This window comes from Pseudomonas sp. S12(2018) (genome assembly GCF_024355235.1).
In the GTDB taxonomy this organism is placed as follows: Bacteria; Pseudomonadota; Gammaproteobacteria; order Pseudomonadales; family Pseudomonadaceae; genus Aquipseudomonas; species Aquipseudomonas palmensis.
Window position 1 is genome coordinate 1 of sequence record NZ_QLAD01000004.1, and the last position, 57671, is coordinate 57671.

Sequence of the window (57671 nt, forward strand, 5' to 3'; positions counted from 1 at the left end):
CAGCATTACCCTGGCGATCGCCGCCCAGGTGGTCACCGTGGTGTCATCCAGCGAGGCGCTCAGCCCCGGTGCTGTCGCCAGCGTCGACCTTACCCGTGGGGCCACCGGAGGGCCGTTCCTGCGCGCCCGCGTGCTGTCGTTGAGCCCAGCGTCAGCCGGGCATGCCAGCCTGACATCGGTGGCCCCTGCGCGAGCAGCGCGTGCCGCCCTGTCCGGTTTCAACCTGCGCTTCGTGCCTGCCGCTGCCTTTGCCGGCACAGCAGTGGTCACCTTCAGCCTGGAGAGCACCAGCGGTGCCAGCGCGACCGGCACCGTGACCTTCAGCGTGCAGGCACGTCCCGACCCCAGCAAGGACGCCGAAGTGATCGGCCTGCTCAACGCGCAATCGCGCGCAGCGGATCGTTTTGCCAGCACCCAGATGGACAACTTCAACCGGCGCCTGGAGCAACTGCACCGCCCTACCTGTGACCGCAACGCGTTCAACGCCAACGTTCAACATGGCCGCGACAACCTCGGCCTGGGCAGCCTGGGCAAGGCGCTGCGCGACGAGCTCGAAGGCAACGGCAAGGGCAATGACGACGAGGACGCGGACGACACCCGTCGCAAACAGCGCGACACCGCCCGCGCCACCTCCGGCGAGTGCGTCGAAGAGGCCGTGGCCTACTGGACCGATGGCTTCATCAACACCGGTTCCAACCGCGCACGCGGCGCCAAGGACAACAGCTTCGTCACCTACGGACTGAGCGCCGGCGTCGACTATCGCCTGTCGCCAAGGGCCGTGGTGGGCATCGGCTTTGGCTACGGCAACGACCGCGCCGACATCGGCGAGCAGGACACCCGCAGCGAGGCCGACGCCCTGGGCCTGGCGGCGTACCTGAGCGTCAACCCGCTGTCGGAGATCTACATCGATGCACTGCTGGGCTACAACCGCATCCGCTTCGACTCGCGCCGCTACGTCACTGCCGACCCGTCCAACGGCTATGCCCATGGCTCGCGCGACGCCGACCAGCTGTTCGCCTCGCTGACCGCCAGCTACGAGTACCGCGAAGGCGCCCTGTCGCTGGCGCCGTACACACGGCTGAACGCCAGCTTCACCAAGCTGGACGACTTCAGCGAACGGGGCGGCGGTATCTACGGGCTGTCGTACGAACAACAGCGCCAGCGGACCTTCACCTCGTTCCTGGGCGTGCGCAGCGGCTACGACATCCAGACCGGCGCCGGCGTGCTCACGCCGCGGGTCGGGCTGGCGTGGGGCCACAACTTCAGCCACAGCGACGACTACCGCATGCGCTACACCGACCAGACCAACGACGGCGTGCTGTATCGCCTGTCACCCGACCCGATGGACAGCAACTTCGTCGACCTGGACCTGGGCCTGGACTTCAGCCTCAGCCAGAGCTGGCGCCTGGGCTTCTCGTACAAGACCGCGCTGGCCACCGACGAGCGCAACGAGATGTTCCGCATCGGCCTGGACGGGCGCTTCTGACCCCTGCCCTGGCGCCCCTTTGCCGGCCTCACCGGCGAAGGGGGCTGGTCAATCTGCATGACGCCTGTCGGCAAAGGTGCCGACAGCGCGTTGCGCGGCTACAATGCGCGGCTACCGTGACCAGCAGACTAAAAAGACATGTCCCTACCCAAGCATCACCTGGAATTGCTCAGCCCCGCCCGCGACGTGGCGATTGCCCGCGAGGCGATCCTGCATGGCGCCGATGCGGTGTACCTGGGTGGCCCGAGCTTCGGTGCCCGCCACAATGCCTGCAACGAGGTGAGCGATATCGCCGGGCTGGTGGAGTTTGCCCACCGCTACCACGCGCGGGTGTTCACCACCATCAACACCATCCTGCACGACAACGAGCTGGAGCCGGCGCGCAAGCTGATCCACCAGCTGTACGACGCCGGCGTCGATGCGCTGATCGTGCAGGACCTGGGGGTGATGGAGCTGGACATTCCGCCCATCGAGCTGCACGCCAGCACCCAGACCGACATCCGCACCCTGGCACGGGCCAAATTCCTCGACCAGGCCGGCTTCTCGCAGCTGGTGCTGGCCCGCGAGCTGAACCTGCAGGAAATCCGCGCCATCGCCGACGAAACCGACGCGGCCATCGAGTTCTTCATTCATGGCGCGCTGTGCGTGGCGTTCTCCGGGCAGTGCAATATCTCGCACGCACAGACCGGACGCAGCGCCAACCGTGGCGACTGTTCCCAGGCCTGTCGCCTGCCCTACACCCTCAAGGACGAAAAAGGCGGCGTGATCGCCTACGAGAAGCACCTGCTGTCGATGAAGGACAACAACCAGAGCGCCAACATCCGCGCCCTGGTAGAGGCTGGCGTGCGTTCGTTCAAGATCGAGGGCCGCTACAAGGACATGGGCTACGTGAAGAACATCACCGCCTACTACCGCCAGCGCCTGGACGAAGTGCTCGAAGACCGCACCGACCTGGCCCGCGCCTCCAGCGGCCATACCGCGCACTTCTTCGTGCCCGACCCGGACAAGACCTTCCACCGCGGCAGCACCGACTACTTCGTGAGCGAGCGCAAGATCGACATCGGCGCTTTCGATTCGCCCACCTTCACCGGCCTGCCGGTGGGTGTGGTGGAAAAGGTCGGCAAGCGCGACCTGCAGGTGGTCACCCATGCACCGCTGTCCAACGGCGACGGCCTCAACGTGCTGGTCAAGCGTGAGGTGGTCGGCTTTCGTGCCAACATCGCCGAGGCCAGGGGCGAGTTCGACGAAGACGGCGAAAAGCGCTACCGCTACCGCGTAGAGCCCAACGAGATGCCCAAGGGCCTGCACCAGCTGCGCCCCAACCATCCGCTGAGCCGCAACCTGGACCACAACTGGCAGCAGGCGCTGCAGAAGACGTCGGCCGAACGCCGTATCGGCCTGGGCTGGGTCGCGCAGTTGCGTGAACACGGCCTTGAGCTGACCGCCACCAGCGAGGAAGGCATCAGCGCCAGTGCCACCCTGCCCGGCCCGTTCGGCCCGGCCAACAAGCCGGAGCAGGCGCTGGAGCAACTGCACGACCTGCTCGGCCAGCTGGGCACCACCCAGTACCACGCCACCGGCATTCGCCTGGATGCGCCGCAGGCGTACTTCATTCCCAACTCCCAGCTCAAGGCGCTGCGCCGCGACGTGATCGAGAGCCTCACCGCCGCCCGCGTTGCCGCGCACCCGCGCGGCAGCCGCAAGGCCGAGACGGTGCCGGCGCCGGTATACCCCGAGTCGCACCTGTCGTTCCTGGCCAACGTGTACAACCAGAAGGCCCGCGACTTCTACCACCGCCACGGGGTCAAGCTGATCGATGCGGCCTACGAGGCCCACGAAGAGCCCGGCGAAGTGCCGGTGATGATCACCAAGCACTGCCTGCGCTTCTCGTTCAACCTGTGCCCCAAACAGGCCAAGGGCGTCACCGGCGTGCGCACCAAGGTAGCGCCCATGCAGCTGATTCACGGTGACGAGGTACTGACCCTGAAGTTCGACTGCAAGCCGTGCGAGATGCACGTGATCGGCAAGATGAAGGGGCACATCCTCGACCTGCCGCAGCCGGGCAGCGTGAAGCACATCGTGGGTCATATCAGCCCCGAAGACCTGCTCAAGACCGTGCCGCGCGGCACGCACTGAGTGCCGCCCGGGCGGTCATGCGCCCTGCATGACCGCCCGCACCCGGCGGCGCAGGCCTATCCCCTGGCCGCCAGCTGGCCTTGCCTGGCCAGGGTCAGTTCCTCGATGCTGATCTCGCGCATGCGAAACTTCTGCACCTTGCCGGTGACCGTCATGGGGAACTCGTCCACCAGGCGAAAGTGCCGCGGCACCTTGAAGTGGGCGATCTGCGCCCTGGCCCATTCGCGCAGTTCGTCTTCGCTGGCACTGTGTCCGGGGTGGAACTTGACCCAGGCCACGATCTCCTCGCCATAACGGCTGCACGGAATGCCGATCACTTGCACGTCGGCGATGGCCGGGTGGGTGAAGAAGAACTCCTCCAGCTCCCGCGGGTAGATGTTCTCGCCACCGCGAATGATCATGTCCTTGCTGCGCCCGACGATGCGCACATAGCCCTGCTCGTCCATCACCGCCAGGTCGCCGGTGTGCATCCAGCCCTCGTGGTCGATGCTCGCGGTGGTGGCCTCGGGGTTTTCCCAGTAGCCGAGCATGACACTGTAGCCACGGGTGCACAGCTCGCCGATCTGCCCGCGGGGTACCGTGAGCCCGTCGCTGTCCACCAGCTTGCTCTCCAGGCACGGCTGGGTACGCCCCACGGAGGTGACGCGCAGCTCCAGGTCGTCCTCGGCAGCGGTCTGCAGCGACACCGGGCTGGTCTCGGTCATGCCATAGGCGATCTGCACCTCGCTCATGTGCATCTCGTCGATCACCCGGCGCATCACCTCGATCGGGCAGGTAGCGCCGGCCATGATCCCGGTGCGCAGGCTCGACAGGTCGAATTCATGCCGCTGCGGGTGGTCCAGTTCGGCGATGAACATGGTCGGCACACCGTAGAGCACGGTGGCGCGCTCCTCGGCAACGGCGCGCAGGGTGCTCAGCGGGTCGAAGGCATCCCCGGGGTAGATCATGGTCGAGCCATGGGTCAGGCAGCCCAGGTTGCCCATGACCATGCCGAAGCAGTGGTACAGCGGCACCGGGATCACCAGCCGGTCGTGCTCGCTCAGGCCCAGGCTCTCGCCCACCATGTAGCCGTTGTTGAGGATGTTGTGGTGGCTGAGGGTCGCCCCCTTGGGGAAACCCGTGGTGCCGGAGGTGTACTGGATATTGATGGGGTCGTGCCAGTGCAGGCCGGCCTGGCGCTCGGCCAGGGCCTGCACGGTCACCGCCTCGGCCATGCCTTGCAGGCCCGCCCAGGGCAGAAAGCCTGGGGGTGGTTGCTCGGCCAGGCTCACCACGCCGCGCAGGGCCGGCAGGCGCTGGCAGTTCAGGCTGCCGGGGGCGACGCTGGCCAGCTCCGGCACCAGGCCGAGGAGCATCGCGTGGTAGTCGCTGGTCTTGAACGCGTCGGCGCAGATCACCCAGTTGCAGCCGGACTGCTTGAGCGCGTATTCCAGCTCGCTGCTGCGATAGGCCGGGTTGATGTTGACCAGGATCACGCCGACCTTGGCGCTGGCGAACTGGGTGATGCACCACTGCGCGCAATTGGGCGCCCAGATGCCCAGGCGATCGCCGCGCTGCAGCCCCAGGGCCAGCAGGGCCCGGGCGTGGCGCTCGACCTCCTCGGCCAGTTGCTGCCAGCTGTAGCGCAGGCCCTGGTGGCGCACCACCAGCGCTTCACGCGCGGCGAACCTGGCCGCGGTGGCGTCGAACGCCGCGCCGATGGTCATGGCGAGCAGGTCCTTGTCCTGACGCCCCTGGGTATAGCTCGGTTGATTCATGGTTGCCCCTTGTGCTGGTAGCTGATGCGGCTCAGGGCGTCGTTGCCCTCAGGGGTATGGCAGGCCATGCACTTGGCATTGAGAATCGCCTTGCCATCTTCGGCCATAGCGGGGGGCAGAACAGCACAGGCCAGCATGGCCAGCGTGCCGGCAGTCAGGGAATGCCGGAGTCGTGTTGTCTTCAAGGTCGGACCTCCACGGTATTGTTTTTATAAATCGTCCGCGCCCGGCGAGGGGCTGTAGTGCACATCTGACTCACACCAAGCAGAGTGCATGCCAACAAAAACAAATCTTTGTTTAACAGTTAGTTATCAGACATTCCTGATAAACAAGATTGATTCAAGCGGTGCCCGGACGTGCAATTTCGCGATGACTGTCTAACTCTGAGACAGCTGAGACCACTACCTGGCCCGCCGCCTGCAATGCCGAGGTCCACCCACCGGGTCGGTATTGACCAGGCGCAGCAGCACTCGACCCAGGCGGTTCAACTGCGCAGCTGCTTGATCTTGCGGTACAGCGTGGCGCGGCTGATGCCCAGGGCATCGGCTGCCGCGGTGATGTTGCCGTGATGACGCGCCAGGGCGCCACGGATCAGCTCCTCCTCGTTTTCGCGGATGCTGCCCGGCTGCTGGGTGCTGCCCCTGAGGTCTTCAAGCAGGCAGTCGGTCAGGTGTTCCAGGCCCAGCAGTGGCTCGCCCGGCTCGCGCATGGCCACCGCCGAGCGCACCACCATCTCCAGCTGGCGGATGTTGCCGGGCCAGTCGTAGTTGTTCAGCAACGCGGCCAGCTCCTTGCTCAGGCGCACGCCGTGGGCGCCGAACTTGTGCAGCAGGCTGTCGATCAGGGTGCCCAGGTCGTCGCGCTCGCGCAGTGCCGGCAGGCGCAGGCTCACGCCGTTGATGCGGTAGTAGAGGTCTTCGCGAAACTGCTGCTCGAGCACGTGGCGCTTGAGGTCGCGGTGGGTGGCGCAGATCACCGCCACGTCGATGTCCTGCTCTTCGCCGGCGCCCAGCGGCGCCACCCGGCGCTCCTGCAATACCCGCAGCAGGCGTGCCTGCAGGGCCAGCGGCATGTCACCCACCTCGTCGAGAAACAGGGTGCCGCCGTGGGCCTGCATCAGGCGCCCGACCATGCCGCCACGGCGCGAGCCGGTGAAGGCCCCTTCGCGGTAGCCGAACAGTTCGGACTCGATCAGCCCCTCGGGTATGGCCGCACAGTTGACCGCCACGAACGGCTTGCCGGCACGCGGGCTGGCCTGGTGCAGGGCGCGCGCCACCACTTCCTTGCCGGTGCCGGTTTCGCCCAGCAGCAGCACCGGCAGTTCGTTCTTCAGGCCCTGCAGGGCCATGCGCAAGGTGCGCGCAAGGCTGCTGTCGCGCCCGGCCAGGGCCTCGAGGTCGACGCTCTTCTGCGCGGCCACCGGGGCAGCGGGTGCAGGTGTCGCGGCAATCACGGGCTGGCGCGGCAGGTGCTGGGAACGGAAATAGAACTCGCCCTTGGCGGTCTGCACGCTGCTGATGCCGCCCTGCCATACCCGGCTGATGAAGGCGCTGGAGCGTTCGCCGATCAGGTCGCTGCAGCTGCGCCCCACCAGGGCGGCGCGCGATACCTGCAGCAAGGCGCAGGCCTGGTCGTTGGCGGCCAGCACCTCGCCGTCCAGGCTCAGGGCAAGCAGGCCGTGCCAGGCGCTGCCCAGGTACTGCGGGCGGTTGTGGAAGGCCACCACCAGTTGCTCGGGGTAGCACAGGCCGAACATGCGGCTTTCGATGTTGCCGGCCGCCAGCAGCAGCGTCGAGAGATTGTCCTGGGGCTGGGCCATGACGCCTTCGCGGGTGAGGTCGAGCACCCCGATGATCTCGCCGCGCGGGTCGCGCAGCGGTACCGAGGTGCAGGAGAACGGGCTCAGGCGGTCCAGGTAGTGTTCGCCGCAGTTGATCAGCGTGGGGCGCCCTTCCACCACGGCGGTGCCGATGGCATTGGTGCCGCGCACCGACTCGCTCCAGCAACTGCCCGGGTGCAGGTCGCGCAACCCGGTCTGGCGCAGTGGCTCGGTGTTGCCCTCGATGGCCAGCACGTTGGCCTGGGCGTCGCCGAGGATGATGATGCCGCCCTTGCCCTGGCGCGACACCAGGTACTCCAGCTCCGGCGTGGCGGCGTCGATCAGCAGCCGGTTGCTTTCCAGCAGGCGCTTGAGTTCACCGCGCTGCGGGGCGGCCAGCTCGTGCCGCTCGCCTTCGAGGCAACTCAGGCCATGGCCGAGGCTGCGCCGCCACGAGGCATCGATCTCGTCGCGCAACATGCCCAGCGGCAACTCCCCGTCATGGACCAGTTTCATGCGTGCCTGGCGTGACTCCTGCAAAGGGTCAGCGGCGTTTTTTATTAGAATGGTGCGTGCCATCGCTTACTCCAGCGCCCGTCGAACGTTGTGCACTTAAGGCAATGTAACTCAAGGGAGTGTGCTTGAGATTTGCAGGGCCGTCACCCGCAGGCGCCGACAACCTGATCGGCAGAGTGGCACAAGGTTACGTTTACGTAAAGGTGATGAATCGCGACGTGTCGTCCTCCTTTCAGGCGCGCCGATTGCGCGCCAGCAGCCACAGCAGGTACACCCCGCCCAGCAGGCCGGTGGTCAGGCCGATGGGCAGGTTGAGGTTGGCCACAAAACGCTGGCTGAGCAGGTCGGCGGCCAACAGCAGTACCGCCCCCATCAGCGCTGCGCTCACCAGCGGCACCTGCGCCGAGGTGGTCAGGCGCCGTGCCAGCTGCGGCGCGGCCAGGGCGATGAAACTGATCGGGCCGGCCGCCGCGGTGGCGATCGCGGTCAGGCCCACCGCCGCCATCACCATCAGCAAGCGGGTACGCTCCACCGCCACACCCAGCTGGGCGGCGCTGTCGTCACCCAGTTCGAGGATGTTCAGGCGCCGTGCGTGGTACACCGCCACCGGCACCACCAGCAGCAGGCCCAGCGCCGCCGGCAGCACATGCGACCAGGTGCGGGTGTTGAGCGAGCCGGCCAGCCAGATCTGCGCCGACATGGCCTGGTCGAGGTTGCCCATCACCAGCAGCACGGTGTTGAGCCCCGAGAGCATCGCGCCCACGCCGATGCCCACCAGCACCAGGCGGTAGCCGCCGGTGGTGCGGCCCTTCATCGACAGCACGAATACCAGCGCAGCGGTGCCCACACCGGCGATCACCGCCGCCAGCGACGCCCCCAGCGGGCCGGCATCGAACAGGATGATCTGCACGATCGCCCCGCTCGCCGCCCCGGTGGTGAAGCCGATGATGTCGGGCGAGCCCAGCGCGTTGCGCGAGATGGACTGGAAGATCGAGCCGGCCATGCCCAATGCAGCGCCCACGCACAACGCGGTGAGCACCCGGGGCAGGCGCACGCGCAGCACGATGCGCTCGGTGGTCGGGCTCGGCCCTGCCCCCAGCAGGCTGGCCAGCACCTGGCCCGGCGTCAACGGCAAGGTGCCGATGCCCAGCAGCAGCACCCCCAGCCCCAGGGCCAGCAGCACCAGCACGGCACACACCAGCACCCCCCGGGGCTGCCAGCGAAACGACAGGGCGGCCAGGCGGACGACCCGTGTAGCGGTAGTGTTCATAGCTTGCTCAACCGGAATGTGCGCACCAGCGCGATAAAGAACGGCCCGCCGATCAGCAGCGCGACGATACCCGCCGCCACTTCCGCCGGCGCCGCCACGACCCGGCCCAGCACATCGGCCCCCAGCAGCAGCACGCCGGCAAACAGTGCCGAGTACGGCAGGATCCAGCGGTAGTCCGGGCCCACCAGCAGGCGCGCAAGGTGCGGCGCCACCAGCCCCACAAAGCCGATCGGCCCGGCAGCGGCGGTGGCAGCGCCGGCCAGCAGCATCACTGCCAGGCAGGCCAGCAGCCAGGTGAGGCGCACGTTCACCCCCAGCGCCAGGCCCAGGTCCTTGCCCAGGGCCATGGCATTGAGGCTGCCGGCCAGCGCCAGCACCGTGACAGCGCCCGGCATCACGGCCATCGCCAGCACCCCCACCGCCTCGAAGCCGCTCTTTTCCAGCGAGCCCGATGCCCAGTGGCGAAACTGGTCGAACACCTGCGCCGGCGCATTGAGGATGATGATGCCGGTGACCGAGGCCAGCATCACCGACAGACCGGCGCCGGCCAGCACCAGGCGCACCGGGTTGGTGCCGGTCTCCTGGGCACGGCTCAGCATGAACACGGCCACCCCGGCCAGCCCGGCGCCGACGAAGGCGCACCACACGTAGCCGCTCATGCTGCTCAGGCCCAGCACGGCCACACCGACGATCACCCCTACCCCGGCCCCGGCGTTGATGCCCAGCAGGCCCGGTTCGGCCAGCGGATTGCGGGTCACCGCCTGCATGATCGCACCGGCCAGGCCCAGCGCCAGCCCGGCCAGTATCGCCACCAGCGTGCGTGGCACACGCAGTTCGCGCACGATCAGGTGCTGGTCGTCGAGCCGGTCGTAGGCCGACAGCGCCTCGAACACCTGGGCCACGCCGATGCTGCGCGACCCCACCACCAGGCTCGCCAGCACCGCCACAACCAGCAACAGCAGCCCCAGCAGCAGGCCCTGACAACGTCTTGATCGCACCATGGCTCAGCGGTACGCCCGCGCCACGGCGTCGATCATCTCGCGCCCGGAGTAGTAGTCGATGCGAAACGAACTGGGGCCCAGTGCATACACCCGCTTGTGCACCACCGCCGGCAGGTTGGCCAGCACCGGGTCGGCGAGAAACGCCTGCACGTCGGCGTCGCTGCCGCCCAGCAGGAACACCGTGTCGCCGGTGATGGCCGCCGAGAGGTTTTCACGGGAGATGAAGTCCACGTCGGAGCTGCGCTTGACCTGCCCTTGCAACCCTTGCGGCAAGCCGGCCACCGCGAACCCGAGAGCTGCCAGCAGCTGCGCATGGGGGCTGTCCAGGCGCGCTACCGAATAGCTGCCACCCAGGTTGTAACCCACCACGCTGACCGCGCCGGCAGGTGGCGTGATGCGCGCTGCAACCTGCGCGGCGTAGGCGTCGAAGCGCTCGATGGCCGCCTCGGCCTGGGCCTGCAGGCCGCTGGCCTGCCCCAGTTGGCGCGCCAGCTCCTGCCAGCTGTGGTTGGCGTAGTTGACCACCACCGTGTCGATGCCCTGGGCCTGCAGCTCGGCCTGGTGGGGCAGCACACTGTCGGCCCCGGTGGCCGACACCACCAGCAGGTCGGGTGCCTGCCCGACCACCGCTTCGAGGTCGAACACCAGGTTCTTGTACAGCACCTGCACGCCGCGCTGGTCGGCCACCTCGGCCCACTGGGTGAAGAAGCCCTTGGCATCGGAGATGCGGCTGGGCGTGGTCGCGGCACTGGCCACCAGCGGCGCGTCCATGGCCAGCAGGATGCCGGTCACGCTCGGCGAGGTGGACACGATGCGCTTGGGCGAGGCCTGCGCCGACGCCGTCGGCGCCTCGTCCGCAAGCTCGGCGGGCTGCCGGGCCAGCCACAGGGCGGCGCTGGCCACAGCGACGATGGCCAGCACGGCCACCACAATCTTTTTCATCGTCTAGCCCTGCTCGTCAAGGTGGTGGGCGAAGGTCGAGCCGCTGTAGCCCTCGCGGAACAGGCCGGCCTGCACCAGGCGTGGCATCAACTGGTCGAGAAACAGGTTCAGCGACTCGACCGAGCCACCGGGCGCGGCTATGAAGCCATCGATGGCGCCACTGGCAGCCCAGTCCGCGATCTGCTCGAAGGCATCGTCGACGGTGCCGACCACCTGCCAGTGCGCCGCCGAGATCACCTCGGGGCGCAGCAGCAGTTGGTCGATGCTCAGCGACTCGCGCTCGATCAGCCGGCGCAGCAGGCTGCTGTGGGTACGGCTGGAGGCGTCCGGCGCAACCACCGGCAGGTCGGCGCGGGTCACCGGGCGGTCGAGGGGCCAGTCGGCCAGGTCCAGCCCGGTCATTTCCTTGATCGAGGCCAGCTTGCGCGCGCGGTTCATGCGCCCGTGGGTCTGCATGAACACCGCCCGGGCCTGCTCGCGGGTGTCGGCCAGGTACAGGCTCAGGCCCGGCAGCAGGCGGATCGCCTGCGCCGAGCGGCCGTGGCGTTCGGCGCGCCGGCCCAGGTCACGGCGCAGTTCAAGCGCCGCTTCCTTGTCGGGCGTGGGTGCGAACACCAGGTCGGCCACCGAGGCGGCGAAATCCCGCCCCGACTCCGAGGCACCGGCCTGGATCAGCGGAATGCGCGTGCCGGGGAAGGCTGGCAGGTTCAGCGGGCCCTTGACCTTGAGGTAGGTGCCCTCATGGTTGACCGGGCGCACCTGGGTGGTGTCGGCATAGCAGCCATTGGCACGGTCGATGGTCAGCGCCTCGAACGGGAAGCTGCCCCACAGCTGGTGCACCAGCTCGGTGAACTCGGCCGCCCGCGCATAGCGCTCGTCGGCGTCGGGCATCTGCTCAAGGCCGAAGTTCTCGTGCCCCTGCAAGGCGGTGACGATGTTCCAGCCCACGCGCCCGTTGCTGATCCAGTTCAGCGATTGCAGCTGGCGCGCCACCACATACGGCGGATAGAAGGTGGTCGACACCGTCGACACCAGGCCGATGTGCGAGGTCTGCTGGGCCACGGCGGCCAGCAGGATGGTGGGGTCGAGGCTGGTGAAACCAGGGCCGCTTTCGAGCATTTCCACCGGCAGGCAACTGACGTCGGGGCGGAACACGAAGTCCAGGTGCGCCGCTTCGGCGCGCTGCGCCAGATCGATGGCGAAGGCGCTGGTGAACAGGCCCTCGACGTTGCTGTCAGCGCGCCGCCAGGCGTCGCCGCTGAGCCAGGTGGGGGCCAGTGAAAGGCCGATATGGAGTCGCTTGGGCGAGGTCATCAAAGCTCCGGGTGCAAGTGATCGAGTACGGCGGCCCCAGGGCCGCCGTTGACAGTGGGTTGATTCAGAACGAGCCCTTGACGCCCACGCCGAACATGCGTGGCGTGGTCATGCTCGCCTCGGTGCCGCCGATGCCGCGGTTCTGCTGCAGGTAGGTGGCCGAGCGGTCGTCGAACACGTTCTTGACGTAGCCGTACAGTTCCACCGCCGGGGTGAACTGGTAGCTGGCGCGGGCATCGGTCAGGGTGTAGGAGTCGACCGAATACGACGAGTTGTTGGCCGTGTCGGAGTAGTAGCCGTCGATATGCCGCACCTGGGCCGACAGGTTGAGCTTGTCGGTCACGTCCCAGCTGGGCCCGAAGCTCAGGGTGTAGCCGGGCGACTTGGCAAACTCGTTGGCCTGGTAGCTGTCGTTGCTGGTGATGCGGTCGATACGCGTGCGCAGGGTGCCGGCGCTGGCCTTGAGGGTCAGGCTGTCGAGCAGTTGGTAGTCGGCGCTCAGTTCCATGCCGTAGGCGTGGGCCTTCTCGGCATTGATGGTGTAGGACTGGCTGATCCCGGTGGAGATCACCACCGGAATGTTGTACTGCGAATCCTTCATGTCCATGTAGAACAGGTTGCCGCTCAGGCGCAGGCGGTCATCGAGCAGGCTGGCGCGGGTGAACAGCTCGTAGTTCCACACCGACTCTTCCTTGAAATACTGCCACTGGCGCGTCGACAGGTTGAGCGAGACACCGCCCGGGTTGTAGCCGCGGCTGACCATCGCGCCCACGGTCCAGTGCGGGGTCGCGGCGTAGGCCAGCGATACCTTGGGCAGCACGGCGGTGAAGGTCTTCTGGTAGTCCAGCGCAGTGGGCGCCAGCACCGAGTTGCCGTCGCGCTCGATACGGTCCTGCTGGAAGCGCAGGCCCGTGCTCAGGGTCCACAGGTCGCTCAGGCGGTAGTTCAGCTCGCCGAAGAGGCCGAGGTTTTCCTTGGTGTCGTCGAACGCCGACAGCCCGGCCAGGTTGAGGGTTTCGTCGGTCCTGGTGCGCGCCACGTAGAGGCCGGTGGCGCCGCTGAGCACGCTGTGCTGGTCACCGAACACCAGGCGGGTTTCGTTGGACAGGTTCTTCTGCTTGATGTCGGCGTCGCCCTGCCCCGGGATGCCGGTGTAGCGCTGCACGCTGGACAACGAATACTGCGCCTGGTTGATCAGCTTGAGGCCGTTGTCGAAGTCGTAGCTCACGTCCAGCACGCTGGTGTTGGTGCTCTGCTCCCAGCTGGGCATGGTCGTGGTGGTGTGATCGAGCTTGTGGTACGGCGCCGAGGCGGCTTCCTGGGTGGGGCGGTTGCTCTCGTTGTGCGAGAAGGTGAACTTGGCCTCCAGCCCCTGGATGTCGGTGGGCAGCCATAGCAGCTTGGCGCGGGTGGTGAGCGCGCTGAAGTCGTGGTCGGTCTTGCCCTTCTGGAAGTTGGGGTTGGTGTAGTCGATGAAGGTATCGCGCGCCGAGTAGTCCACTGCCAGGCGCCCGGCCAGGTCGGTGCCCATCAGCGGCCCGGACAGCGCGATGGAGGTGCGCTTGGCGTTGTAGTTGCCGATCTCGGCCTGGTAGGCGGCCTCGGGGGTGAAGGTCGGGTCCTTGGTGTTGACGATGATCGCGCCGGCGATGGCGTTGGCGCCTTGCGAGGTGGTCTGCGGGCCGCGGAACACCTCGATGTTGTCCACGTCCCACACCGAGGTGGCGCCGAAGAACATCTCGTTGTAGTTCAGGTAGTGGCCGTCCAGGTTGATGGTGGCCCGTGGCACGGTGCCGCCCCAGAACTGGTTCTGCCCGTTGTTCGGGCCCTGGGTGTCCTGGCCGCGGATGATCGGCGCGCCTACCGAGTCGGTGTAGATCACGTTGGGCACGTCGTTGAGCACTTCATGCACGCTGGCGTTGCCGGTGTTCTGGCGCTCGATGTCGCGGGCAGTCTTGACCGACACCGAGGAGGCGGTGTTCTTCAGGTCACGCTCGAGCTTTTCCCCGGTGATCATGATCGGTTCGAAGGTGACTGCGCCTTTGCCCGGGGCAGCAACGGCATCATCGGCCATCGCAGGCGCCATGCCGAGCACGGTCGCCAGGGTCAGCACGCTGAAACCGCAGGTGAGTTCAAGGGGTGAATAGGCCTTCAAGATACGCTCCAAATGATAATCATAATCGTTTGTGCGAAAGGTATCATGTGGCCACTTCATTCCTCAATAGAGAATTCATTCTGCAATGTGGTAAATCCAGGGGCCCGGCCAGCGCTCGGAAAAGTCGGTATCATGCGCACCGACGCCGCGCACAAGCGGCGCACACTTGATGCCTGATGAGGACCAGCCGCCAGCCGGCGATGAGGAGAGGCCCGTTGAAAAAAACCATTCCAGCTGCGGATGACGCCCCGCACGCGCCGGGCGAAAAACGTTCGGGCACCATTCAGTCCGTCGCCATCGCCGCCCGCTTTCTCAACGTACTGGCCAGCGCCGAGCACGAACTGGCCCTGGGGGAAGTGGCGCGGCGCACCCAGACCGGGGCGTCCACCGCGCACCGCTATCTGCAGAGTCTGGTCAAGGAGGGCCTGGCCAGGCAGGACCCGGCCAGCAGCCTGTACGACCTGGGCCCGGCGGCGCTGAGCATCGGTATCGGTGCGCTCAAGCGGGTGGATGCAGTGGAGATCGCCGCCCAGCACATGAAGGCGCTGGCCCACCAGCATGCGGCCAGCGGCGGCGTGGCGATCTGGACCGACCGTGGCCCGACGCTGGTGCGCTGGTACCGCAGCGCGTTCTTCTCGATCAACCCGCTGGCCCTGGGCGACGTGCTGCCCATCGACAACACCGCCTGCGGGCTGGTGTTCCAGGCCTTCCTGCCCAAGGCCACCATCGATGCGGCGCGCAAGCTGCAACCGGCGCACTTTCGCGGCACGGCGCCGGCCAAGGCTGTGCTGGACGAGGTGCGCAGCAGCCGCTGGGCCGAGAAGACCAGCCACCTGCTGTCGAATGTCACCGGGCAGGCCGCGCCGGTGTTCGACGCCCAGGGCGAGATCGTGTGTGTGGTGACCACGGTGACCGACCTGGGTCAGCTCAAGACGCCCGAAGACCGCGATGCGCTGTTCCGGGCGGCCAGCCGGGTCAACCAGTCAACCGGCGGCCTGCCGTGGCAAGGCGCCTGACACCACCGCCCGCTCGCGCGACAAGGGCACCAGCAGCGGCGTGCCGCTGACCGGGTCGGCGATGATCATCGAGGCCACGCCGAACACCTCCTGCACCAGGGCCTCGGTGAAGATGCGCGCCGGGTCGCCCTGGGCGACGATGGCGCCGGCCTTCATGGCGATCAGGTGCGAGGCATAGCGGCACGCCTGGTTGAGGTCATGCAGCACCGCAACGATGGTGCGGCCCTGGCGATTGAGCTCGGCCAGCAGTTCCAGCAGTTCGATCTGGTGCGCGATATCGAGGTAGGTGGTGGGCTCGTCGAGCAGCAGTACCGGCGTCTGCTGCGCCAGCACCATGGCGATCCATACCCGCTGGCGCTGGCCGCCGGACAACTCCTGCAGCAGGCGCTCGGACAGCTCGCTGACCTGCGCCGCCTGCATGGCCGCGGTCACGGCCTGTTCGTCGGCCTGCGACCATTGGCGCAGGAACGACTGGTGCGGGTAGCGCCCGCGGGCCACCAGGTCGGCCACGGTGATGCCGTCGGGCGCAACCGCGCTCTGGGGCAGCAGGCCGAGCCGCCGGGCCACGTCCTTGGCCGCGAGCGTGTGAATATCGACCTGATCGAGCAGCACCGTGCCGCTCGAAGGCACCAGCAGGCGCGACAAGGCCCGCAGCAAGGTGGATTTGCCACAGGCATTGGGGCCGACGATGACGGTAAAGGACCCTTCGGTGATAGCCACCGAAAGGTCCGTGGAGATCGTGCGCTGGTCGTAGCGAAGCGTCACGGCGTCAGCCTGCAGGCGATACGTCATGGAGAGGGTGTTCCAGTGAAGGGATTCGGCGCCAGTATTGCAGATGAGGAATTTATTCCGCAATCCGGAACGCCGGTGCCCTGCCCTCAGCCCGCGGCCATCAACTGCTGGCACTGCGCGTAGTGCCGCGCCAGGCCCTTGAGCGAATGCCCCAGGGTGATACGGGTGTGCCGGTCGTACTGGTGCAGCAGGTCCAGACGGCCCTGCTGCAACCTGGCCAGGATGGCGCGGGCAGCCAGGTCGGTGGCACCCAGGGCGTGGGTCAGCCCCTGGGACGACACCGGGTCGAAGGCGATGGCCGCCTCGCCCACTGCCAGCCAGTGCGCCGATGCACAGCGCTGCAGTGCACTGCAGCCGGCATCCAGTACCTGAACCTGCGCTGCGGCCAGTTCGTCGGCACCTGCATAGCGCTGCATCAGGCGCGTGCGCTGCAGTTGCTCGGCCAACTGCGGCGCGGTGCGCTGACCGTCACCGCCGGGAAAGAAGCGCACCAGGTGACGCTGGCCGCTGGCGGTGGTGGCCCCGGACCACCAGCCCTGGGCATCGGCCTCGATCAGCAGCCACTCGGTGTCGGCCAGTTCCGAGCCACCTCGGGGCAGGCGCGCCGCGACCGCCACCTGACGACTCAGGCGCTGGCGCCGTGCCCCGCCGAGCCGGGCGACGCAACTGGCCTTGCCGGTGGCATCCACCACGAAACGTGCCCGCCCGCGCCAGGGGTGTTCACCTCGCCGACCGCCCAGGGTGATGCCGTCATCGGCAAAATCGGCATGGGTCACCCGCACGTCGTCTTCACGGGTGATCCCAAGCGCCGCCGCCCTTTCCCGCAGCCGGGCGTCGAACACCCGTCGTTCCAGGAACGCGCCATGGGCGGCGCGCTCGCAGAAGTAGTCGCGAAATACCGGCTCGCTGGTCAGCCAGATCGACTGCACGCCGCAGCAGCGTCGCGCCACGGTGCTGTCGTCGAGCAGGTCGGCGTGCCCCAGTGCGGCAAGTGCAGGCAACGCCTCGGGGGACAGGCACTCGCCGGGGCGCAGCGCCGCCTCGGGTTCACACTCCACCAGCCCCACCTGCAACCCGGCCTGCGCCAGGCGGATGGCCAGCGCCGTGCCGGCCGGCCCGGCGCCCACCACCAGCACGTCGTGCACGGGGTTCAAATCTCGTCCCTGCGCAGCCGACGACGTGGCGGTACCTTCTGCCTGGGCGGCTCCAGTTCGGTCTCGCCCAGCAACGGTGACGGCGAATCCAGGGCCTCGATCACCGCCAGCAGGTCGAGCTTGGCATTGGAGCCGGTGACCCGCTCGGGCCGCCCGCTTTCGATCCAGGCCCGCGCCGGCAACCCCAGTGCGGTCGCCTCGGGGGTGGCGTCGTGGGCCAGCAGAATGCCCAACTCCCACCAGTGGCTCACCATCAGGTTGATGCGCGTGAAGTAGCTGCCCTTCAGGTCGCGCAGCCAGTCCTCGCGGTAGGAAAAGTGCTTGAGCTGCTGCGCCGGCGTGGTGCGTCTTGCGCCCACACGCTCCCAGGCCTCGCTGCTCAGTACCTGGTTGGGCACGCGGGCCCCCCAGTAGCTGGGGAACGACAGGTAGGTACTGGGCTCGTACTCGGCATCCGACAGGCACGAGGCCTCGTCGGTCTGCCACGGCACGCCCAGCGCGCGGGTCAGCGAACCCGGGCCCACGCCGTCCAGCGGGCCCTGGGGTGCCAGGCACACCTGTGGCGTGAGTTCGTCACCGAAATCCTGGCGCACTGCCTGCCCCTGGGGCAGTACCGCCAGGCGATAAGGGCTGCGCCACACGCTGGGCACACGCATGAACCAGGTCAGTTCGATGCCCGGGTGGAACGGGCCGCCCAGGCATTCATGCAGGCCGGCGCGGTCCAGCGCCTGGGCCTGGGCGCGCGGTTCGAGCGTATCGAAGTCTGCCGGTACCGGCGCGCCCTGCCAGTCGGCGACGAATTCGCCTTGCGCCCACTGGCTCAAGGCCTGGTACATCAGCGGGGTGACCGCGAGCCCGACCGCGGATGGCGGCTGGGGGTCGAGGTCATAGTCGCCGTAATAATCGCCGTACAGGGGCAACAGCGCCGGGGCGAACGCGGCGGTGCTGGCGGGGTCGCGAAACAGCGCGAAGACCTTGCGCCGAAAGTCCGCACTGGCCTCACCGGGGTCGGCCAGCCGGGCCACCACGTCGGGGTTCTGGGTATCGAGTGGCGAACCGTGGCCGCTGAGCATGAACAGGCCCTGGTTGGTCCACTGCATGTGGGTCATGCGCTCGAAGATCGGCCAGATATCGCGGGTGAACGAACAGCCCGGTTCGGCCGGCAGCTGACCCTGGCGCACGAACAGGTCACGCACCACCTCTTCCATGGTGACCACGCCAAACAGCCCTGGCGCGTAGTTGGGGGGCGTCACCACCAGGTAGCCGGGCTCGGCATCTAGGCGCTGGCCGTTGTTGAACGTCACCCGTGCGTACACCGGGCCGTCCGACACGTCGTCGTGCCAGTCGTCGTTGTTGGCGAAGGTTGTCGGTGGGGTCTTGTCCACCCGCGGTGCGCTGTGGCCGTGCCCGCCGAGGGCGATCAGGCGCCCGGCCTCGTCGGTGCGCAGTTCGCCCAGGTACACGGGTTTGCCGTGGAAGGTGCCGGTGTCGAAATGGAAGGGCTTGCCTTGCTGGCGGCGGCCGCTGATGGTCCTGGGGCCGGGGCGGATGTCCAGGGCCTGGCGCTGCGCGCCGGTCACGTGCGGGTTGCGCCGTTTTTCGGCGATGGCGTACTGGCCGGGCAGGTCCATGGCGTTTTCGAAGGCGTACCAGCCGGCCTTGAGGTTGGCGACTTCCACGGTCCATTCGATCTGCACGCCGTCGTCCAGGCTCAGTTCCTGTACGGTGCCGTCGTGCAGTTCGGCATAGAGGCGAAAGCGCACGGCCTGGCGCCGCACCTGGCCCCTGGCATCGCGAAATTGCCCGTCGGCGCTGCTGGCCAGTGCCCCTGGCACTTGCGCGGCGAGTACGTACTCCTCATCGCCATCGGCGTTGCCGACACGGGCAACGCCGAGCCCTGGGTGCACACGAATGGATTTGATCGATGCCGGGCTGATCATGGCCGTCTAGCCTCCTTGCCAGTGGGGTCTGCGCGAATGCGCAATTTCGCGCTCAACGCTAGATGGCGAATGGAGGGGTGTCAAATGGCCATGTCAGCCAGCAATCCGAAGCTCAATTTGCGCCGTTGAGTCAGCCGTTGCGAGAGGCCGCGTTGTTGTTGATCGCCTTGGGCCCCGCCACGCCCCACACGATCAGGCCGACCAGCGGCACGAACACCACCAGCACGATCCACAACATCTTGCGGTCGGCCTTGCTCTTGCTGCCGATGATGCTCTTGATGGCCCACAGTTCCACCAGGGCCAGGATTACCGCCAATGTGATCCAGATATAACCGTTGTTTTGCATGCGTCATCTCCCGAATGGTATTGCGTTAGGTCAGGCGACGCCGCGATGGTTCAGTGAATCTGCGCCCAAAGGCGCCAGGCAGACACCTCACTGCACCGGCAGAAAGTTCATCAGCAACAGGCTCTGCGCATAGTTCAGGCCGATGCGCCGGTAGCGCTCGTCGAGCATCTGGGTCAGCAGGTCCAGGCGCGCGACGATCTTGCCGAACTCCACGGCAAAGCTCAGGTTGCTGCCCGCCTCGGAGATTTCGTTGGAGAACAGCAACAGCACGCCATTGGCATCCTGGCGCTGGCTCAGCAGCCAGGTGGCCTTCTCGATGTTGCGCGCTGCGTTGCTGACGAACTGCGGGTCGATGGTGTCGGTGATGAAGAATTCGGTACGCCCGCCATGGGCGGTCACCAGCATGCTGCCGATGGCGTAGATGAACGCGCCAACGCGGTCGCCCCTGAACTCCGGGCTCAGGGCATAGCTCAGTGCCGCCAGGTCGCGGCGCTCGCCCAGCTGCGGCAAGGCCTGGCGCTGCTCGATGGCCTGGCGGATCTGCCGCTCGGCACTGGCAGCATCGAGAAAGCCCGATTCGCGCCACTGGTTGGGGTTGCGCAGGTACAGCTTGCTCATCAACAGGTACAGGCTCTGCAGGTTGTCCTGCATCGACAGCGTGGCCATGCGATCGACGCTGGTCTGGAACAGTTCCTGGGGCCGGCCGTTGCCCAGCTGGGTGGCGATATCGCGCCCCTGCTGCTGGGTACAGCCAGCGGCGCAGGCCATCAGCGTGCCCGCCAGCAACAGCCGGCGCAGCACGCGCTGGGGTGGAACGCAAAGCGGATAAACCATCGGCACCGGGGTCTGGATTCACGGGCCGCGTCGGGGATCGACGCGGCCTGGCGATGAATAGAGCCGAAAAAACGCAAAAAGTGCGATAACCGCCAGACCGCAGTGGCGCCACGCCGCACTATTGGAGCACCGCGCCCCGCTCCTCCAGCAGTTTCACGAACATCGCCAGGCTGCGCGATACCGTGCCGCTGCGCCATACCAGCCAGGTGCGCAGGTAGCGAAAACGTTGCGACATCGGCCACACGCTGACCGTGGCGCACCCCGGCATGCTCTCGAGCATGCTGCGTGGCATCAGCGCCAGCCCCGCCCCTGCGCTCACGCAGGCGAGCATGCCGTGGTAGCTCTCCAGTTCGAAGATCTTGCCCGGCACGGCGGCATCCTGGGTGAACCAGCGCTCGAAATGATGGCGGTACGAACAGTTGGCCCGGAACGCATAGATGCTCTGCCCGTTGACGTCCTGGCCACGGTGGATCGGCGCATGGTTGAGCGGCGCGATGATGACCATCTCCTCCTCGAACACCGGCACGCCCTCCAGCGAGGGGTGCAGCACCGGGCCGTCGACGAAGGCCGCCGCCAGGCGTCCCGACAGCACGCCCTCGATCATGGTGCCCGACGGCCCGGTGGAGAGGTCCAGCTCGACCTTGGCGTACTGCTGGTTGTAGGCCGCCAGCAACGCGGGGATGCGCACCGCTGCGGTACTTTCCAGCGAGCCCAGCGAGAACGCCCCCTGGGGTTCCTCTCCCGCCACGGTCAGGCGGGCCTCCTCCACCAAGGCCAGGATGCGCTTGGCGTACTCCAGGAAGGTCCAGCCGGCCGGCGAGAGGCGCAGGCGCAGCTTTTCACGAATGAACAGCTCCACCCCCAGGTCGGCCTCCAGCTGCTTGATCCGCGTGGTCAGGTTCGACGGCACGCGGTGGATGTGCTGGGCGGCTGCGCTGATGCTGCCGTGCTCGGCCACGGCGGTGAAGATCTCAAGCTGTACCAGGTCCAAAAACATTCTCCAAACGTGAAAGAAACCGTTTTTATTATTCAGTTTTCGAAAGATTAGCACGGCATTACGCTGGGCCCCTGTTTCCCTTCTGACAGGAACGCCCGCCATGACCGACATAACCAGCCACACCCATGCCTTCTCGATCAACCCGGCCACCGGTGAACGCATCGGCCACTACGCCTATGAAACCGACGCACTGATTGACGCCGCCCTGGGCCGCGCCGCTGCCGGTTTTGCCGGCTGGCGGCGTACCCCGCTGGCCACCCGCTCGGCCCTGCTGGTGAAACTGGCCGGCGTGCTGCGCGACAACGCCCAGGCCATGGCGCGGATGATTACCCTGGAAATGGGCAAGCCTGCGGCCCAGGCCCGCGGCGAAGTGGAAAAGTGCGCCCAGCTGTGCGAGTGGTACGCCGAGAACGGGCCGGCCATGCTGGCCCCCGAGCCAACCCAGGTACCCGACGCCAAGGCCCACATCGAATACCGCCCACTGGGCCCGATCCTCGCGGTGATGCCGTGGAACTTCCCGCTGTGGCAAGTGCTGCGCGGTGCGGTACCCGCGCTGATCGCCGGCAACACCTACGTGCTCAAACACGCGCCCAATGTGATGGGCTCGGCCTACCTGCTGCGCGATGCGTTCCAGCAGGCCGAATTCCCCGAAGGCGTGTTCGAGGTGCTCAACGTGACGCCTGAGGGCGTATCCAGGGCCATCGTCGACCCGCGCATCGTCGCCGTGACCCTTACCGGCAGCGTGCGTGCCGGTGCCGCCATCGGTGCCCAGGCCGGTGCCGCGCTGAAAAAATGCGTACTGGAACTGGGCGGCTCCGACCCGTTCATCGTGTTGAACGATGCCGACCTGGATGCCGCCGTGCAGGCTGCCGTGATCGGCCGCTACCAGAACACCGGCCAGGTGTGCGCGGCAGCCAAGCGGCTGATCGTCGAAGCCGGCGTGGTCGAGGCATTCACCCGCAAATTCGTCGAGAAAACCCGCTCGCTGGTGATGGGCGACCCGTTGCTGGCCGACACCTACCTGGGGCCGATGGCGCGTCATGACCTGCGCGACGAGCTCGACCAGCAGGTCCAGGCCACCCTGGCCGAAGGCGCCACGCTGCTGCTGGGCGGGCACAAGGTCGAAGGCCCGGGCAACTACTACGCGCCCACGGTACTGGCCGACGTCACCGACCAGATGACCTCGTTCCGCCAGGAGCTGTTCGGCCCGGTGGCCTCGATCATCACTGCCCGGGATGCGCGCCACGCCCTGCAGCTGGCCAACGACAGCGAATTCGGCCTGACCTCGACCGTGTACACCCGCGATGCGGCACTGGCCCGACAACTGGCCGACGAACTGGAGTGCGGCGGCGTGTTCATCAACGGCTACAGCGCCAGTGATCCTCGCGTGACCTTCGGTGGCGTGAAGAAGAGCGGCTTTGGCCGCGAACTCTCGCACTTCGGCGTTCGCGAGTTCTGCAACGCGCAGACCGTATGGTTCGATCGCCACTAAAGTACGAAGCACCTTCCTATAAAGCGCAGGATAAAAAAATAGGCTTATCCTGCGTTTAATAGATACCCATGGCAGCGCTTATCCATTAGCCTCAACTCACTCTCAAACACAGCAGGCACCTTGCCACTATAAAAATCAGCACCTTTCATCTATTTTGCGCCCGCTTGCAACTGCCAAACATAACTCGAAATAACAGTCTTGATTGGAGCGTTCGAATGTCGAAAAAACTCTTCACCCTCACCGTGCTCGGTGGCCTGATGCTGGCCAACAGTGCCTTTGCCGACAAGCTCACGGTGATCTCCTATGGTGGCGCGAGCAAGGCCGCGCAGGTCACCGCGTTCTACAAGCCCTACGAAGAAAAGACCAAGACCCAGGTGATCGCTGGCGAGTGGAACGGTGAAATCTCCAAGCTCATCGCCATGAACGACACCAAGACCGTGACCTGGGACGTGCTCGATACCGAAGACACCGACCGTGCCCGTGGCTGTGAAGAAGGTCTGTTCGAAAAACTCGACTACGAACGCCTCGGCACGCCGGGCGACTGGATCGAAGGCACCAAGAGTGACGACGGCTGTGGCGTCGGTATCTTCGTGTGGTCCAATGTGCTGGCCTACAACGCCGACAAACTGAAGGTCGCCCCTACCGGCTGGGCCGACTTCTGGGACGTGAAGAAATTCCCGGGCAAGCGCAGCCTGCGCAAGTCTGCCCGCGGCTCGCTGGAATTCGCCCTGATGGCCGACGGCGTGCCGCCTGCCGAAGTCTACAAGCTGCTCAGCACCAAAGAAGGTGTGGACCGCGCCTTCAAGAAGCTGGACGAGATCAAGCCGTACATCCAGTGGTGGGAAGCCGGTGCACAGCCGCCGCAGTACCTGGTGGCTGGCGATGTGGTGATGGCGTCCTCGTACAACGGCCGCATCCACGCCGCACAGCAGAGCGGCAGCAACCTGAAGATCGTCTGGAACCAGAACCTGTACCAGTTCGACGAGTGGGCCATCCCGCGCGGCACCAAGAACCTGGACAAGGCCTACGACTTCATCAAGTTCGCCATGCAGCCTGAGCAGCAGAAGCTCTACACCGAGCAGATGGCCTACGGCCCGTCCAACACCAAGGCCGCCGAAATGCTCGACAAGTCGCTGGCTGACGACCTGCCCACCGCGGCAGAGAACCAGAAGAATGCACTGCGGGTAAACGTCGAGTTCTGGCTCGAGAACGCAGAAACGCTTGAACAGAAGTTCAACGCCTGGGCTAGCAAGTCCTGATTTCCCCTCCCTGTGCGCCTCATGGATGATCAGCGCACAGGTTCTATTCTCCTGTCCAGGGCCCTCCCCGCAGCCATGTCCAGTCCGCTAGACTGCGATCCTCTATCGTGTCTGGATCGTGGATTGCACATGAAACTCGCCACAGCCCTGGAACAGACCTCCCTCAGCCAGGCCACCGTGGTCGCGGGCAGGCAATGCCTGGACCGCGACCTGGCGTGGGTGCATATCGTCGATCACCCCGACATCTTCAACTGGCTGAAAAAGGGCGACCTGCTGCTGACCACCGGCTACAACTGGCCGCAGGACCCGCAAAAATGCCGCGACATGGTTCGCCGGCTGGCCGAGCTGGGCCTGGCCGGGGTCGTGATGGCAGTCCCGCACTTTCACGAACACTTCCCCCAGGCGGCCATCGAAGAGGCCGACCGCTGCTGTTTCCCTTTGCTGGAACTGCCCTGGGAAGTCGCCTTCAGCGACATCACCCAGCAGGTTCTCGAACAGATCATCAACTTCCAGACCCGCATCATCCGTCGCTCCGACCTTATCCACCGCATGCTCACCCGCGCTGCCATCGAGGCCGACAACCTGCAGAGCCTGGCCAGCGCCCTCACCAGCGCCCTGGAACTGCCGGCGCTGATCGTGGCCAGCTCCGGCAGTGTGCTGGGGGCCAGCGAGCCGGCCAATGACGCCGTGGAGCTTGCCGTGATGCGCCACCTGAACGAGCAGGCCAACCTGCTGCAGGGGGTCGAGCCGCAGGTGCTGGAGCTGGACGCCGATGCCGGCGCGTTTCGCCTGGGCTGCCCCATCCGCCTGCAGGGCGAGCGGGTCGGGGTGGTGTGGCTCAAGGGCCAGCGGGACAGCTTCGAGGAGCTGCACTGCCGCGCAGTGGAACATGCTGCGCTGATCGCCGCCCTGCAGCTGTCCCATCAACGCGAATTGCTGGACCAGGAAAACCGCCTGGGCCATGCCCTGGTGGCAGGGCTGCTGGAAGGCAAGTTCCCCGAAACGCCACGCGCCATCGAACGTGCGCTGGTGTCCGGCTGGTGTCATACCCGCGACTACCGCGTGTGCCTGGTGTTGCTGGACGAGCCGATTCCCCTCAGCCGCGAGGGCTTCCAGCGGCGCAAGGAGCAGGCCGAGCGCATCACCGAGATCATGCAGGGGTTGGGAATCGCGCCCCTGCTGTCGGTGTCGTTGAACCAGATCAGCCTGATCGTGCCGGCCGATGTGGTGCCCGAGTCGATCTGGAAGCATATTCGACTGGACGGCGGCGCCATGGCCGCCAGCCGCGTGCACCGGGGCGTGGCAGGCATGGCCCAGGGCGCCGGAGATGTGGCCACCCTGCTGCCGCTGCTGCGCCCGGGCAAGCTGCATGGGTTTGACGAAGTGCTGTTTCCGCGGGCGCTGATGGGCGACGACGATGCACGGCGCATGCTGCTGGAGCGCCTGGTGACCCCGCTGACCCGGCACAAGAACGGCGCCATGCTCATGGAAACCCTTTGCACCCTGGCCAGCGAAGGCTTTCAGCTGGCCAGCAGCGCCCGCTGCCTGGACATCCACATCAGCACATTACGCTACCGCGTGGAGCGCATCGAAGAGCTGCTGCAGCTGTCGATGGAGAACCCGCAGGCGCGCTTTCAGCTGCAGGTGGCAACCGAGATGTACCGCCTGCAGAACGACGCCTGACAAACAATCTGCTGCCTGTACCGCCCGGTGGCGGGCCAGGCCCGCTCCAGCAGGCCGTCAGTGGCCTTGCGGGAGCGGGCTTGACCGGCGCTGGAGACACCTCGACCACCCCCGCAGCATAGTGTGCTGCCAACCTCCTCAATACGGCATTTATGCCTGGCCCGAGCGGCCATCTCGGCATCGGTCACTGCGTGCCTGTTCTTACAATCGTGCCATTCACCGGACCCGTAGAAGGCACCCTCTCCATGTTGAAAAGCACACTGCGTGACCCCTCGCTGCTTGTCGAACGCGCTTACGTCAATGGCAGCTGGATCGATGCCGACAACGGCGAAACGATTGCCGTGATCAACCCCGCCGACGGCAGCGAAATCGCCCGGGTCCCGGCCCTCGGCGCCGCCGAGACGCGACGCGCCATCGAGGCCGCCCAGGCCCGTTTCGAAAGCTGGCGCGAAGTCCCCGCCGCCACCCGCGCACGTCACCTGGAAGCCTGGTACAGCCTGATCCTGGAAAACCAGGAAGACCTGGCGCTGATCATGACCGCCGAACAAGGCAAGCCCCTGAGCGAGTCGCGCGGCGAAATCGGCTATGGCGCCAGCTTCGTCAAATGGTTTGCCGAAGAGGCCCGTCGCATCTACGGCGACACCATCCCCGCGCCCACCAACGACCGCCGCATCCTGGTGCTCAAGCAGCCGATCGGCGTGGTGGCGGCCATCACCCCGTGGAACTTCCCCAACGCGATGATCACGCGCAAATGCGCGCCGGCCCTGGCCGCCGGCTGCACCGTGCTGGTCAAGCCGTCCGAGATGACCCCGCTGTCGGCCCTGGCCCTGGCGGTACTGGCAGATCGTGCCGGCATCCCGGCCGGGGTGTTCAACGTGCTCACCGGCCTGCCTGCCGGCATCGGCAGCGAAGTGACCGCCAACCAGGCCGTGCGCAAGTTGTCGTTCACCGGCTCCACGCGCATCGGCAAGCTGCTGATGAGCCAGTGCGCCGACACCCTCAAGCGCCTGAGCCTGGAGCTGGGTGGCAACGCGCCGTTCATCGTGTTCGACGACGCCGACCTCGACCTGGCGATTGCCGGGGTGATGCTGAGCAAGTTCCGCAACGCCGGGCAGACCTGCGTGTGCGCCAACCGCATTCTGGTGCAGGACGGCATCTACGACCGCTTCGCCGAGCGCCTGCGGGCTGCGGTGGCCGAGCTGAAGGTGGGTGATGGCCTGGGCGAGAACGTGACCATCGGCCCGCTGATCAACGCCGCCGCCGTCGCAAAAGTCGCCAGCCACATCGGCGATGCGGTGGAAAAAGGCGCCAGCATCTCGATTGGCGGCATGCCCGACGACACCGGCCTGTTCGTGCAGCCGACCGTGCTGCTGGACGCCACCACCGACATGCTGCTGGCCACCGAAGAGACCTTCGGCCCGGTTGCCCCGCTGTTCCGTTTCAAGGACGAAGCCGAGGCCCTGGCCATCGCCAACGCTACCCCGTTCGGCCTGGGCGCCTACTACTTCACCCAGGACATGCGCCGCGCCTGGCGTGTGGGCGAGCGCCTGGAGTTCGGCATGGTCGGCCTGAACACCGGGATCATCTCCATGGAAGTGGCCCCGTTCGGCGGCATGAAACAGTCCGGTACCGGCCGTGAAGGCTCCAAGTACGGCCTGGACGAGTTCCTCGAAATCAAGGCCTGGCACATGGGCGGCCTCGACTGAATACCTGCGTTCCCGAACCCCTGACACCATCGTTAGTTAATGGAGCTGCACCATGAATTCTGCACTGACTGAAAATCAACGCCTGCTGGCCCTGCGCGAGCAGCACGTACCCCGCGGCATCGCCACCGCCCACCCGATCGTGGTCAGCCACGCCCAGGGTTCGGAGCTGTGGGACGTGGACGGCAAGCGCTACCTGGACTTCGTCGGCGGCATCGGCGTGCTCAACGTCGGCCACAACCACCCGCGCGTGGTCGAGGCCGTGCGCCGCCAGGTGGGCGAGATCTCCCATGCCAGCTTCCAGGTGGTGGCCTATGCGTCGTACATCGACGTGGCAGCGCGCCTGAACGCCATGGTCGGTGGCGGCGAAGCCTACAAGAGCGTGCTGTTCACCTCCGGCGCCGAAGCGGTGGAGAACGCCATCAAGATCGCCCGTGGTTACACCAACCGCCCGGCGGTGATCTCGTTCCGCGGCGGCTTCCACGGGCGCACCCTGCTGGGCGTCACCCTGACCGGCATGAGCCAGCCGTACAAGCAGAACTTCGGCCCGTTCCCGGCCGAGATCTACCACGCCACCTACCCCAACGAATACCGCGGCGTGAGCAGTGACGACGCCCTGGCCGAACTCGACCACCTGTTCGCCACCGACGTGGCCCCCGACCGCGTGGCGGCCATCCTGATCGAGCCGGTGCAAGGCGATGGCGGCTTCCTGCGCGCCCCCGATGCCTTCCTGCGTGCCCTGCGCGAACGCTGCACGCGCCACGGCATCGTGCTGATCCTGGACGAGATCCAGGCAGGCTTCGGGCGTACCGGCAAGCCGTTCGGCTTCCAGCACTCGGGCATCCAGCCTGACCTGGTGACCGTGGCCAAGAGCCTGGCCGGCGGCATGCCGCTGTCGGGCGTGGTGGGGCGTGCCGAGATCATGGACGCGCCGACCCCGGGCGGCCTGGGCGGCACCTACGGCGGCAACGCCGTGGCCTGCGCGGCTGCACTGGCGGTGATGGACCTGTTCGAGGAAGAAGACCTGCTGGCCCAGGGCGAGCAGCGTGCGGTGCAACTGCGTGAAGGCCTGCTGGCCCTGCAGAACCGCTACCCGTGCATCGGCGACGTGCGTGGCCTGGGCTTCATGCAGGCCATCGAGATCGTGGCCGACGACGCCGCGCAGACCCCGGACGCGAACCTGGCCCAGGCCATCATCGACCAGGCCCGTGAAGCCGGCCTGCTGGTGATCAAGTGCGGCGTGTACCGCAACGTGGTGCGCTTCCTGGCACCGCTGGTGACCACCGAGGCGCAGATTTCCGAAGCGCTGCGCATGCTCGACCAGGCGTTGACCCGCGCTACGGCGTAATCCGCCCCTCTGCGGCGCCACCTTCGCTGGCAATGCCGGCTCCCACCGGGAGCGGCCTTGCCAGCGAAGGCCCCGTGGGTGAAAGTGTGTTTTTTTGTCATCCCGCATTTCAGGAGTCAGGAATGGAAGCGGCAACCAAGCTCGATCGGATCGATATCAACATTCTGGTCCAGTTGCAGAAAGACGGCCGCATGACCAACGTCAGCCTGGCCGAAGCCGTGGGGCTGTCGCCCAGCCCGTGCCTGCAACGGGTCAAGCGACTCGAGGCGGCAGGCTATATCAGCGGCTACGAAGCCCACCTGAACCTGGCCAAGTTCGCCAACTCGGTAACCATCTTCACCGAAGTCACACTGAGCGACCACAAACGCTCCGACTTTCAGAAATTCGAATCGAGCATTCGCAACATCGACGAAGTGCTCGAATGCCACCTGATCAGCGGTGGCTATGACTACCTGGTGCGCTTTCTGACCAGCAGCATCCAGCATTACCAGGAGCTGATGGAAACCATCCTCGACCAGAACATCGGCATCGAGAAGTACTTCAGCTACATCGTGATCAAGTCGCCGGTGATGAAGAACAAGGTGCCCCTGCGCAGCCTGCTCGCCGCCGTCTAGCGCCTGGCCTCGGCCTGCTGCTCATGCAGGCTGTCGAACAACGCCTGGGCCGCAGCCGACAGTTCGTGGCCCGGCTTGCTCAGCACCCCGATGGCACGTTCCACCGGGTCGCGCAGAGTGATGCAGCGCGCGCCCAGCTCGTGCATCTGGCCGGCGCACAGGGCCGGCACCGCGCTGACCCCAAGCCCGCTGGCCACCATGCGACCCACTGTCACCAGTTGATGGCTCTCGAACTCCACCGCCAGCTTCATGCCGCGCGCCTTGAGGTGCTCTTCGAGCATCACGCGCACGTTCGAGGGCCGTTGCAAGGTGATGAACGGCTGCTGCAGCAAGGTCTGCCAGTCGATTTCATCCAGCGCGGCCAGGGGCGAATCCAGCGGCACCACGGCAGTGAACCGGTCGACGTACAGGGGCGAGAACACCAGCGACGAGCCTTCGAACGGTTCGAACGCCACCCCCAGTTCCACCTGGCGGTCACGCACCATCTCCAGCACCTGTTCGTTGATCACGTCGTTCACCGTGACCCCGATGTTCGGGTAGCGGGTGCGAAAGTTCTTCAGGATGGGCGGCAGCAGGTTGCCGGCGAACGACGGCATCGCCGCAATGGTCACGCGCCCGCGCTGCAGGGTGAAGCGCTGGCGGATCTCGTCCTCGGCGTTGTCCCAGTCGGCAAGCAGGCGGCGCGCCAGGGGCAGCAGCGATTCGCCTTCCGGGGTCAGCGTGACGTTGCGCGTGGTGCGCGTGAACAGCCGCCCGCCCAGGCCCTCCTCCAGCGACTTGATGGTCAGGCTCAGTGCCGACTGCGACAGGTGCAGACGCTCGCAAGCCACCGCAAAACTCAGGCTCTGGGCCACTGCCCAGAAGGCACGCAGCTGCTTGACGGTCATGCTGACTCCGGCAAAACGGGGAATTGTTGAGGTTTATCGATCAATCCATCTCAAAAATCAACTTAACAAATATATGTAATGGCGCAACACTCACGCCACTGGACCACTAACAAGGAGAATATTCCATGCAAGACGTCGTCATTGTCGCGGCCACTCGTACCGCCATCGGCAGTTTCCAGGGTTCGCTGGCCGCCATCCCGGCCCCGGAGCTGGGCGCAGCGGTGATCCGCCGCCTGCTGGAGCAGACCGGGCTGGCCGGCAGCGAAGTGGATGAGGTGATTCTGGGCCAGGTGCTCACCGCCGGCAGCGGCCAGAACCCGGCGCGCCAGGCCGCGATCAAGGCCGGCCTGCCCCATGCGGTACCGGCCCTGACCCTGAACAAGGTCTGCGGCTCGGGCCTCAAGGCCCTGCACCTGGGCGCCCAGGCAATCCGCTGTGGCGACGCCGAGGTGATCATCGCCGGCGGCATGGAGAACATGAGCCTGGCCCCCTACGTGCTGCCTGCCGCGCGCACCGGCCTGCGCATGGGCCATGCCAGCATGATCGACAGCATGATCAGCGACGGCCTGTGGGATGCCTTCAACGACTACCACATGGGCATCACCGCCGAGAACCTAGTGGACAAGTACGCCATCACCCGTGAGGCCCAGGACGCCTTTGCCGCCGCCTCGCAGCAAAAGGCCTGCGCGGCCATCGAGGCCGGCCGCTTTGCCGACGAGATCACCCCGATCCAGATCCCGCAGCGCAAGGGTGAGCCGCTGGTGTTCGCCACCGACGAACAGCCCCGCGCCGGCACCACCGCCGAGTCGCTGGCCAAGCTCAAGCCGGCGTTCAAGAAGGACGGCAGCGTGACGGCGGGCAACGCCTCGAGCCTCAACGACGGCGCAGCGGCGGTGCTGCTGATGAGCGCGGCCAAGGCCAAGGCCCTGGGCCTGCCGGTACTGGCGCGCATTGCGGCCTATGCCAATGCGGGCGTGGACCCGGCGATCATGGGTATCGGCCCGGTCAGCGCGACCCGTCGCTGCCTGCAGAAGGCCGACTGGTCGCTGGATCAGCTGGACCTGATCGAAGCCAACGAAGCCTTCGCGGCCCAGGCGTTGTCGGTGGGCCAGGAGCTGGGCTGGGACGCGAGCAAGGTCAACGTCAACGGCGGCGCGATTGCCCTGGGCCACCCGATCGGTGCCTCGGGTTGCCGGGTGCTGGTGTCGTTGCTGCACGAGATGATCAAGCGTGATGCGAAGAAGGGCCTGGCAACCCTGTGCATCGGTGGTGGGCAGGGTGTGGCGTTGGCCATCGAGCGCGCCTGACCCTCGATCTGCAGCGCCTCGTCGCGGGTCAAGCCCGCTCCCACAGGATTGCCGTGGCCCCTGTGGGAGCGGGCTTGACCCGCGATGGCGTCGACACCTTGCATCGCCTGGCTACTGCACCTGCACCATCAGTTCCACCTGCACCTTGGCCAGCATGTGCTCCATCCCCCCGCCCCGGCGCATTCCGCGCACCGGGCACGCATCCAGGTAATCCAGCCCCACCGCCAGCTTCAGGTGGCGCTCGGGCCTGGCCAGCCGATTGGTGATATCGAAACTGTACCAGCCCTCCCCCAGCCAGGCTTCGGCCCAGGCATGGCTGGCCAGGTGCGTGGCGTCCTCGGTGCACAGGTAGCCCGACACATAGCGCGCCGGGATACCCAGGCTGCGCACACAGGCCAGAAACGCATGGGTATGGTCCTGGCAAACCCCCGCCTGCCTGGCGAACGACTCGGCCGCGGTAGTGCCCACCTCGGTCGCGCCGGGGCTGTAGGGCATGTGCTCGGCCAGCGCATTCATCAGCTCGATCAGCGCCGCCCTGTCGCGCCGCTCGCCGCAATGCTGCGCGGCAAACGCCAGCAGCGCCTCGTCGGCGGCGGTCAGCGGGCTGCTGCGCAGAAACGGCAGCGGCGACTGCAGGTCCGGCTCCACCTCGCGGGTGGGGTCGATCTCCACCTGGCCGTGGGCGCACAGCACGATCTCGCCGTGGGGCTCGTCCAGGGTCAGTACATGCAGCACGTTGCCATAGGGGTCGAGCTGGCTGCGCACCTTGCGCGGCATGTCCACCTGCCAGTCGATGACCCGCTGGCGCTCGCTGTCCTGGGGCGTGAGGCGCAGGAACTGGATGCTGGTGCACACCTCGTTGGCATAGCTGTAGGTGGTGTCGTGGCGAATGGACAGTTTCATACCACCTCCAGGTAGGCGTCGTGAATGGCCTGGCCCAGGTCGCGGACCTGATCGATGAACTCGATCAGCCAGGCGTGCAGGCCTGCATCGAGGATCTCGTCGATGCCGGTGTAGCGCAGGCGAGCGTTGAGGCCGGCGGCCAGGCGCTGCGCCGGGCGGCCGTTGATGCCGGGCAGGTTGGACAGTTCAAGGTCCAGCTCCTGGATGCAGGCATGCAGCGAGCGCGGCACCTCGGCGCGCAACAGCAGCATTTCCGAAACCTGCTCGGCGTTCGGTGCGTTGCGGTAGATCTCGTTGAAAGCCTCGAACGACGACAGGGCGCGCAGCAAGGCGCTCCACTGGTAGTAGCCACGGGCCGACTTGTCGCTGACCTCCTCCGACTCCTCGCCAAACATCTCGTAGCGCGCATCCAGCAGGCGCAAGGTGTTGTCGGCACGTTCGATGAAGGTGCCCAGGCGAATGAAACCATAGGCCTCGTTGCGCATGATGGTGCCCGAGGTGGCCCCGCGAAACAGGTGCGAACGCTCCCGCACCCATTCGCAGAACTGGCTGATGCCGTAGCGGCCCAGGCCGTTGCCGGCAATGGCGCGCATCTCCAGCCAGGTGGCATTGATGTTCTCCCACATGTCGGCGGTGATGCGCCCGCGCACGGCGTGGGCATTGCTGCGCGCCGCACGCAGGCAACAGTAGATGCTGCCGGGGTTGGCCTCGTCCAGGGCAAAGAAGTGCAGCATGTGCTCGGTGTCGAGCGCGCCGTGGCGGGCCTTGTAGTCTTCCAGCGTGCCGGCCGCCAGCAGCGACATGGCCAGCTCCGCGTGGCCGTCGCTGCGCCCGGCCTGGGGCATCAGCGACAGCGAGTAGCTCACTTCGAGCATGCGCGCGAGGTTTTCCGCGCGCTCCAGGTAACGCGACATCCAGTAGAGGTCTGCAGCGGTTCTTGAAAGCATGGTTCAGTCCTCCACCACCCAGGTGTCCTTGGTACCGCCGCCCTGCGACGAGTTGACCACCAGCGAGCCTTCGCGCAGCGCCACCCGCGTGAGGCCGCCGGGCACCAGGCGGGTCTGGCTGCCCGACAGCACGAACGGGCGCAGGTCGATATGGCGCGGGGCGATGCCGCTTTCGACAAAGGTCGGGCAGGTGGACAGGCACAAGGTGGGCTGGGCGATGTAGTCCTGCGGGCGAGCCTTGAGGCGCAGGCGGAACGCTTCGATCTGCGCTGCCGTCGACGCCGGCCCCACCAGCATGCCGTAGCCGCCCGAACCCTGGGTTTCCTTGACCACCAGGTGCTCCAGGTTGGCCAGCACATGGGACAGCTCGGCCGGCTTGCGGCACTGCCAGGTGGGCACGTTCTTCAGGATCGGCGCTTCGTCCAGGTAGAAGCGGATCATCTCGCCCACGTAGGGGTAGATCGACTTGTCGTCCGCCACCCCGGTGCCGACCGCATTGGCCAGCACCACGTTGCCCAGGCGGTAGGCGGCAATCAGGCCGGGCACCCCGAGCATCGACTCAGGGTTGAAGGTCAACGGGTCGAGGAAGGCGTCATCCAGCCGGCGGTAGATCACGTCCACCGGCTGGGGGCCGCAGGTGGTGCGCATGAACACGCGGTCGTCACGCACGAACAGGTCGGCGCCTTCCACCAGTTCCACCCCCATTTCGCGGGCCAGGAACGCATGCTCGAAGTACGCGCTGTTGAAGCGCCCCGGGGTCAGCACCACCACCGTGGGGTTGTCCAGCGGGCTGGCGCTCCTGAGCGTGTCGAGCAGCAGGTTGGGGTAATGGTCGATGGGCGCGATGCGCTGGGCGGCGAACAGCTCGGGGAACAGGCGCATCATCATCTTGCGGTCTTCGAGCATGTAGCTCACGCCGCTGGGGGTGCGCAGGTTGTCCTCGAGCACGTAGTAGCTGCCGTCGCCATCGCGCACCAGATCCACCCCCGCGATATGCGCATAGAGGCCCCGGTGCAGCCCCAGGCCACGCATGGCCACCTGGTAGCCCTCGTTGGCCAGCACCTGCTCGGCCGGGATGATGCCGGCCTTGAGGATGCGCTGTTCATGGTAGATATCGGCCAGGAACATGTTCAGTGCCTGCACCCGCTGGATGCAGCCACGCTCGATGACCTGCCATTCGCTGGCCTTGATGCTGCGCGGAATGATGTCGAACGGGATCAGGCGTTCGGTGCCCTGCTCGTCACCGTAGAGCGTGAAGGTGATGCCTGCGCGGTGGAACAGCAGGTCGGCTTCGCGGCGGCGTTGCGCCAGCAGTTCCAGCGGCGTGTCCGCCAGCCAGCGGGCAAACTCGCGGTAATGCGGGCGACACTGGCCCCCTGCGGCATACATTTCGTCAAAAAAAGCTCCGGACATACCCCACTCCTCGCCGTGTTCGTAACGGCTTCTTCTAATTGGCTGCTGTCTTCCAGTACCCGGGCCTTTCAACAGACTTTAGCAAGGGCTGTGCCCAACGCCCGGGAATCGCTCTGCCACGCCCCTTGAGCGCGGCGGGCGACCCGAGCGGTGCATGCATTTGCCCCATAACGGTGCGCGCAACCTGCCCGGTGCACGCTGCGCACCTTTTCGTAAAGACTTGTATCTACGGGGCCTCCCCAGCAGCACATGGCGATCTGGTGGCCTAGAATGCCGACACCTCTTTTCTGCGAGTTGCTGCCATGACCGCTTCGCCATTGCTGACCGCCTTCCTGCCCGTTGCGCTGGGCATCATCATGTTCGGCCTGGGGCTTTCGCTGACCCTGGCCGACTTCGCCCGGGTGGTGAAATACCCCAAGCCGGTGTTCATCGGCCTGGTGTGCCAGATCCTGCTGCTGCCCTTCATCTGCTTTCTGATTGCCAACGGTTTTGGCCTGGCACCGGCCCTGGCGGTCGGCCTGATGCTGCTGGCGGCCTCGCCCGGCGGCACCACCGCCAACCTGTTCAGCCACCTGGCGCACGGTGACGTGGCGCTCAACATCACGCTGACGGCGGTGAACTCGCTGATCGCGATCCTGACCATGCCGCTGCTGGTCAACCTGTCGCTGAGCTACTTCATGAGCGCCGACCAGGCCATCCCGCTGCAGTTCGCCAAGGTGCTGCAGGTGTTTGCCATCGTGCTGGTGCCGGTGGCGCTGGGCATGCTGGTGCGGCGCCTGACCCCGGCCTTCGCGGCGCGCATGGAGAAACCGATGAAGCTGGTGGCGGCGCTGTTTCTGGCCGGCACGGTGATGCTGGCGCTGATGAAAGACTGGGCCACCGTGGTCGAGTACGCGCCCCTGGTAGGCGCAGCCGCGCTGTTGTTCAACCTGGTGAGCCTGGGGCTGGGCTACTATGTGCCGCGGATGCTGAAGATTCCGAAGCGCCAGGCAATCGCCATCGGCATGGAGATCGGCATCCACAACGGTACGCTGGCGATTGCACTGGCGCTGAGCCCGACCCTGCTCAACAACTCGACCATGGCCATTCCGGCGGCGCTGTACAGCCTGATCATGTTCTTTACCGCCGCCGGGTTTGGCTGGTGGGTGAGCCGCAACCCGGAACCGGTGGCAGTGCTCGACTGACTGCACGGCAAGGCCGGCTGCTACGGGGTTCTGTGAACGGCGCAACCCCCTGTAGGAGCCGGCCTTGCCGGCGAAGCAAGCCAACACCGTTCAATTGCGTTGCTCCAATCGCCGCTGCCGTCTGCCCAGCCAGCCCCCGGTCGCCGCCCACCCCAGCGCAATCCCCGCCCCGATCAGCATCGCCAGTTGCGGGTGCTCACCCAGCACATCCAGCCCGCGCTTGACCCAGCCACTGAGCGCATCGCCACCGCGATAGACCACCGTGTCGATGAAGTTCTTGGCGCGGTACTTCTGCTCGGCCGGCAACACGGTGTACAGCATCTCGCGCCCCGGCCGTACCAGCGCATACTCCCCCGCACGGCGCACCACCATCACTACCACGAACACCGCAAACACCGGGGCCAGGGCCAGCCACAGGAAGCCGGCCACCATCACCAGCGGCACCGCCACCAGCAACACGCCCACCCCCATGCGCCGCGCGATGCGCCCTGTGAAAAACAACTGGGTGAGGATCGCCAGCGCCTGCACCACGGTGTCGATCAGGCCGAACACCTGGGTCTGGCGGGTGCGGTCGGTAAAGGTCTGTGCCACCAGCCGCGCCTGCTCGAAGTACAGGAAGGTACTGATGCTGGCCAGCAGCACCACGAACAGCGCCAGCATCAAGAGGTAGGGCGAGCGAAGCACCTCGCCGGCCCCGGCGAACGGGTTGCCGCCCAGCGGCCGGGAGCGCGGGTGTTCGGCCTCCGCCGGCAAGGGCGCACGGTCGCGCCAGCGCTGCAGGTAGGTTGCCGCGCCGATGCTGCCCAGCAGAAACAGCGTGGCCAGCAGCACCAGCCCGGCATGCCCGACCACGCCCACCAGCAGGGTACCCAGTATCGGCCCCACCAGCCCGCCCAGGCTCGCACCGGCTGCCAGCAACCCGAACAGGCGCTTGGCCTGCTCGTTGCTGAACAGGTCGGCCAGTACGCTCCAGGCCAGCGAGATGCTCAGCAGGTTGAACACCGACAGCCAGATGTAGAACGCCCGGGCCACCCACAGGTTGTCGGGCTGCACCGCGAACACCAGGGCGAAGGCCAGCAGGTTGCTTGCCAGAAAGCCGTAGGTCCAGGGCAAGATCCTGCGCCGCCGGGCCCGCGCCACCACCCAGCCGAACAGCGGCAATGCCAGCAAGGTGACGATGAAGGTGCCGGTGAACAGCCATTGAAGGTTGTCGACGCCGCCGGCCACCCCCATGGTCTCGCGTACCGGTCGCAGCATGAAATAGCCGGCGAACAGCAGGAAGAACAGCGCAAGGCCGCCCACCACCGCCGGGGTTTCGTCGTCGTGAAAGGTGAACAGCCGGCCCAGCAGGCGCATCAGCCGAACATCTTGATCAGCGCCTGCTGCCGGGCCGTGTCGAGCAACGCGCCACTGCCGGCCTTGAGCTGGTCGCGTTGACGGTCCGGGCGGCTGGTGGCCGGGATCACGGTCGTCACTGCCGGGTGACTGAGGGCAAATTTGAGAAACAGCTGCGCCCAGCTGCCAATGCCGGCTTCGCCGGCCCAGCCCGGCAACGGCTGGCCCTTGACCCTGGCAAACAGCCTGCCGTCGTCGAAGGCGCGGTTGATCAGTACCGCCACGCCCTTGTCCTGTGCCAGCGGCAGCACCGTGCGCGCGGCGCCAGGTGCATTCACCGAATAGTGGATCTGGATGAAGTCCAGCGGCTCGCGGCGCAGGATGCGCTCCAGTTCGTCCAGCCCGCCATCGGTGTAATGGGTAACGCCCACGTAACGGGTCTTGCCCTGGGCCTTGAGTTCACGGGCGTAGGGCAGTTGGCGCTGCCAGTCGCGCAGGTTGTGCACCTGCAGCAGATCGACCTTGTCGGTGCGCAGGCTGCGCAGCGTCTGGGCCCATTGCGCCTGCGCCGCAGCCTGGCTGTCGGCGGCGATCTTGGTGGCCAGGAAGGTGCGCTCGCGCCAACCGCCCTCCTCCAGCAACTGGCCCAGTATCGCGTCGGCGCCGCCATAGTTGGGCGAGGTATCGATGACCCGGCCGCCACCGTCGAAGAACACCTGCAGCACCGCTTTGAGCTGCTGGTACTCGGGGGAACCTGCCGTCACCTCGAAACTGCCCGAGGTGCCGGCGCCGATCACCGGCAAGGCCTCGCCGGTGGACGGCACCTTGCGCTCGAGCAGCGCCGTGTGGGGCTGCGCCAGGGCGTGCGGGCGGCTCAGCAGCAGCCCCAGGCCAGCGGCCAGGGCAGCACTGGTGGCGAGAAAACGGCGACGCGTAGGCATGCGCAGGCCTCCTGCAAAGCGGCGTTGGAAGGGGTCAAAGGGTCAAGCATAGACCATGGCCCAACGGCGCCGATTTGCTCAATTGCCATGCGCTTCTATATTGAGCTAGTCCCTGTTGCGAGTGCCAAGCGTGGCCAGCACCGATCGGTTGATCATCTGCGAACACTGCGACTGCGTGTATGAACGGGTCGAGCTCGCCAAACACCAGAAAGCGCTATGCCTGCGTTGCGGCGCCGTGCTGCAGCGCCATAACGGCCTGGATGTACAGCAGCGCCTGGCGCTGAGCCTCACTGCAGCGATCCTGTGGATGTTCGCCAACTTCTACCCGGTGATGAGCATCAGCCTGCAAGGCCTGCACAACAGCGCCACGTTATGGGACTCGGTGCGCGCCCTGGCCACCGGGCCGATCACCTTCATCGCCCTGGTGGCCGCCATCGCGATCATCATCGCGCCGATGTTCCAGCTGTTGCTGCTGCTGTGGGTGCTGGTGCATGCCCTGGGCCGACGCCGCTCGCCGGCCTTCAGCCTGTGCATGCGCTGGCTGGAAACCCTGCGCCCGTGGAGCATGCTGGAGGTGTGCCTGCTGGGGTCAATGGTGGCGGTGTTCAAGCTGGCCGGGCTGCTCGATGTGCTGCCAGGCCTGGGGTTGATCGCCCTGGCCGCCCTGAGCCTGCTGATGATCCGCCTGGCCGGGCGCGATATCCGCGACCTGTGGGTGTACCTGTCTTGAACGCGCCGCCGCTGGCCAGCGAGCTGGGCCTGGTGCTGTGCCATGCCTGCGGGCTGGCCTGCGACAACCGCGACCACCCCACCCAGTGCCCTCGCTGCGCAGCGCCGCTGCATGAGCGCAAGCCCGAGTCGCTGACCCGAACCTGGGCGTACCTGATCGCCGCCCTGGTGTTCTACATCCCGGCCAACCTGCTGCCGGTGATGAACACCAAGCTGTTCGGTGCCGGCGACGACAGCACCATCATGAGCGGCGTGCTCGAGTTCTGGGCCCATGGCTCATGGGACATCGCACTGATCATCTTCATCGCCAGCATCGCGGTGCCGGCCACCAAGTTCGTGGCCCTGGGCCTGCTGCTGGTGACGGTGCAGCGCGGCAGTACCTGGGCCCAGCGCCAGCGTTCGAAGCTGTTCCGCTTCGTCGAGCTGATCGGCTACTGGTCGATGCTCGATGTGATCGTGGTGGCGCTGGTTGCCGCACTGGTCAAGTTCCAGGCCCTGGGCGACATCGAGCCGCGCCTGGGCATTCTGTTTTTCGGCATGGTGGTGGTGTTCACCATGCTCGCGGCCATGAGCTTCGACCCCCGCCTGATCTGGCAACCGCCCAACGGCAAGGAACCCGCGCATGAGTGAAGACAGCAACCACAGCGCGGCACAACCGGCTCGCCCGGCGGTGCAGACCCGGCGCTTCAGCGTGTCGCTGGTGTGGATCGTGCCGATCGTGGCAGTGCTGGTGGGCATCTCGCTGGTGGTGCACAACTGGCTGCAGGAGGGCCCCAGTATCCAGGTCACCTTCAAGACCGGCCAGGGGCTGGAGGCCAACAAGACAGCAGTGAAGTACCGCAACGTGGTGATCGGCCAGGTCAGCGAAGTGGAACTCAGCCAGGACCAGAAGAGCGTCACCGCCACCATCAAGCTGGTCAAGCAGGCCGAGAACTTCACCCGCCAGGACTCGCTGTTCTGGGTGGTGCGCCCGCGCATCGGTGCGGGCGGCGTAACGGGTATCGACACGCTGTTCTCCGGTGACTTCATCGGCGCCGATGCCGGGCAGTCGGACACCCGCGCCAAGACCTTCACCGGCCTGGAGACACCACCGCCAATCACCTACGGCGAACCCGGCAAGCGCTTCAACCTGCATGCCTCCGACCTCGGCTCGCTGGGCGTCGGCTCGCCGGTGTACTACCGCAAGATCCAGGTCGGCCAGGTGGTGTCGTACGCGCTGGACGCCAACGGCAAAGGGGTCAATGTCGAAGTGTTCGTGCACGCCCCCAACGATGCCTTCGTCACCGACAACACGCGGTTCTGGAACGCCAGCGGCGTGGATGTCGAGGTGGGTGCCAACGGCTTTGCCCTGCGCACCGAGTCGCTGTCATCGCTGATGGTCGGCGGCGTGGCCTTCAGGGCCCCGGACTACAGCCCCGACGACCAGCCGGCAGCCGAGGACAAGACCTTCGAGCTGTTCGACGACCGCCCCGCCGCCCTCGCCCCGCCGGCGGGCAAGGCGCAGTACCTGGCGCTGCGCTTCGACCAGTCGCTGCGCGGGCTCAAGGTGGGCGCACCGGTGGAGTTCCTGGGCATGGAATTCGGCCGGGTAGTCGCCATCAACCTCGACTTCGACGCCAAGACCCGCACTTTTCCGGTGAATGTGGGCATCGTGATCTACCCGCAACGCCTGGGCCAGGCGCATACCAAGATGCTCAAGGTGCTCAATCACAACCCTGACGATGAACAGGCCGGCGTCCGCCTGATGGGCACCTTCATCGACAACGGCCTGCGCGCCCAGGCCCGCAGCGGCAACCTGTTGACCGGGCAGTTGTACATCGCCCTGGATTTCTACCCCAAGGCGCCCAAGGTGACCTTCGACCCGAGCGCGCGCCCCATCACCATCCCGACCATCCCCAGCAGCCTGGAGCAACTGCAGGAGCAGTTCCAGGCCATGGTCGAGAAGATCAACAAGCTGCCCATCGAACGCATCGCCGGCAACCTGGACGCCAACCTGGTGGAGCTGCGCAAGGCGCTCAAGCAGTTCAACGGCAAGACCTTGCCCGGCATCGAGGGCACCCTGCAGGACATGAGCACCACGCTCAAGAGTGCCAATGCGACCCTGGCCGACGACTCGCCACAGCGCGAGCAGCTGTCGCAGACCCTGGACGACCTGGGCCGCATGACGCGCTCGATGCGCGAGCTGGCCGACTACCTCAAGCGCAACCCCGAGTCGCTGCTGCGCGGGCGGCCCGACAATGCCCCTGCCGATGCCTTGCAACCTTCCTCGCGCCAATGAGCACTGGAGCCCGCCCCATGACCTATCTGCTCAAACCTTCGCTGCTTGGCATCGCGCTGTTGCTGGCGGCCTGTCGCAGCGAGCCGGTGCACTACCACACCCTGGTGCCTGCGCAGCTGCAGGCCGGGGCGACCCGTGCGGTAGACGTACGCATAGAGTCCATCAGCGTGCCGCCCCAGGTCGACCGCGAGCAGATCGTCGTGCGTCAGGGCGACAGCGGCCTGGCGGTGCTCGACAGTGAATGGTGGGGCGCCAGCCTGGTGGATGAACTGCGCAGCGCCTTGAGCGGCCAGCTCAACAGCAATGCACCGCGCACCCTGGGCCTGCGCCTGGAGGTGCAGCGCTTCGACTCGGTACCCGGGCAATACGCCCTGCTTGAGGCGCGCTGGCGCCTGCGTACGCTGGGCGGCGATGCCAACCGCCCCGCCCTGCGCTGCCACAGCCTGGTACGCAGTGCGGCGGGCACCGGGATCGCCGAGCTGGTAGCAGCCCAGCAACGCAACGTGGCGCGCCTTGCAGGGCTCATAGCCCAGGCGGCCGATGACACCCGGGCCGGGTGCCCGGCCTCCGGTTCCTGAGGCATCGGCCCGGTCAGCTCACTGGGCCGTGCCCACCGGCATGCCCTGCGGCCCCGGTGTGACCACCACGTCCAGGTCGATATGCTTGAACTCGGGCTTGGCACCAAGGCGTGCATTGAAGCGGTAGTTGAAACTGAACGGATCGTTGGTCGGCACGTTGAGCGCGTGTCCGTAGATCGGCTCGACCGCCGCGGCGTCATACCCCAGCAACTGCAGCAGCGTGGGAAAGATGTTGTAGTGGCTGGAGCGGTCCTTGTTGGTCGCCAGTTGCGCCTGCCAGTCCAGGGTCTTCAGGCCCTGGCCCTGGATCACCACCAGCGGCACCAGGCCCTCTTCCTCCACCGGGTTCTCGCCACAGTGGGTGTTGAGCCCCGGGTTGCCGCGTTCATGCAGGTCCTGGCCATGGTCGGAGGTGTAGATGATCACCGCCTGGCTCAGGTCGGCCTGGGCAAACAGGCGCTTGAAGAATTCGCCCACGCTCCACAGCACGCTGTTCTTGTACGAGTTGCGGTACAGCACCCAGTCCTGCGGGGTACCACTGAACCCGTCGCGCTGACCGGTATCGGCGATGTCGGCATAGTGGCCCCGCGGCAACGCCGGCGTGTAGGTCATGAACGCATCCGGGTACTTGTCGTGCACCGGAAAATGCACCCCCACCTTGTTGATCACGATCAGTTGCGGCTTGCCGTCGCCCAGCAGCTCCACGAGCTTTTGCAGTGCGGCCATGTCGCGGTCGCGCACCGGGGTGGTATCGAACTGGATGAACTGGTCGATGTCGCGCTTTTCGGTGGCATCCATCAGGTTCTGCAGGTTGCCGCCGGTGCGCTGGCTGTCGATGTAGACGGTGCCAAGCCCGGCCTGTTTGGCGTACTGCCAGATCGACGGCAGGGTCGAGTTGATGCGCAGGTAATCGCTGCGGGTGCCGCCGTAGCGCAGCGTGACGTTGGTGTCGGCGCTGCAATTGGCGATGGAGGCGGCATAGCCGTAGTTGAAGATGCTGGCCCCCGGCTGGGGGTGGGTGAGGTTGCTGGTGACCCCGTTGGGGGTATTGAGGTCCAGGTAGTTGCCCGAAACGCTCTCGTCGATGATCAGCACGATATCGCGCGCCAATGGCGGGCCGCTGCGCGCCAGTGTCACTGGCTGGCGCGGGCCCACGCTGTCGTGCAGCGATTCGTAGAGGAACAGGTTCAGGTAGGCCAGCGGCGTGTACATCACCGGCAGGCCGCGTGCGCCCTCGCCGGCACGCACGAACAGGATGCCGGTCAACAGCGCCAGGCCCAGCAGCGGTGCGGCCCACGCCAGGGTGCCGGGCAGCCGCTGCACCGGGTCCGGGCGCAGGCCCAGCCCCAGCAGCAACAGCAGCCCCTTGGCCGCGACCCCCAGGATCACGCTGTGGTACTGCTCAAGCGCCTCGCCGATGAACCCACCCGAATACACCATCGAAACGAAGGCGCTGTAGGTGAGGTACTCGGCGGTTATGCGCGTATAGGCGTCGAAAAACACCGCGCTGGCACAGAACCCCACTGCAAACAGCCAGCGCACCAGGCCCTGGCGTATGTTCGCGCACAGCCACAGGGCAGCCACCAGCAGCACGAACACACCGGCATACAACACCAGTGCCACCCCCAGCCCGATCGCCTCGAGACGCTCGAGGTAGTACGCATGGAAACTCAGAAGGTAGACCAGCAGCAACAGTCCCTTGATGTAAACGCGCATGACTTCCCCGCCAGAAATGTTTCCCCCCAGCCCACTGAGGTTTCCCACACGGTAGCAGGATGCCGACAAAGCGCAAACCACAGTTTGTCAAAAAAATGACGAAATGCAGGGCGCCGATTATGACGTTTTTCAAGCGGGAATCTGATGCATTCGCGAAACAACCCACATTCCACGAGCCACGTTTTACGCGGGCTACGACCGTTCATCGCATTGACAACCGGCCAAGTGCCAGCCCATTTCGACGCTAAGGTACGGATTGGAAAAGGGTTGATGGCAAAACAGTGGAACTCCTACCACCTGTAACTCTACAGATACATGCCATAGGTTTGACACAAACCGGCTCAGCTGGTCTATACCGAATTCACACCCGCTGTTTCACTTTCATTACTCCATACGAGGCACGCCAGCATGGATGTGAGCGTATTTGGCACCGGTTATGTCGGACTTGTGCAAGCTGCCGCTTTGGCTGACGTAGGTCACCGGGTACTTTGTGTCGATGTAGACGCCCATAAAATCAGTCAGTTGCGACAAGGTGTTCCACCTATTCATGAGCCTGGCCTGTCGGGCATGCTCGAGGAAAACATCAAGGAAGGTCGGCTGTCGTTCAGTACCCAGGCCAGCGATGCCGTCGCCCACGCCGAGCTGATCTTCATTGCAGTCGGCACCCCACCGGACGAAGACGGCTCGGCCGACCTTTCCCACGTGCTGGGCGTCACCCGGCAGATCGCCGGCCTGATGGCGGCGCACCGCACCCTGATCATCAAGTCCACCGTGCCGGTGGGCACCGCCGACAAGGTGGCCGCGCTCGCCCGCGAGGAGCTCGACCGGCTGGGCAAGCATCAACTGCAGGTGCGGGTGGTCTCCAACCCCGAGTTTCTCAAGGAAGGCAGCGCCCTGGCCGACTGCATGCGCCCGGATCGGATCATCGTCGGTACCGCCGATGACCAGGCCCAGCAGCAGTTGTCCGAGCTGTACGCGCCGTTCTGCCGCAATCATGAAAAGCTCATGTTCATGGACAACCGCAGCGCCGAGCTGACCAAGTACGCAGCCAACGCCATGCTCGCCACGCGCATCAGCTTCATGAACGAACTGGCCAACCTCAGCGAGTTCCTCGGTGCCGACATCGAATCGGTGCGCAAGGGCATCGGCTCGGACCCACGCATCGGCTACCACTTCATCTACCCGGGCTGTGGCTTTGGCGGGTCGTGCTTCCCCAAGGACCTGCGTGCGCTGCTGCATACCGCCGAACACAGCGGCATGCCGCTGCGCCTGCTGCAGAGCGTGAGCGAAATCAACGACAGCCAGCGCCAGATCCTGTTCAGCAAGCTCAAGCGCGGCTTCCCCGGCAGCCTGAAGGGCAAATCCATCGCCCTGTGGGGCCTGGCCTTCAAACCCAATACCGACGACATGCGCGAAGCCCCCAGCCGCTACCTGATGGAGGCGCTGTGGGCCGAGGGCGCCACGGTGCGCGCCTTCGACCCCGAAGCCATGGCCGAATGCCGGCGCCTGTATGGCTACCGCGATGACCTGCAACTGTGCGCCACCCGTGACGACACCCTGGAAGATGCCGATGCGCTGGTGATCTGCACCGAGTGGAAGACCTTCCGGGTGGTGGATTTCAACCTGCTGGCGCAAAAGCTGCGCCAACGCCTGATCATCGACGGACGCAACCTCTACAGCCCCGAACAGGTGGCAACCTTCGGCCTGACCTACAGCGGCATCGGCCTGCGCCAGGTACAACCGCAGGTATCGGCGCCATGAGAATACTGGTCACCGGTGCGGCCGGCTTCGTCGGCGCACACTGCACACTGCGCCTGTTGCGCGACGGCCATCAGGTCGTGGGCCTGGACAACTTCAACGACTACTACGACCCCGCGCTCAAGCAAGACCGCGTGCGCTGGGTCCAGGCCCAGGCCGGCGATTTCGACCTGCGCCGCCTGGACCTGGCCGACGGCCCAGGCATCGAGGCGCTGTTCGCCGAATTCGCCCCCGAGGTGGTGATCCACCTGGCCGCCCAGGCCGGGGTGCGCTATTCGCTGGACAACCCGCGCGCCTACGTGGACAGCAACCTGGTGGGTTTCCTCAACATGCTCGAGGCCTGCCGCCGCCATCCGGTGCAGCACCTGCTGTATGCCTCCTCAAGCTCGGTGTACGGCAGCAACCAGCGCACACCCTATGCCGTGCAGGACGCAGTGGACCATCCGCTGTCGCTGTACGCCGCGAGCAAGAAGGCCAACGAACTGATGGCCCACAGCTACAGCCACCTGTTCGCCATCCCCACCACTGGGCTGCGCTTTTTCACGGTGTACGGCCCGTGGGGGCGCCCGGACATGTCGCCCATCCAGTTCGCCCAGGCCATCAGCCAGGGCCACCCGCTCAAGCTGTTCAACTACGGCCAGCACCAGCGCGACTTCACCTACATCGACGACATCGTCGAAAGCCTGGTGCGCCTGGTCCCGCTGGCCCCGGTCAGCGACCCGGCCTGGGACCGCCTGGCCAGCGACCCGGCCAGCAGCCATGCGCCCTGGCGCATCTACAACATCGGCGGGCAACGCCCGGTGGCCCTGACCGACTACGTGGCGCTGCTGGAAAAACACCTGCAGCGCACCGCCCAGGTCGAGTTGCTGCCCCTGCAGCCCGGTGACGTGCTGGACACCTGCGCCGATGCCAGTGCCCTGGCCCAGGCCACCGGCTTCACCCCGTGCATCTCGCTGGACGAAGGGCTGCGCCGCTTCGTCGCCTGGTTCGTCGATTATTACGCGCACACGCCCGACGACGCTGTGCGGTCCATCGGGCAAACGCCGGTTGCCGCGCCCGAGCATCAACGGAGGGTGGTATGACAGGCCAACAGAAAAGTGCTGAAACCCAGGCCCTGCGCCAGGACAAACGCATGGACCCCAATCACCGCATGCGCATCGATGCGGCGATTCACATGCAGGGCCGTGGCTGGATGACCGGGCGCGCCGGCGGGCGGCCGTGGACGCTGTCGCGCACCAACCGCGTACTGTCGTTCATCGGTGCGCTGATGATCGTGCTGTTGATTTCACCGCTGCTGCTGGTGCTGGCCGTGCTGGTCAAGCTGAGCAGCCCCGGCCCGGTGTTCTTCGTGCAGCAGCGCACCGGCTACCGCGGGCGCAGCTTCGGCATGTACAAGTTCCGCACCATGGTCGCCAACGCCGAGGACCTCAAGGAGTCGGTGCGCCACCTGAACAAGCACGGCGCCGACGCCATCGACTTCAAGATCGACAAGGACCCGCGCGTAACCCGCATCGGCAGCTTCCTGCGGCGCAGCAGCCTGGACGAGCTGCCCAACCTGTTCAACGTGATCCGCGGCGAAATGCGCCTGGTGGGCCCTCGCCCGACCTCCTTCAACGCCTATCGCTACAAGGACAGCCACCTGGCGCGCCTGAGCATCTACCCCGGCATGACCGGCCTGTGGCAGATCTCGGGGCGCAGCAACATCGACTTCGACCAGCGGGTCGAGCTTGACCTGAGTTACATCGCCGAACAGAGCTTGAGCCTGGACCTGAAGATCCTGCTCAAGACCCCCTTCAAAGTCTTCAGCGGCCACGGAGCAAGTTGAATGGACGGTTCTACTTCGAGAAGTCTGACCATCGCCACCCCCAGCGAAACCAACCTGACGTCCACCGTGCTGGACCAGGAGCAGCGCGTGCTGCTGCTGACCGCGGCCAATACCGGCAGCGGTACCAGCACCAGTGCGCTGGCCTTCGCCAAGCAGCTGACGCTGATGAGCGGCGGACCGGTACTGCTGGTGGACAGCAGCCCTACCAGCAACAGCCTGACCCAGCAGATGGGCCTGCAGAAGCTGTCCGGCTTTCGCGACCTGCTGTTCGAGCAGGACACCCCGCCCGTGCTGCAGGACTGCCTGGTGCGGGTGTCAGACCAGCCTTTCGACATGTTGCCGTGCGGCCAGTACCGGCGTGGCAACGAACGCCTCAACCCGGACCGCCTGCGTGCCCTGCTGAGCCAGCTCAGCGCGCACTACCGCTTCGTGGTCATCGACGGCGAGGCGGTGTACTCCAGCGTCGACAGCCTGGTGATCGGCACCCTGGTCGATGGCGTGATCCTGGTGGTCACCGCCGAGGACACCCGCTGGGAGGTCGCCCAGGCCGCCGCCCAGCGCCTGACCCAGGCCGGCGCCAAACTGATCGGCAGCGTGTTCAACCGACGCCGCTACTACATGCCCAAATGGCTTTACAACAATCTCTGAGCAGCCAGGCTAAGGATGACGCTATGAATGTGAAACTGTTCGCCCTGCTGGCGCTGCTGCCTCTGGCAGCCTGCACCAGCCAGGAGCCACGCCAGATGCCGGTGCAGATCATGACTGCCAACGCGGCCAACGCCCAGGACACCGAGCTGCCACGCGGCGAGCAGGCGCTGCGCCCGGGGGACGTGCTCGATGTGATCTTCCATATCAGCACCAGCGGCTCGCAGGCCTATCGCATCCAGCCCGGTGACACCGTCGGCCTGGGCTTCCTTGCGGCCAGCTCGCTCAACGGCAACCAGCTGGTGCTGCCCGATGGCACCATCGAACTGCCACGGGCCAACACCTCGGTGAACGTCGCCGGGATGACCCCGGACGAAGCGCGCCAGGCCATCCAGCAGGCCTACCGCAACAAGCGCCTGTTCCAGCCCAACCGCGACCAGATGACCGTGCAGGTGATCAGCCCGCTGACCAACGAACAGAACCTCAAGAGCGCACTCAACCACCCCGCCACCGGCATGAGCCGCGAGATCACCGTGGGCACCGACGGCCAGGCCAGCTTTCCGGAGGTGGGCGCGGTGCCGCTGCAGGGCATGACCGTCACCCAGCTGCAGACCTTCCTCAACAAGCGCTACGCCGACCTGCCCGGGCGCATGACGGTGGACGTGATGCTCAAGTCCACTGCGGTCAACGAGATCTATGTGCTCGGTGAGGTGGCCCAGCCCGGCGCCTATCCGATCCGGCGCCCGGTATCGGTGCTCGAAGCCCTGACCCTGGCCCGCGGGCCCAGCCTCAAGGCCCGGCTCGACTCGGTGGTGATCATGCGGCGCAACGGCAACCAGGTGCAGGCCGTGCCCTACAACGTCGACAAGGCCCTGGACGCCAGCGCCGCGCAGGTGGCCTACCTGCAGCCCGACGACATGCTCTACGTGCCCAAGACCAAGCTGGCCAGCGCCGGCGAACTGGCCCGGCAACTGGCCGACGTGGTGCTGTTCCAGGGGGTGGGCTTCAGCTTCTCCTACCGCGTCGACAACAAAGACAGCGATAACTAAACCCAGGCAGGTGCACGCGCATGACTACCAAAGAAAACTACCTGCATGAATTCTTCAGGATCCTCTTCGCCAACCGTCAGTTGGTGAAGCGGGTATTCCTGGTGTTCGCAGTGATTGCTCTGTTGCTGCCGCTGGTGCTCAAGCAGAGCTTCGACATCACGGCCGAAGTGATCGTGCAGTCGAAAAAGCTCTCCCAGAGCGATACCAACACCGCCCTGGCCCAGGAGACAGACAAGTTCATTCCGCCTTCGCTGGCCGACATGGAGACCGAGAGCAATATCCTGCGTTCACCCACGCTGATCCGCCAGACCATCACCCAGCTGCGCGACGAGGGCCTGTATGACGTGCCCCCCGGCCTGCTGCAGCGCCTGGTGTTCGGGCCGATCCGCAGCCTGATCGTCAACCCGCTGCGCGAGTATGTGGTCAACCCGGTGCGCAGCCTGTTCGGGCTGGAGGTCGACCCGGTACGCGATACCCAGCTCGACACCCTGACCGACGACGCGATCAAGGACCTGAAGATCGAGACCCTGCCCGGCTCCAACGTGGTGTCCATCACCTACAGCTTCCCCGACCCCAAGGTCGGTACGCTGTTTGTCAGCCGTCTGCTCGACAACTACCTGCGCAACCGCCAGAACCTGCAGTCCAACGAACTGCCGCAGGAGTTCTACGAGCAGAAGAAGATGCAGTACCAGGTGCGCATGGATGACCTGGAAAGCAAGCGCCTGGGCATGCTCGAAGGCATCGGCTCGTCCGACCCCAAGGAAGAGATCACCTTCCGCCTCAATGCCATCAACACCGAGGAACAGGCACTCAACCAGTACCGCGATCGCCTGCTGCAGAGCCAGCAGTGGCTGGAATACCTCAAGACCAGCCTGGCTGCGGCCAGCAACGCCAACATGCGCGACTTCGCCTTCCCCTTCACCTTCACCCAGACCGTCGACAACGTGGCCTTCGAGGACCGCGAGATCAAGCAACTGGGCGAGCAGCTGACCACCCAGGTACTGACCTACGTCAGCGACCTGGCAGTGTTCCAGCCCGGCAGCGAGCAGATGCTGCTGCAGCGCGAGCAGATCGCCAAGACGCGCCAGCAGTTTCTCAAGATCGTCGCCAACCGTATCCAGGAGCGCGAGAAGGACCTGGCCGTGGTGCAGAACGTGATCGCGCAGAAAACCCAGCGCATCGCCGACTACAAGAGCCGCGTGCACCAGTTGCAGGAAACCCAGAGCAAGGCGCGTCAGCTGGACACCGAGATCGATGCCCTGCACAAGGCGTTCTTCACCTACACCCAGCGCTACGAGGAAGCCCGTGGCGAGCGCCTGCTGTCGGGTGACGTGTCCAACGCACGGATTCTCAGTGCGCCCTATGAGCCCGCCGAGCCGGCCTTTCCCAAGCCGATGCTGATCATTCCGTTCGGCATGCTCACCGGCCTGCTGCTGGGCATCGCCCTGGTGTACGTGCGCGAGTTCTTCGACCATCGCTTCAAGCACCCGGCGCAGATCACCCAGCAGCTGGGCTTGCCGGTACTGCTGGTGATCAACGACCAGACCCCGGAAACGCACAACCCGCACAAGGGCTGGTCGCTGCCACGGCTGGTGCACTGGGTGCGCAATTGAACGCAGCCATGAGCCCGCAGCGGCCGATCATCCACCTGCTGGGCAGTGGCGGCTTCTATGGCGCCGAACGGATGTTGCTGGACCACTGCCAGGCCACCCCGGGACAGCACGTGGTGCTGTTTCTGGGCGCGCCGCAGACGCTGGTGGCGCGTTTTGCCGCCGCCGGCGTGGACTGTCGCACCTGCAACGGGCTGGGCGAGGTGCTGCGGGCGCTGGACCAGTACCGCAGCCAGCAGCCGCTGATCAACAGCCACAACTTCAAGGGCCTGCTGTTCGGCTGGGTGGGCGCCACCCTGTGGCGCCTGCCGATGGTCGCCACCCAGCACGGCTTCACCCCCAGCAGCCGCAAGCAGCGGCTGTACACCTGGCTGAGCCTGCAACTGTGCCGCACCGCCACCATCGGCAAGGTGGTGTGCGTGGCCGAGAGCATCCGCCGGATCCACCTGCGTGCCGGCGTGGCGCAGCGCAAGCTCGATGTCATCCCCAACGGCCTGCCGGATGCTGGCGCCCTGCCCGCCCATGCCCACGGCCACGAACGCTGGCTGGCCGGCTACGTGGGGCGCCTGAGCAGCGAAAAGGGCCCTGACCTGTTCCTCGATACGCTGATCCCGCTGTGCCAGCGCCACCCGCATCTGGACGCGGTGATGCTCGGCGACGGCCCGGAACGCGAAGCCCTGCAGGCCCGCGTCGATGCCGCCGGGCTGCACGAGCGCATCCGCCTGCCAGGCTTTCAGGAAGACATGCGCCAATGGATGGCGCGCCTGGATGCGCTGGTGATCAGCTCGCGCACCGAAGGCACCCCGATGATCCTGCTCGAAGCCATGCAGGATGGCGTGCCGGTGGTGGCCTTTGGTGTCGGCGGCATCCCCGACGTGATCGAGCACGGGCGCAGCGGGCTGCTGGCACCACCCCTGGCGGTGGACGAACTGGCCGCCCAGCTCGAAGCGCTGATGCTCGACCCGGCCCAGGCCGGCGAGCTGATCGCCCAGGCACGACGCACCCAACGTGAACGTTATCACCTGCCGACGCTGGCGCAACGCTGGGCCCAGGTCTATCGCGGCACGGCAGGTGCGGCCAAGGAGACCTGCGCATGATCATTCCCCTGTCTCTGATCGGCCTGCTGGCGATCGTCAGCGTGGTACTGCTGGCCAGCCCCTACCCGTTCCTGGCCCCCGGCGCGGTGATCGGCCTGGCCGGCGTGCTGGTGCTGTACCGCCGCCCGGCGTGGGGCCTGCTGGCCATCATCACCCTGGTGCCGCTGGAGGGCCTGTTCAAGGACAGCGAGCTGACCGCCTCGAAATTCATCGGCGCCGCGCTGGCCATGGTGCTGCTGCTGCAACTGGCCGTGGGGCAGCTGCCGGGCGAACGCCTGCGCAGCTCCATGTGGCGCCTGCTGCTGGCCTTTATGGCGCTGTACCTGCTGAGCTTTCTGGCCAGTGAAAGCAGCGAGATGTCCATGGGGCACTTTCGCGAACTGGCGGTGGGCCTGGTGCTGTTCGTGCTCACCCTGCTGATCGGGCGCGAACTCAACCTGCCGATGATGTACCGCCTGGTGACCCTGAGCGTGGGCGTCACCTGTGCCATGGCGATGTTCTCGGCCAAGTACCAGGACGAAGGCCGCGCCTCGGGCCTGCTCGAAGACCCCAACGTGTTCGCCATGCTCATCGCCATCGCGGTGCCCATGGCCCTGTGGCTGGTGTTCAGCAGCCCCAACCGCCTGCAGCGGCTGTTCTGGCTGGCCTGCGTGGTGCTGTTGCTGGCCGGCATGACCAAGACCAACTCACGCTCCGGGCTGGTGGTGCTGGCCATCAGCCTGGTGATCGGCCTGGTGCACTACCGCGAAAAACTCACGCACCTGCGCCCGCGCCACCTGGGCTTCGCCATGCTCGGCCTGGCCATCGTGCTGCCTGTGGCGGTCGCGGTGATGCCGGCCAGCTACATCGAGCGTATCCAGTCGCTGGCCTTGCTCAAGTCCGGGGTCAATGCCTACAAGGACGACTCCCTGGGCCGGCGTTCGTCCTACATCGTGGTGGGCAGCAAGATGATCCGCGAACATCCGCTGCTGGGCACCGGCCCCGGCACCTTCCCGCTGGAATACGCCACCACCGGCTACGCCAAGGCGTTCTCGGCCAACCGCAAGGTCGGCGACCTGTACCGCCGTGCCCACAACACCTACCTGGAAATCTTCAGCGAAGTCGGCGTACCGGCGGGCCTGGCATTTGTCGGCATGGTCATGCTGGCCCTGTACAACCTCTGGCATGCACGGCGCCTGTGGCTGCAAAAGGGTGATCAGGGGCAGGCCGACATGCTCACGCACCTGTCCACCAGCATGCTTGCCATCGGCCTGTTCCTGATGTTCCTCAGTGCGCCGAACCACAAGTACCTGTGGATTCTGCTGGCGCTTTCCAGCGTGCTGCGCCTCAAGGCCGAACAGGCGCGCCCCGTGCAGGTGGCCGGATGAAGATCAGTATCGTGATGCCGATGTTCAACGAGGCACGCCATATTGCCCGCACCCTCCACTCGGCGCGTCGGGCCGCCGACCTTGCCGGCCTGGACTGCGAGCTGATCGTGGTGGACAACGGCTCCTCCGACGATGGCCCGCAGATTGCCCGTAACCTCAGCGCCAAGGTGCTCGACCTGCCGGGGCTGACCATCGGCGCCTTGCGCAACCGGGGCGTGCAGGCCAGCTCCGGGGAATGGGTGGCGTTTCTGGATGCCGACATCGAGGTGCCGGAGCAGTGGCTGAGCCTGCTGCTGGACCTGCACGCCCAGGGCCGTGGCGATGTATTCGCGCTGGACTGCGACACCCCGCGCCAGGCGCCCTGGTTCGCCCGCGCCTGGCAGCGACGCACACTGCGCGCCGGCCGGCCGGCGCTGCACAGCATGCAATGGCTGCCCACCCCCAACCTGCTGATGCGCCGCGACTGGTTCGACCGGGTGGGCGGTTTCAACGAAACCCTGCGCACCGGCGAAGACAAGGACTTCACCTGGCGCCTGGCCCAGGCCGGTGCCCGCCTGCTGGCCCTGCGCGCACCGGTGGTGCTGCACTGGGGCTACGAGGGCAGCTGGAGCGAATGGCTGGGCAAGGAGCTGTGGCGCCAGGGCAGCAACCTGCAACTGCTGCGCAGCAATGGCGCGAGCCTGCGCCTGCTGCGCTTCCCGTTGCTGTCCCTCGGGGCCTGGGTGCTCGATGCGCTGGCATTGTCCGCGCTGCTCGACGGCTTTCCGCATCTGGCAATGCTGCTGCTGTTCTTCACCAGCCTGCCGGCGCTGGCGCTGAGCCTGCGCCAGAGTCTCAAACACCGCGACCCGGTGTTCACCCTGCAACTGTGGGGCCTGCACTGGGTTCGCCTGCACCTGGCTGGAGCGGCCTTCGTGCTCAGCCTGTTCAACTGGAACGCAAGGAGGCCCGCACGTGGCTGAGTTCATTTTCTGGCTTTGCCTGCTGTTGCCTTTCTATGCCTGGCTGGGCTACCCGCTGCTGCTCACACTGGTGGGGCCGTTGTTCCCGCGGCACACCCCGCCGCCGCTGCCGCCGCAACGGGTCAGCGTGGTGGTTGCGGCGCACAACGAGGCGCGCAACATCGAGAACAAGCTGCGCAACCTGCTGGAGCAGGACTGTCCGCTCGCCAGCCTGCAGATCGTGGTGGCCAGCGACGGCTCCAGTGACCAGACCGTGGCCCTGGCGCGCACCTTCGACGACCCGCGCATCCTGGTGCTGGACCTGCCACGGATGGGCAAGAACCGCGTGCTCAATGCCGCCGTCGAGCACTGCAGCGGCGACATTCTGGTGTTCACCGATGCCGACGTGCACTGGGTGGAGGGCACCTTCGCCGCACTGCTCGCGCCCTTTGCCGACCCCGAGGTGGGCGGCACCGTGGGCAACATGACCATCCCGGTGGCGGGCAAGGGCCTGAGCCTGGGCGAGAGCCTGTACCGCCACTACGAAGCCTGGCTGCGCCGGGTCGAAAGCCGCACCGGCTGCATGGTGTCGGCCGACGGTGCGCTGCAGGCCCTGCGCCGCGAGCTGTACCAGCCGATCCCGGACCGGGTCAACGACGACTTCTTCATCAATACCTGCGCCCCGGTGGCACACAAGCGCGTGGTCTACGTCGACCAGGCCAGGGTGCTGGACTACGGCGTGGACGAGGCCGAGCGCCAGTTCAGTCGCCGCCAGCGCGTCACCGTCGGCGGGCTGATCAGCCTGGCGGCCCGGCGCGAACTGCTCAACCCGCTGCGCCACGGGCTCTACGCCATCGCCCTGATCAGCCACAAGCTGGTACGCCGCCTGGCCCCCGTGCTGCTGGTGCCCCTGCTGCTGGCCAACCTGTGGCTGCTCGACGGCCACGGTTTCTATCGCCTGACCCTGGCCGCCCAGCTGCTGGGTTATGCCATCGCCGTGGTCGGCCTGCTGGACAAGGGCCACCGCCTGCCCAAGCCGTTTCGCCTGGCCGCCTTCGTGCTGGTGACCCTGGCCGGCATGAGCGTGGGCCTGTGGCAGTTCCTGCGCGGGCACAGCTACAACCAATGGAACCCCGACCAGACCCGATGAGTGCCTTCATGCCGATCAAGACCAGTCTCAAGCGCGCCAGCGGTTGGTTGTACCTGCACTCCCCGAAGGGCCGCAGCCAGCTGCGCGGCGCCGGGGTCATCCTGATGCTGCACCGGGTGCTGGCCGACGACGCCAGCGCGGCCCTGCCCCATCGCAACGAACTGTGCGTGGGCCCGCAGGCCTTCGAGCGCCTGCTGCGCTGGCTACGCCAGCACTTCGATTGCGTGCACCTGATGGACTTGCTCAAGGACCATCAGCAGCCCAGGGGCGACAGCCGCCCCAAGGTTGCCCTGACCTTCGACGACGGCTGGCGCGACAACGCGCTCAATGCGTTCCCGTTGCTGCAGCAGTACCAGGTACCGGCCAGCATCTTCCTGTCCACCGACTACATCGGCAGCCGCCAGCGCTTCTGGTGGGAGAGCCTGGGCGAAACCCTGTGGGGCAGCCATGGCGAAGGCCCGCGCCACACCCTGATCGAGGCGTTGCGCAAGATCGGCCGGCCGCTGCCGGCTGCCTACTTCATGAACCAGCGGCCCAACGCCCGCAGCCAGGCGCTGGCCGGCTACCTGCAAAGCCTCAAGACCCTGAGCCCGGCCGCCCTGCATCAATTGACAGACGCCTGCCCGGCCGAATCCCTGCCCCAGGCCCTGGACTGGCAGCAGGTGCGCGAACTGGAAGGCTCCGGGCTGATCAGCTTCGGCCCGCACGGGGCCAGTCACGCGCTGCTGCCGGGGCTGGACAACCAGCGCCTGGATGAAGAACTCAGCCGCAGCCACCACGCCTTGCAGCAAGGCTGCCAGCAGCCGCTGCCGGTGTACTGCTACCCCAACGGCGACCATGACGCCCGGGTACGCGCGCGCCTGGCCGCCCATCGCTACCCCTTCGCCCTGAGCACCCGCGCCGGGATCTGCCAGGGTCATGACGACCCACTGGCCTTGCCGCGCATCGGCGTGAGCCAGCGCAACGCCAGCCGCCCCTCGCTGCTGGCCTGGCGCATCAGCCGCGGAGGCCGCTCATGAGTCGAGGCAACTACCTGCGCCACCTGCTGCTGAGCATGGGCACACGCCTGGCGATGATCGCCCTGCGCCTGGCGCGCAACGTGCTGCTGGCGCGCATTCTGGGGCCCAGCGAGCGCGGCCTGTTCGCCCTGCTCAGCACCCTGCCCGACCTGATCAGTGCCGCCACCAGCGGCGGGCTGAACACCGCGGTGGGCTATCAGGCGGCGCAGCAACGCTCGATGGGCCTGCTGCTGAGCCAGGTGCTGATCTACGGGTGCCTGCTGGCCGGGGTGCTGACCCTGATCTGCGTGGCGCTGATGCGCGAATTCGGCACTGAACTGGAAGTGACCCTGCAACTGGGCCTGCTGGCCTGGCTGTTGCTGCTGGCGGTGCCGCTGACCGTGCTCAAGAGCGGCCTGCTCACCCTGCACAACGCCACCGGCGGGGTGGGCGCATTCAACGCACTGCGCCTGACCGAATCGCTGGTGCCGCTGCTGCTGTTCGTGGGCATGTTCTGGATGTGGCAGCACGCCGCGCTGGAGGCCGCGCTGATCAGCTGGCTGCTGGGCCTGGGGCTGGTCGCGCTGCTGGGCCTGGTGTGGCTGGGCCGCCAGCACGACATCACGCTGTGCTGGAACCGCGGCGGGCAGCGCGAGCTGCTGGCCTACAGTGCGCGCAGCCACCCGGACGTGCTGTTCCAGCAGGTCATCCTGCGCTCGGACTACCTGTTCATCAGTGCCTTCCTGGGCAGCGCCGCCCTGGGGCACTACGCCATGGCCAGCGCCGCCGCCGAACTGCTGCTGATCATCCCCGAGGCCGTCACCACCCCGCTGATGAAGCGCCTGCTGCAGCAGGATGCCGGCATGGACAAGCTCACCCCGCTGGCCCTGCGCCTGACTGCCACCGTGATGCTGGGGGCCTGCCTGAGCATGGCCCTGGTGGGCGAATGGCTGATCGTCACCCTGTTCGGCGCGGCCTACCAGCCGGCCTACCCGGCCCTGCTGGCACTGCTTCCCGGCTTGTTCGGCCTGTGCTACGCAAGCATCCTGCGCCTGGACCTGCTGGGCAAGAATCGCCCCGGCGCGGTCTCGCTGATGATGGGGGTGGGCGCGGCGGCAAACCTGATTCTCAACGTGGTCCTGATTCCCCGTTTTGGCATCGCGGGTGCGGCCCTGGCCTCCTCCATCGCCTACCTTGGGGTGACGGTGGCCATGCTCGTGCTGTACTGCAGGCTGAGCGGCGTACCGTTGCTGCGGACCTTGTTTGTGTTGCCTAGCGATCTGTTGCCTTTGCGCCAGATGCTGCAACGGAGAACGGTATGAAACGTACATGGATGTTGTTACCCGGCCTGCTGCTGGCCGCCACTGCCCACGCCGCCACCCTGCACTGGCCGGACATTCGCGACGGCAGCCTGTACCTGGCGCCGCAGCGCAGCGCCC

Annotated in this window: 48 protein-coding genes and 1 pseudogene (1 of these 49 running past the window's edge); 28 read left to right on the plus strand and 21 right to left on the minus strand. The window is 66.4% G+C overall.

Annotation, left to right across the window (positions count from 1 at the left end; all coding sequences use genetic code 11):
* Both DN388_RS10345 and DN388_RS10350 read left to right on the plus strand, forming a co-directional pair.
* Positions 1–1486, plus strand: a 1486-nt coding sequence (locus DN388_RS10345) for an autotransporter outer membrane beta-barrel domain-containing protein (RefSeq protein WP_254999540.1), incomplete at its 5' end; no start/stop codon positions are given.
* A gap of 138 nt (positions 1487–1624) precedes the next feature.
* On the plus strand, positions 1625–3622 hold the full coding sequence (locus DN388_RS10350) for a U32 family peptidase (protein WP_043861235.1): 1998 nt from the start codon (positions 1625–1627) through the stop codon (positions 3620–3622).
* Positions 3623–3678: 56 nt separating this feature from the next.
* Here the strand turns inward: DN388_RS10350 and DN388_RS10355 are convergent, their stop codons facing one another.
* The 8 genes and pseudogenes from DN388_RS10355 to DN388_RS10390 all read right to left on the minus strand — a co-directional run bounded on the left by DN388_RS10355 (position 3679) and on the right by DN388_RS10390 (position 14396).
* Positions 3679–5379: an AMP-binding protein gene (locus DN388_RS10355; protein ID WP_254999548.1), complete on the minus strand. Its 1701-nt coding sequence runs from the start codon at positions 5377–5379 to the stop codon at positions 3679–3681.
* An 8-nt stretch (positions 5380–5387) separates the two neighbouring features.
* A pseudogene (locus tag DN388_RS10360) lies at positions 5388–5564 on the minus strand (c-type cytochrome); the annotation flags it as partial.
* Between the two features lie 299 nt (positions 5565–5863).
* On the minus strand, positions 5864–7777 hold the full coding sequence (locus DN388_RS10365) for a sigma-54-dependent Fis family transcriptional regulator (protein ID WP_254999550.1): 1914 nt from the start codon (positions 7775–7777) through the stop codon (positions 5864–5866).
* Positions 7778–7946: 169 nt separating this feature from the next.
* Positions 7947–8984, minus strand: coding sequence for an iron chelate uptake ABC transporter family permease subunit (locus tag DN388_RS10370; RefSeq protein WP_054914476.1), 1038 nt, complete (start codon positions 8982–8984; stop codon positions 7947–7949).
* Positions 8981–9985 carry an iron ABC transporter permease gene (locus DN388_RS10375; protein ID WP_254999554.1) on the minus strand — a complete coding sequence of 335 codons (1005 nt, stop codon included), beginning with the start codon at positions 9983–9985 and terminating at the stop codon, positions 8981–8983. Before DN388_RS10375 ends, DN388_RS10370 begins: the two co-directional genes overlap by 4 nt.
* Before the next feature lie 3 nt (positions 9986–9988).
* On the minus strand, positions 9989–10927 hold the full coding sequence (gene fepB / locus DN388_RS10380; RefSeq protein WP_254999556.1) for a Fe2+-enterobactin ABC transporter substrate-binding protein: 939 nt from the start codon (positions 10925–10927) through the stop codon (positions 9989–9991).
* 3 nt (positions 10928–10930) lie between these two features.
* Entirely contained in the window at positions 10931–12241 is a 1311-nt protein-coding gene (locus DN388_RS10385; RefSeq protein ID WP_213607423.1) for an NtaA/DmoA family FMN-dependent monooxygenase, read from the minus strand.
* Positions 12242–12305: 64 nt separating this feature from the next.
* Positions 12306–14396: a TonB-dependent receptor gene (locus DN388_RS10390; RefSeq protein ID WP_254999561.1), complete on the minus strand. Its 2091-nt coding sequence runs from the start codon at positions 14394–14396 to the stop codon at positions 12306–12308.
* Between the two features lie 215 nt (positions 14397–14611).
* Between DN388_RS10390 and DN388_RS10395 the strand changes: the two genes are divergently transcribed.
* Complete coding sequence (locus tag DN388_RS10395; RefSeq protein WP_229590123.1) at positions 14612–15412, plus strand: IclR family transcriptional regulator; 801 nt, start codon at positions 14612–14614, stop codon at positions 15410–15412.
* Here the strand turns inward: DN388_RS10395 and DN388_RS10400 are convergent.
* From DN388_RS10400 to DN388_RS10425, 6 genes are all read right to left on the minus strand, one after another.
* Complete coding sequence (locus DN388_RS10400; RefSeq protein WP_043861228.1) at positions 15380–16204, minus strand: ABC transporter ATP-binding protein; 825 nt, start codon at positions 16202–16204, stop codon at positions 15380–15382. The genes DN388_RS10395 and DN388_RS10400 overlap by 33 nt on opposite strands.
* Positions 16205–16290: 86 nt before the next feature.
* Entirely contained in the window at positions 16291–17349 is a 1059-nt protein-coding gene (locus DN388_RS10405; protein ID WP_255000118.1) for an NAD(P)/FAD-dependent oxidoreductase, read from the minus strand.
* Positions 17350–17354: 5 nt separating this feature from the next.
* On the minus strand, positions 17355–19298 hold the full coding sequence (locus tag DN388_RS10410) for a LodA/GoxA family CTQ-dependent oxidase (RefSeq protein ID WP_254999565.1): 1944 nt from the start codon (positions 19296–19298) through the stop codon (positions 17355–17357).
* A 130-nt stretch (positions 19299–19428) separates the two neighbouring features.
* Entirely contained in the window at positions 19429–19644 is a 216-nt protein-coding gene (locus tag DN388_RS10415; protein WP_043861225.1) for a PLD nuclease N-terminal domain-containing protein, read from the minus strand.
* An 87-nt stretch (positions 19645–19731) separates the two neighbouring features.
* Positions 19732–20478 carry a hypothetical protein gene (locus DN388_RS10420; protein ID WP_043861224.1) on the minus strand — a complete coding sequence of 249 codons (747 nt, stop codon included), beginning with the start codon at positions 20476–20478 and terminating at the stop codon, positions 19732–19734.
* Between the two features lie 118 nt (positions 20479–20596).
* Positions 20597–21469 (minus strand): LysR family transcriptional regulator, encoded by an 873-nt coding sequence (locus tag DN388_RS10425; protein ID WP_088515131.1) that lies wholly within the window; start codon positions 21467–21469, stop codon positions 20597–20599.
* Positions 21470–21575: 106 nt separating this feature from the next.
* On the opposite strand from DN388_RS10425, the gene DN388_RS10430 reads away from it, so the two are divergent.
* From DN388_RS10430 to DN388_RS10455, 6 genes are all read left to right on the plus strand, one after another.
* The gene (locus DN388_RS10430) at positions 21576–22967 is read left to right on the plus strand and encodes an aldehyde dehydrogenase family protein (protein ID WP_254999579.1); all 1392 of its coding nucleotides are present in this window, start codon (positions 21576–21578) and stop codon (positions 22965–22967) included.
* 257 nt (positions 22968–23224) lie between these two features.
* Positions 23225–24226 carry a polyamine ABC transporter substrate-binding protein gene (locus DN388_RS10435; protein ID WP_229590265.1) on the plus strand — a complete coding sequence of 334 codons (1002 nt, stop codon included), beginning with the start codon at positions 23225–23227 and terminating at the stop codon, positions 24224–24226.
* Between the two features lie 129 nt (positions 24227–24355).
* Entirely contained in the window at positions 24356–25909 is a 1554-nt protein-coding gene (locus DN388_RS10440) for a PucR family transcriptional regulator (RefSeq protein WP_100632735.1), read from the plus strand.
* A 245-nt stretch (positions 25910–26154) separates the two neighbouring features.
* Positions 26155–27615 carry an NAD-dependent succinate-semialdehyde dehydrogenase gene (locus tag DN388_RS10445; RefSeq protein WP_054914469.1) on the plus strand — a complete coding sequence of 487 codons (1461 nt, stop codon included), beginning with the start codon at positions 26155–26157 and terminating at the stop codon, positions 27613–27615.
* 52 nt (positions 27616–27667) lie between these two features.
* Positions 27668–28960, plus strand: a complete 1293-nt coding sequence (gabT, locus tag DN388_RS10450; RefSeq protein ID WP_043861219.1) for a 4-aminobutyrate--2-oxoglutarate transaminase — start codon at positions 27668–27670, stop codon at positions 28958–28960.
* Positions 28961–29082: 122 nt separating this feature from the next.
* Positions 29083–29574, plus strand: coding sequence for an Lrp/AsnC family transcriptional regulator (locus tag DN388_RS10455; RefSeq protein WP_043861218.1), 492 nt, complete (start codon positions 29083–29085; stop codon positions 29572–29574).
* On the opposite strand, the gene DN388_RS10460 is transcribed toward DN388_RS10455, so the two are convergent.
* Complete coding sequence (locus tag DN388_RS10460; protein WP_043861217.1) at positions 29571–30461, minus strand: LysR family transcriptional regulator; 891 nt, start codon at positions 30459–30461, stop codon at positions 29571–29573. The genes DN388_RS10455 and DN388_RS10460 overlap by 4 nt on opposite strands.
* A gap of 125 nt (positions 30462–30586) precedes the next feature.
* Here DN388_RS10460 and DN388_RS10465 point away from each other — a divergent pair, with 125 nt between their 5' ends.
* On the plus strand, positions 30587–31768 hold the full coding sequence (locus DN388_RS10465; RefSeq protein WP_043861216.1) for an acetyl-CoA C-acetyltransferase: 1182 nt from the start codon (positions 30587–30589) through the stop codon (positions 31766–31768).
* Positions 31769–31879: 111 nt separating this feature from the next.
* Here DN388_RS10465 and DN388_RS10470 read toward each other — a convergent pair whose 3' ends face one another.
* Genes DN388_RS10470 through DN388_RS10480 form a run of 3 tightly spaced genes read right to left on the minus strand, consistent with a single transcriptional unit; the run spans position 31880 to position 35031 of the window.
* Positions 31880–32671 (minus strand): transglutaminase family protein, encoded by a 792-nt coding sequence (locus tag DN388_RS10470; protein WP_054914468.1) that lies wholly within the window; start codon positions 32669–32671, stop codon positions 31880–31882.
* Positions 32668–33618, minus strand: a complete 951-nt coding sequence (locus DN388_RS10475) for an alpha-E domain-containing protein (RefSeq protein ID WP_043861214.1) — start codon at positions 33616–33618, stop codon at positions 32668–32670. Before DN388_RS10475 ends, DN388_RS10470 begins: the two co-directional genes overlap by 4 nt.
* A 3-nt stretch (positions 33619–33621) precedes the next feature.
* Positions 33622–35031: a circularly permuted type 2 ATP-grasp protein gene (locus DN388_RS10480; RefSeq protein ID WP_043861213.1), complete on the minus strand. Its 1410-nt coding sequence runs from the start codon at positions 35029–35031 to the stop codon at positions 33622–33624.
* 302 nt (positions 35032–35333) lie between these two features.
* Here DN388_RS10480 and DN388_RS10485 point away from each other — a divergent pair, with 302 nt between their 5' ends.
* Positions 35334–36215 carry a bile acid:sodium symporter family protein gene (locus tag DN388_RS10485; protein WP_254999601.1) on the plus strand — a complete coding sequence of 294 codons (882 nt, stop codon included), beginning with the start codon at positions 35334–35336 and terminating at the stop codon, positions 36213–36215.
* Positions 36216–36305: 90 nt separating this feature from the next.
* Here DN388_RS10485 and DN388_RS10490 read toward each other — a convergent pair whose 3' ends face one another.
* On the minus strand, positions 36306–37571 hold the full coding sequence (locus tag DN388_RS10490; RefSeq protein WP_054914466.1) for an NTP/NDP exchange transporter: 1266 nt from the start codon (positions 37569–37571) through the stop codon (positions 36306–36308).
* Entirely contained in the window at positions 37571–38491 is a 921-nt protein-coding gene (locus DN388_RS10495) for an aldo/keto reductase (RefSeq protein WP_196932198.1), read from the minus strand. The genes DN388_RS10490 and DN388_RS10495 overlap by 1 nt, the downstream gene beginning before the upstream one ends.
* A 130-nt stretch (positions 38492–38621) precedes the next feature.
* Between DN388_RS10495 and DN388_RS10500 the strand changes: the two genes are divergently transcribed.
* From DN388_RS10500 to DN388_RS10515, 4 genes are read left to right on the plus strand one after another with little or no spacing between them, the layout of a single operon-like run.
* Positions 38622–39221: a paraquat-inducible protein A gene (locus tag DN388_RS10500; protein ID WP_043860615.1), complete on the plus strand. Its 600-nt coding sequence runs from the start codon at positions 38622–38624 to the stop codon at positions 39219–39221.
* On the plus strand, positions 39218–39850 hold the full coding sequence (locus tag DN388_RS10505; RefSeq protein WP_043860614.1) for a paraquat-inducible protein A: 633 nt from the start codon (positions 39218–39220) through the stop codon (positions 39848–39850). Before DN388_RS10500 ends, DN388_RS10505 begins: the two co-directional genes overlap by 4 nt.
* Positions 39843–41498: an intermembrane transport protein PqiB gene (locus tag DN388_RS10510; protein ID WP_100632732.1), complete on the plus strand. Its 1656-nt coding sequence runs from the start codon at positions 39843–39845 to the stop codon at positions 41496–41498. The genes DN388_RS10505 and DN388_RS10510 overlap by 8 nt, the downstream gene beginning before the upstream one ends.
* 17 nt (positions 41499–41515) lie before the next feature.
* The gene (locus DN388_RS10515; protein ID WP_043860612.1) at positions 41516–42076 is read left to right on the plus strand and encodes a membrane integrity-associated transporter subunit PqiC; all 561 of its coding nucleotides are present in this window, start codon (positions 41516–41518) and stop codon (positions 42074–42076) included.
* Positions 42077–42094: 18 nt separating this feature from the next.
* Here the strand turns inward: DN388_RS10515 and DN388_RS10520 are convergent, their stop codons facing one another.
* Positions 42095–43792, minus strand: a complete 1698-nt coding sequence (locus DN388_RS10520; protein WP_058540222.1) for a sulfatase-like hydrolase/transferase — start codon at positions 43790–43792, stop codon at positions 42095–42097.
* 408 nt (positions 43793–44200) lie between these two features.
* Between DN388_RS10520 and DN388_RS10525 the strand changes: the two genes are divergently transcribed.
* The 13 genes in view from DN388_RS10525 to DN388_RS10585 are tightly spaced (at most 23 nt apart) and all read left to right on the plus strand, a layout consistent with a single transcriptional unit that may run on beyond the window.
* Entirely contained in the window at positions 44201–45553 is a 1353-nt protein-coding gene (locus DN388_RS10525) for a UDP-glucose/GDP-mannose dehydrogenase family protein (protein WP_254999612.1), read from the plus strand.
* Positions 45550–46632 carry an NAD-dependent epimerase gene (locus DN388_RS10530; RefSeq protein ID WP_088515059.1) on the plus strand — a complete coding sequence of 361 codons (1083 nt, stop codon included), beginning with the start codon at positions 45550–45552 and terminating at the stop codon, positions 46630–46632. The genes DN388_RS10525 and DN388_RS10530 overlap by 4 nt, the downstream gene beginning before the upstream one ends.
* On the plus strand, positions 46629–47375 hold the full coding sequence (locus DN388_RS10535) for a sugar transferase (RefSeq protein WP_043860608.1): 747 nt from the start codon (positions 46629–46631) through the stop codon (positions 47373–47375). Before DN388_RS10530 ends, DN388_RS10535 begins: the two co-directional genes overlap by 4 nt.
* Entirely contained in the window at positions 47376–48023 is a 648-nt protein-coding gene (locus DN388_RS10540; protein ID WP_254999616.1) for a CpsD/CapB family tyrosine-protein kinase, read from the plus strand. It begins immediately after the preceding gene.
* 23 nt (positions 48024–48046) lie between these two features.
* Positions 48047–49069 carry a polysaccharide biosynthesis/export family protein gene (locus tag DN388_RS10545; protein WP_043860606.1) on the plus strand — a complete coding sequence of 341 codons (1023 nt, stop codon included), beginning with the start codon at positions 48047–48049 and terminating at the stop codon, positions 49067–49069.
* 20 nt (positions 49070–49089) lie between these two features.
* A complete protein-coding gene (locus tag DN388_RS10550; protein ID WP_043860605.1) occupies positions 49090–50682 on the plus strand; it encodes a GNVR domain-containing protein in 1593 nt (530 codons plus the stop codon).
* Between the two features lie 8 nt (positions 50683–50690).
* Positions 50691–51776, plus strand: a complete 1086-nt coding sequence (locus DN388_RS10555; protein WP_043860604.1) for a glycosyltransferase family 4 protein — start codon at positions 50691–50693, stop codon at positions 51774–51776.
* Entirely contained in the window at positions 51773–53143 is a 1371-nt protein-coding gene (locus DN388_RS10560) for an O-antigen ligase (protein WP_054914458.1), read from the plus strand. The genes DN388_RS10555 and DN388_RS10560 overlap by 4 nt, the downstream gene beginning before the upstream one ends.
* Complete coding sequence (locus tag DN388_RS10565) at positions 53140–54105, plus strand: glycosyltransferase (RefSeq protein ID WP_078481199.1); 966 nt, start codon at positions 53140–53142, stop codon at positions 54103–54105. Before DN388_RS10560 ends, DN388_RS10565 begins: the two co-directional genes overlap by 4 nt.
* Positions 54098–55234 carry a glycosyltransferase gene (locus tag DN388_RS10570; protein WP_254999622.1) on the plus strand — a complete coding sequence of 379 codons (1137 nt, stop codon included), beginning with the start codon at positions 54098–54100 and terminating at the stop codon, positions 55232–55234. Before DN388_RS10565 ends, DN388_RS10570 begins: the two co-directional genes overlap by 8 nt.
* A gap of 8 nt (positions 55235–55242) precedes the next feature.
* Positions 55243–56253: a polysaccharide deacetylase family protein gene (locus tag DN388_RS10575; protein ID WP_043860619.1), complete on the plus strand. Its 1011-nt coding sequence runs from the start codon at positions 55243–55245 to the stop codon at positions 56251–56253.
* A complete protein-coding gene (locus DN388_RS10580) occupies positions 56250–57554 on the plus strand; it encodes an oligosaccharide flippase family protein (protein ID WP_054914457.1) in 1305 nt (434 codons plus the stop codon). Before DN388_RS10575 ends, DN388_RS10580 begins: the two co-directional genes overlap by 4 nt.
* On the plus strand, positions 57551–57671 hold the start of the coding sequence (locus DN388_RS10585; RefSeq protein WP_254999627.1) for a hypothetical protein. 1808 nt of this gene lie beyond the right edge of the window; 121 of the gene's 1929 nt are visible here — the first part of the coding sequence; it begins with the start codon at positions 57551–57553; the stop codon falls past the right edge of the window. The genes DN388_RS10580 and DN388_RS10585 overlap by 4 nt, the downstream gene beginning before the upstream one ends.

Bases quoted from the DNA above. Each gene is read 5' to 3' on its own strand.
- DN388_RS10575 (WP_043860619.1), top strand. From the start codon at position 55,243: ATGCCGATCAAGACCAGTCTCAAGCGCGCCAGCGGTTGGTTGTACCTG.
- DN388_RS10515 (WP_043860612.1), top strand. From the start codon at position 41,516: ATGACCTATCTGCTCAAACCTTCGCTGCTTGGCATCGCGCTGTTGCTG.
- DN388_RS10470 (WP_054914468.1), bottom strand. From the start codon at position 32,671: ATGAAACTGTCCATTCGCCACGACACCACCTACAGCTATGCCAACGAG.
- DN388_RS10350 (WP_043861235.1), top strand. From the start codon at position 1,625: ATGTCCCTACCCAAGCATCACCTGGAATTGCTCAGCCCCGCCCGCGAC.
- DN388_RS10540 (WP_254999616.1), top strand. From the start codon at position 47,376: ATGGACGGTTCTACTTCGAGAAGTCTGACCATCGCCACCCCCAGCGAA.
- DN388_RS10445 (WP_054914469.1), top strand. From the start codon at position 26,155: ATGTTGAAAAGCACACTGCGTGACCCCTCGCTGCTTGTCGAACGCGCT.
- gabT (WP_043861219.1), top strand. From the start codon at position 27,668: ATGAATTCTGCACTGACTGAAAATCAACGCCTGCTGGCCCTGCGCGAG.
- DN388_RS10400 (WP_043861228.1), bottom strand. From the start codon at position 16,204: ATGACGTATCGCCTGCAGGCTGACGCCGTGACGCTTCGCTACGACCAG.
- DN388_RS10525 (WP_254999612.1), top strand. From the start codon at position 44,201: ATGGATGTGAGCGTATTTGGCACCGGTTATGTCGGACTTGTGCAAGCT.
- DN388_RS10580 (WP_054914457.1), top strand. From the start codon at position 56,250: ATGAGTCGAGGCAACTACCTGCGCCACCTGCTGCTGAGCATGGGCACA.
- DN388_RS10560 (WP_054914458.1), top strand. From the start codon at position 51,773: ATGATCATTCCCCTGTCTCTGATCGGCCTGCTGGCGATCGTCAGCGTG.
- DN388_RS10480 (WP_043861213.1), bottom strand. From the start codon at position 35,031: ATGTCCGGAGCTTTTTTTGACGAAATGTATGCCGCAGGGGGCCAGTGT.
- DN388_RS10375 (WP_254999554.1), bottom strand. From the start codon at position 9,985: ATGGTGCGATCAAGACGTTGTCAGGGCCTGCTGCTGGGGCTGCTGTTG.
- DN388_RS10565 (WP_078481199.1), top strand. From the start codon at position 53,140: ATGAAGATCAGTATCGTGATGCCGATGTTCAACGAGGCACGCCATATT.
- DN388_RS10460 (WP_043861217.1), bottom strand. From the start codon at position 30,461: ATGACCGTCAAGCAGCTGCGTGCCTTCTGGGCAGTGGCCCAGAGCCTG.
- DN388_RS10370 (WP_054914476.1), bottom strand. From the start codon at position 8,984: ATGAACACTACCGCTACACGGGTCGTCCGCCTGGCCGCCCTGTCGTTT.
- DN388_RS10555 (WP_043860604.1), top strand. From the start codon at position 50,691: ATGAGCCCGCAGCGGCCGATCATCCACCTGCTGGGCAGTGGCGGCTTC.
- DN388_RS10530 (WP_088515059.1), top strand. From the start codon at position 45,550: ATGAGAATACTGGTCACCGGTGCGGCCGGCTTCGTCGGCGCACACTGC.
- DN388_RS10455 (WP_043861218.1), top strand. From the start codon at position 29,083: ATGGAAGCGGCAACCAAGCTCGATCGGATCGATATCAACATTCTGGTC.
- DN388_RS10355 (WP_254999548.1), bottom strand. From the start codon at position 5,379: ATGAATCAACCGAGCTATACCCAGGGGCGTCAGGACAAGGACCTGCTC.
- DN388_RS10435 (WP_229590265.1), top strand. From the start codon at position 23,225: ATGCTGGCCAACAGTGCCTTTGCCGACAAGCTCACGGTGATCTCCTAT.
- fepB (WP_254999556.1), bottom strand. From the start codon at position 10,927: ATGAAAAAGATTGTGGTGGCCGTGCTGGCCATCGTCGCTGTGGCCAGC.
- DN388_RS10535 (WP_043860608.1), top strand. From the start codon at position 46,629: ATGACAGGCCAACAGAAAAGTGCTGAAACCCAGGCCCTGCGCCAGGAC.
- DN388_RS10550 (WP_043860605.1), top strand. From the start codon at position 49,090: ATGACTACCAAAGAAAACTACCTGCATGAATTCTTCAGGATCCTCTTC.
- DN388_RS10385 (WP_213607423.1), bottom strand. From the start codon at position 12,241: ATGACCTCGCCCAAGCGACTCCATATCGGCCTTTCACTGGCCCCCACC.
- DN388_RS10465 (WP_043861216.1), top strand. From the start codon at position 30,587: ATGCAAGACGTCGTCATTGTCGCGGCCACTCGTACCGCCATCGGCAGT.
- DN388_RS10440 (WP_100632735.1), top strand. From the start codon at position 24,356: ATGAAACTCGCCACAGCCCTGGAACAGACCTCCCTCAGCCAGGCCACC.
- DN388_RS10490 (WP_054914466.1), bottom strand. From the start codon at position 37,571: ATGCGCCTGCTGGGCCGGCTGTTCACCTTTCACGACGACGAAACCCCG.
- DN388_RS10430 (WP_254999579.1), top strand. From the start codon at position 21,576: ATGACCGACATAACCAGCCACACCCATGCCTTCTCGATCAACCCGGCC.
- DN388_RS10475 (WP_043861214.1), bottom strand. From the start codon at position 33,618: ATGCTTTCAAGAACCGCTGCAGACCTCTACTGGATGTCGCGTTACCTG.
- DN388_RS10545 (WP_043860606.1), top strand. From the start codon at position 48,047: ATGAATGTGAAACTGTTCGCCCTGCTGGCGCTGCTGCCTCTGGCAGCC.
- DN388_RS10510 (WP_100632732.1), top strand. From the start codon at position 39,843: ATGAGTGAAGACAGCAACCACAGCGCGGCACAACCGGCTCGCCCGGCG.
- DN388_RS10415 (WP_043861225.1), bottom strand. From the start codon at position 19,644: ATGCAAAACAACGGTTATATCTGGATCACATTGGCGGTAATCCTGGCC.
- DN388_RS10420 (WP_043861224.1), bottom strand. From the start codon at position 20,478: ATGGTTTATCCGCTTTGCGTTCCACCCCAGCGCGTGCTGCGCCGGCTG.
- DN388_RS10520 (WP_058540222.1), bottom strand. From the start codon at position 43,792: ATGCGCGTTTACATCAAGGGACTGTTGCTGCTGGTCTACCTTCTGAGT.
- DN388_RS10365 (WP_254999550.1), bottom strand. From the start codon at position 7,777: ATGGCACGCACCATTCTAATAAAAAACGCCGCTGACCCTTTGCAGGAG.
- DN388_RS10485 (WP_254999601.1), top strand. From the start codon at position 35,334: ATGACCGCTTCGCCATTGCTGACCGCCTTCCTGCCCGTTGCGCTGGGC.
- DN388_RS10495 (WP_196932198.1), bottom strand. From the start codon at position 38,491: ATGCCTACGCGTCGCCGTTTTCTCGCCACCAGTGCTGCCCTGGCCGCT.
- DN388_RS10410 (WP_254999565.1), bottom strand. From the start codon at position 19,298: ATGATCAGCCCGGCATCGATCAAATCCATTCGTGTGCACCCAGGGCTC.